This window comes from Achromobacter sp. GQ309, from assembly GCF_059759315.1.
Genome location: NZ_JCAXDP010000004.1, coordinates 570753 through 626316, shown reverse-complemented (window position 1 = coordinate 626316; position 55564 = coordinate 570753). Strand labels below are relative to the sequence as shown.

Below are 55564 nucleotides of genomic sequence, written 5' to 3'. Positions count from 1 at the left end.
GTCTGCAAGAAGTGCGCGTAGCGGCGCTTGCCGCCGTCGAACGCATAGACGCCCAGCAGCCGCCTGTTGGTCCGCAAGCCGCTTGAACGGGCCTCGCGCACCAGCGCCGACGCCCCCAACGCGCCGATCACGCGCGCCTTCACCGACTCCCTCAGCGGCATCCCGCACTGCATGCCGGGCGCGGTCTGGCGCAGCCAGGGCGCCTGCGCGCGCGCCTGCGTGCCATAACGTCGCGCCATTAATGCCAGCAAGCGCTGGCGGATGCCGGGCAGCTGATGCACATGCTGGTGTCCATCCACATAGTCCGGCGCCCGGCCGAACGCCGCCTCGAACGCATCGAACTGCCGGACAAGCTGCGCCTCGACCCACGCCGCGTCGAGCAGGCCCGCGTAGGCCTTGAGGATCAGCGCGCCCAACGCGGGCATCGGTTCGGCGCCCGCGCGCAACGTTTCCGACAGATTCAGGTGCAGGCCGATGTCCACATCCAACGCGGCGAGCCGCGGCGCGTTGGCCGCGAAGGTGGGTCCCAGCGTCAGGCAACTGACCGCACTGACGCGCCCCATGCCGGCCAGCGCAATCATGCCCTCGTCGACATCCGCATTCATGCCAAAATCATCACCGCACACCACGACGCGTTTGCTCATCGCCGCCTCTCCGTCTTTCTGTCCGCCACATCCCACATGCGTGCCCTCATCCGGCAAATCAGCCTTTTCATCGCCGTCGGTTGCGCCGCCGCGGCAACGCATTGGGCCGTTGCCGTGGGCTGCGTCGAAGCGTTCGGCGCCCCCCCGCTGGCGGCCAACCTGATCGGCTGGATGGTCGCCTTCGTGGTGTCCTTCAGCGGCCATTACCGGCTCACGTTCCGACATTCGCCCATCCCCTGGACCGTAGCGGCCCGTCGTTTCCTTTTCATTTCAGCGATCGGCTTCTTGATCAATGAAACGGCCTACGCCTGGCTGTTGCACGCCACCGACGTGCCGTACGACACGCTGCTGGCGCTGATTCTGATCGGCCTGGCGTTCGCGACATTCATCGCTAGCCGGCTGTGGGCGTTCCGGCACAAAGCCGGTTCTTAAGCGCCGCGTCCGCCTGCAGTAACCACATTGCATGCCGGGCACTGGCGACGGCAGGCTTCACGCCTTGCAGCGGCGCGTAGACCGCGCCGTCGCCATGATTGCCCCACACCCAGAACTGCGAGCCCTCGGGCGCCGCGCACAAGCGGGCATTGAACTGGGCCGCGCTGACCAGCACCTGCGCCCCGGTGACCGGATCGAACTTGGCGGCGTCGTACAGTTCCTTGCGCCAGTTGTCGCGCACCGGCACTTCAGGATTGCGCCAGTCGTCCACGACCCACGTGGGCCGCGGCGCACGCGCGTACAGCGCCAGATCGAAGGGGTAGGCGTGCAGCGAGACAAAGGTGTCGTCCGGCCGCGCCTCCTGCCGCACCAGCGTGGCCAGCGGCGCGGCGCTGCCTCGGGCATTGAACGCCGCAACACCCACCGCGATGACGCAGATTCCCGCCGCGACGGCGGCGCTGATGCGCACCAGCCGCGGCGTCATCACGCCGGTCTGGCCACGCCACGCCGACAGGATGACCTCGGCCAGCAGAAAGGCCAGCGGCGCCAACGCCGGCAACACATAGCCGACCAGCTTGGAATGCGGCAATGAAAAGAACACCACCACCACGGCGAACCACACCGCCGCCAGGCGCCGCAGGCTGCGCGCGGGACCGGGTGCCCAGTAGGCGCGGCGCAGGATGCCGCCGCCCCACAATGACCACGGCAGGCTCAGGCCAGCCAGCACCGGCAGGTAGAACCAGAACGGCTGGGCGTTGTTGAAGCCGCTGGCGGCGAAGCGCTGGAAATGCTGATAGACGAAGAAATAGTCGTAGAAGCCGGGATACCGCACCTGCATCAGCACGAACCACGGCGCGGCGACGGCCACGAACACCAGCAGCGCCGGCGGCCAGAACAGTGCCGCCAGCCCGTGCCACCGCCGTTCCCAGACCAGCCAGAGCAGCAGGATGGCGCCCGGCAGCACCAACCCGATCAGCCCTTTGGCCAGCACGGCCAGCGCGGCCAGCGCCGCGGCAGCGACGGACATCCCGCGCGCCCCTTCCCCGCGTTCGACGCGCAGCGCGGTTTCAGCGGCGGCCAGGACGCACAGCGTGATGAGGCCCGCAACCAGCATATCCAGGTTGGCAAACTGCGCGCCCCCATAGAAGAACGGCATGGTGCAAAGCGCCAGCACGGTCAGCGTGGCGGCAAACGCATCGCGATGACGCCGCACGAAAACGTACAACCCGGCGGCAGCGCCCCAGGCGGCCAGCCAAGACGGCACGCGCGCCGCCCACGGATGCACGCCGAACACCGAGAACGACAGCTCGGTCAGCCAGTAGTACAGCGGCGGCTTGTGAAAGTAAGGCATGCCGTCCAGCAGCGGCACGGCGTGTGAGCCGCTGCGCAGCATGTCCCAGGCCACGCCGGCATAGCGCCCTTCATCGGGCAAGGTCAGCGGCCGCATCCACGCCAGCCAGGCCAGCCAGATGCCGACGGCCAGCAAGAACCGTCCTGTCGGCGGGGTCCATTCGGAGCGCGCCGGTGTGCTGTAGTCCGCCATCATCAGCCCTGCGCCTTGCCAGCGGGTCGGCCGCGGCTGCGCCGCACGACGAACAGCGGACGGCCCTTCACCTCGTCGAAGATGCGGGCCACGTATTCGCCCACCACGCCCAGCGAGATCAGATTGACGCCCGCAAAGAACAGCACCGCGGTGACGATGGTCGTCCACCCGGAGACAGCGTTGCCGGACATCAGGTAATCACCCACGAGAAAGGCCGCATAGGCCAGCGCCAGCACGGCAAACGCCACGCCCACCAGGCTGACCATGCGCAGCGGCCACGTCGTGAATGCCGTCAGGCCGTCAAGCGCCAGGCGAAAAAGGCGCAGCCCGCTATAGGTGCTGGTCCCGTGCATGCGCTCGTCCGGCGTGTAGGGCACGGCCTCGCCCTTGAAGCCGACCCAGGCATACAGGCCCTTCATGAAGCGGGTGCGCTCGGGCAGCGCGATCAGCGCATCGACCACGCTGCGGTCCATCAGCCGGAAGTCGCCGGCGTGCGCTGGCACCTGCACGCCGCGTGCGTTGCTGAGCAACTGATAAAACCAGCGCGCGCCCGAGCGCTTGAGCCAGGATTCGTCGGCGCGGTCGCGCCGCACGGCGTACACCATCTCGGCCCCCGCGGCCCATCGCGCCAACATCAGCTCGATCAACGCGGGCGGATGCTGCAGGTCGGCGTCCAGGCAGATGACCACGTTGCCGCTGGCGGCTTCCAGACCTGCGCTCAGCGCCGCCTCCTTGCCGAAATTGCGGGACAACTGCACGTGGCGAAAGCCTTCGTGCTCGGTCCATTCGGCCATCAGCGCGTCCGTGCCGTCGGTGCTGCCGTCGTCGGCCACGATGATCTCCCAGCTGGTGCACAGCGCGGAGAGCCGGTTGCGCAGCAGCGGCAGCAGCACGCGCAGGTTCTCGCACTCGTTCAGGCACGGAATCACGCAGGTGACGCGGATGTCATACGGCACGTCGGCGGCCTGCGGCGGCCACACGGACCTGAGCGGCAGGGATTTTGCCAGCACCTGCGGCGCTGGCGGGTCGGACCGGAACTGGATGTGCATGGGGTTCTGCAATGACGGAATACGGGACACGATGCGGTGCAGTATGCGCAGGGGCTCGTCGAATTTTCATGAAATGCCGGCCCGCGCCTGGCCGCTAAAATGACGGGCATCTCCAGTCTTCCGGTTGTCATGCAATACCAAGTCCGTCCCATGCGGGTCAGCGATGTGGACGCCATCCTGCAGGCCCAGGCCCTTGCCTATCCTCAGTTCCTGCTGGAAGGTGCCGGCTTCTTCCTGAACCGTCTCGCGCTTGCGCCGCAATACTGCTGGGTTGCCCAGCCCGGCACGCCAATGTCTTCGGGCGGGTTGCTGGGCTACCTGATTTCCTACCCGTGGGACGCGGGCCTGCCCCCCGCCCTGGACGTGCCGCTAGCCGCGCTGCCGGCGCGGGCCGATCACTGGTTTCTGCATGACTGCGCGGTCGTGCCGGCGGCGCAAGGCACGGGCGTGGGTCAGGCGCTGGTGGGCGCCGCCGCCGCAAGCGCCATGGACAACGGCCTGACGCGCGCCAGCCTGGTGTCGCTGGCATCGGCGGCCGGCTATTGGTTGCGTCATGGCTACGCGCCGCTCGCGCCGCAGACGCCGGGTCTGGCCGAAAAACTGGCGGGCTACGGCGAGGGCGCCAGTTACATGTCGCGCGACTTTCCCTTCCCGGCCGCACGCCCGTTGCGCGCCTGACGGCGTCCCCCACCCCGTGTACAGGTGCACTGGCCTGGACGTAAGATAGCTTCGCAGTCCGCGAACGATGCGGCGGAAGATGGCCTGAACAGCGGGCTTGAACATCGGGTTTGAACAGCTAGTCTTGCTGCGCCCCGGCGGGGCGCGAAGGTTCATATGATCTCCCTTTCGCCCGTCCAATCCCTCCTCGCCTGCTGCCTCGTGCTCGTCATCGGACGGGTCATGACCACGCGCATCGGCGTTCTCGCGCGCTACAGCATTCCGGACCCCATCGTAGGCGGCCTGCTGTTCGCCGTATTGGCCTATCTGTTGTCCACCTGGGGCGGCGTCGCCGTCTCGCTGGAGACCAGCATCAAGCCCACGCTGCTGCTGCTGTTCTTCGGCTGCATCGGGCTTACCGCCAACCTCAAGCTGCTGGCGCGCGGCGGGCCCCGTCTCATCGCCTTTCTCCTCGCGTTGATTCCGTTTCTGGTCCTGCAGAACGCCGTGGGGCTGGGCATGGCATGGCTGCTGGACATGCATCCGCTCATGGGCCTGCTGGGCGGCACGATCACGCTGGTGGGCGGTCACGGCACCGGCGCGGCCTACGCGACGCGCTTTGCCGACTTCAACAACATCCAGGACGTCATGCCGCTGGCCATGACGGCGGCGACGCTGGGACTGGTGCTGGGCGGCGTGGTGGGCGGCCCCGTGGCGGAATGGATCATGCGCCGCCACAAAGTGTCGGGCAGCCTGGACCACACCGCGGCCGAAGGCCACCAGGCCGCCGACCTGAATGAAACGCATCAGCCGCCCACCCCCGGTACGTTCATCCTGTCCATGACCGCCGCGTTCGTCTGCCTGGTCGTCGGCGGCATGCTGGCAGCGCTGGTGGAAGATGCCCCGGTCAGCCTGCCCAACTTCCTGTGGTGCCTTGCGACCGGGGTACTCATCCGCAATGCAGGGCCGCTGGTGGGCATCCGGCTCGACGATCGCGCCACCGACATCATCGGCACGATCTCGCTATCGCTGTTTCTGGGCATGACGATGATGACGCTGGACCTGTCCAGCGTCGCGCGCTTGGCCGGTCCGCTGGCGCTGATGCTGGCGGTGCAGACGCTGGTCTGCGCGCTGTATGCCGCCTGGGTGGTGTTCCGGCTGCTCAAGCGCGACTACGAGGCCGCCATCATGTCCGCGGCATTCTGCGGCTTCGCGCTGGGCGCCACCGCCACCGCCATCGCCAACATGCAGGCGCTCACGCGCCGCCACGGTCCGGCGCCGGAAGCCTTCATCGTGGTCCCCGTCACCGGGGCCTTCCTGGTGGACATCCTGAACGTGATCGTCCTGAGTTCGCTGATTTCCTTGCCGTTCGTGGGAGGGATGTAGCCATGTTCAAAAGACTCTTGATGGTCCTGCTGTGCGCGGTGCTGGCCGCGTGCGGCCGCGCGCCCGACGCGGACGCCCTGCGCGTGGACGTCACGCGCAGCCTGGATGCGACCTATGGGCAGGACCTGTTCCGCATCGCGGATCTCAAGCGCATGGGGTCGGCCACGGACAGCACCGCCCCGGCGGGCGAAACCCGGCGCGTCGTGTACTACGACATCGACCTGGAACTGACCCGCGACATTTCGCTGGGCGCATGGGATCAGCCCGGCGCGGCGTCGCTGGTGACGTTGCTGGGCGCCGGTCCGCGCAGCATCAGCGGCGTGAAGTCCGGCGGCAACAAGGCCGGCGATCGCATCATTGCCCACGCCAGCGCCATCTACCGCGAAGCGGACGGCGCGTGGAAGCTGGTGTCGCCCGCAGGCTTCAAGGCGGCCGAGGCGCCGTCACTGGATACCGGGGCGCCGCCGCCCGTCACGCGCCAGCTGCTGGACACGCTCGACCAGATCACCCACTCGGTAACCTACAGCGCGTCCAGTACGGCCCAGCATGTGGTCCAGCAGGAGCTGGAACGCTCGGTCGCGCGCATCAATGGCCGGCTTTCCCGGCTCCAGCAGGGTTATCCGTTGGCCGGCGGTCCGGACCGCGGCGAGTACCTGGCCTTTTCCCGCGCCCTGAGCGACGTGGCGCGCGCGCGCCAGATCCGGGTGTCGCCGCTCATCACCGGCGGCGGGGCCGACAACATCGCATTGCTGCGCAGCGGCGACGCCGTCGTCGGCCTGGCGCAGGCCGATACCGCGCAGATGGCCTACGAAGGCACGGGTCCCTTCGCGGGACAAGGGCCGTTTCCCGGCCTGCGCGCGCTGGGGAGTCTGTATCCGGAGATGGTCCATATCGTCGTGCGCGACGATCCCGCGATTCGCGGTGTGCGGGACCTGAAGGGCAAGACGATCGCGCTCGGTCCGGAAGGGTCGGCCGTGCGGGCCACATTGCAAACCGTGCTGGCGGCGCATGGCCTGCAGGCCGGGCGCGATTACCAAGTGTCCGACACCCAGTTTGTTGCCGCCCTGCCGCTGCTGCAATCCGGGGCGGTGGACGCCGCCGCCCAGGTGATCGGCGTGCCGGCCACGCCGCTGCGCGACGCGCTGATTCCCGCGCAGCTCAAGCTGCTGCCGCTCGACGCCGATGCGATCAAGACCCTCACGGCCGGCGACAGCGTGCTGATGCCGCTGGACATCGCGGCCGGCACGTATCCCAATCAGCAGGAACGCATCCCCACGGTGGGCGTGGCGGCGCTGATGCTGACCACCACCGACCTCACGCGCGACGAAGCGCTTGTGGTCGTGCGCGCGGTTTACCAGGCCGGCCAGGACCTGCTGGTGGCCGGGTCGACGCAGGGCTCGCAGGTATCGGCGGCCACCGCCCGGCTCGGCCTGAGCGTGCCGCTGCACGACGGCGCCGAGGAGGGAATCGCCCAACTGGAGCACGCCAAACCGCGCTGACGCGCGTTGCGTCTATGATGGCGCTCCCTATCAGGAATTCCGATGAACAAATTCGATCTTCAAAAGAACCAGGCCCTCAAGCTGGCCGGCCAGCTCAAGCAATCGGCGACGCCCGACCGCTTTGGCGCCTCGTCCCAAGTGCCCGACCGCCGCGAGCAGCGCAAGCTGGATCAGGCCGCCGGCCTGGTGCCCTTCCCGCTGAAGCTGTCGCAGGCGCAGGCCGACAAGCTGCGCGCCGCCGCTGCCGAACGCGGCGTATCGACCAACGACCTCGTGGCCGAGGCGCTCGAGAAAGCGCTGGGCAAGTGAGCGATGCACATCTGGGTCGACGCGGACGCCTGCCCCGCCGTCATCAAGGACATCCTGTTCCGCGCCGCGCAGCGCTGGCAGGTGCCTTTGACGCTGGTGGCCAACCAGGCGCTCTACACGCCGCCGTCGCCGCTGATCCGGGCCGTGCAGGTGCCGCGCGGCTTTGACGTGGCCGACGCGCATATCGTGGAGCGGGCGGAAAAAGGCGACCTGGTCATCACCGGCGACATTCCGCTGGCTGCGCAGGTGCTGGAAAAAGGCGCGATGGCGCTCAATCCCCGCGGCGAACGCTATTCGCCGGAAACCATCCGCGAACGGCTGGCGATGCGGGACATGATGGAAGAACTGCGCGCCAGCGGCGTGGACACGGGCGGCCCGTCGTCGTTCAGCCAGTCCGACCGCAAGGCGTTCGCGAACCAGCTCGACACGCTGCTCGCGCGGGTGGCCCGCCAGCAGGCGCAGAAAAGCTGAAAACCGCCGGCAGGGCCCGCGGTCAGTTATCAGCGGTCAATAGAAGGTGATGTATGCCTTGTAGATGATCGCGCCGATCGCGGTGACAAGGCCCAGGCCCATCAGGGTCATGCCGAGATTGCGGTCACGAAACCCGAAGCCGATCAACATGAGCGCCACGCCGGTGCAGATGATGATGAGCATGGTGTTGGTATGCGGACCCATGGCCTTCTCCTGTTTTGCTCGGCAGTCATTCGCCGTTTTATCGATGATAGACAGGCGTGGAACAGGCTTGGCGCAACCGAAAGCTGGCCGATTGCGACAGATCAGAAGAAGATTAATGAATCGAAAACAAAAAAGCCAACCGATGAAGGTTGGCTTTTTGCTTGGGCGTTACTGCCCGACATATTTACTGCCCAAAGTATTTATTGCCCGAATAACAAAACCGATATCGCTGAATTACTACTGCGAACCGGGCTTTGTCTTTTGGGGCTCTTCAAAGGCTGTGAAGCCCTAGAAGGTCTTTGGTGGGTAGTACTGGGTTCGAACCAGTGACCCCTGCCGTGTGAAGGCAGTGCTCTACCACTGAGCTAACCACCCCGAAAGAGGCGAAATAATAGCACGAATTTTTAAACGTGCGCAAGTCGCCTCGGGAAAACTTTCAAGCGGATGCCGCCACAGGCGCATCGAGCTTGCGCCAGATGCTCTCGCCGCCCACGCTCTTGTCCAGCGCAGCCACGTAAGCTTCGTGCTCGGCCAGCTCTTCGGCGTTGGCGTACAGCACCGGCAGCCCCGATGCGTCGAACTTTGCCAGCACCAGGCCATCGCTGCCGGTGCCCGCGTTGTCGTCCACGTCGATCAACAGCGCGTCCTGGCCGCGCGTCATCGCCAGCCAGACTTCGGCCAGAAGCTGCGAGTCGAGCAATGCGCCGTGCAGCGTACGGTGCGCGTTCGAGATGCCGAAGCGGTCGCACAGCGCGTCCAGCGAGTTGCGCTTGCCGGGGAACAGCGACCGGGCATGCAGCAGCGAGTCGGTGACGGTCTCGCAGAACTCGGTGATGGGACCGCGCCCGGTCTTGGCAAGCTCGGCGTTGAAGAACTTCACGTCGAACGCGGCGTTGTGCGCGATCAGCTCGGCGCCCTGGATGAACTTGACGAATTCGTCCGCAACCTCGGAAAAGCGCGGCTTGTCCGACAGGAACTCGGTGGTCAGCCCGTGCACCGCGAGTGCCTCGGGATCGCTGTCGCGGTCCGGATTCAGATAGATGTGCAGGTTGTTGCCCGTGGCCATCCGGTTGACGAGCTCCACGCAGCCGATTTCGACGATGCGATGACCCTGTGCAGGGTCCAGTCCGGTGGTTTCAGTGTCAAAGATGATCTGGCGCATAACGATTCCGACCCGTCGATTCCGACGGGTCTATTCCGAAGGGTTTATTCCGATGCTTGAGGCTGCGAGGCTGGCGGCGTGTGCGATTGATGCGCTTCGCTGCCGGACTCGCCTGCCTTCTTGCGTGCGGTGGCAATCAGCGTGTAGGCCACCGGCACGACGAACAAGGTCAGTAGTGTACCCAGCAACAGCCCGCCGACCAGAACCCAGCCGATCTGCTGCCGCGATTCCGCGCCCGCGCCGGTGGACAGCGCCAGAGGGACAGTACCCAGCACCATGGCGCCCGTCGTCATCAGAATGGGTCGCAGGCGCAGCACGCTGGCTTCGACCACGGCCTCGAACAGCTCCCTGCCCTCGTCGCGCAACTGATTCGTGAATTCCACGATCAGGATGCCGTGCTTGGTGATCAGGCCGACCAATGTAATAAGCCCGATCTGGCTGTAGATGGACAGCGTGCCGCCCGTCAGCCACAGCGCCAGCAATGCGCCCGTCATGGACAGCGGTACCGACAGCATGATGATGAACGGATTGCGCCAGCTTTCGAACTGCGCGGCCAGCACCAGATAAATGAACGCCAGCGCCATCGCGAACACCAGATAGATGCTGCCCGACGAATCGCGGAACTCGCGCGACTGGCCGTCCAGGTCCGTGATGATCGTGTTCGGCAGGACCTCGCGCGCCACCTGGTGCATGTGTTCCAGCACTTCGCCCAGCGCATAGCCGGGCGCGACAGCCGCGTCGATCTTCACGGCGCGCAGGCGGTTGAAGTGGTTGAGCGACTGCGGCGACACGCCTTCGTGCACGCCCAGCAGGTTGTCCAACTGGACCATGCTGCCGTCGCGCGCGCGCACATAGATGCCTGAAATGTCGGTGGGATTGGCGCGGTCGCGCGGCGTGACCTGCACGATCACGTCGTACTGCTCGCCTTCGTCCTTGTAGCGGGTGACCTGGCGGCCGCCCAGCATCGATTCCAGCGTGCGGCCCACGACGTCCACGTTGGCGCCCACGTCGGCCATCTTGTCTCGGTCCACACGCACGCGAAGCTCCGGGGTGTTCAGGCGCAGATCGGTGTCCAGGTTCAGCAGGCCGGGATACTTGCGCAGCTCGGTCAGGAAAATCTGGGTCAGCCGCGACAGCTCTTCGTACGAGGCCTGGCTCATGATGATGAACTCCACCGGTTTGGATCGGGCCGACTGGCCCAGCGATGGCGGATTGGTGGGAAAGGCGCGCACGCCCGGCAGCGACGCGAACTGCGGCTGCAACTGCTGCGTGATGGTCTGCTGCTTGCGCTCGCGTTCTTCCCAGGGCTTCAAGCGCAGGATCGCCGTGCCGTCCGTGACCGTGGGAAAGCCCACCGTGACCTGGCTGCCGCTGGCTTCCGGAATGTCGGCATAGAACTTCTCGATGCCCAGCATGCTGTCCAGCGTGTAGTTCAGGGTCGCGCCCTCGGGCGCGTTCACGATGCCGAACACCACGCCGCGGTCCTCGACCGGCGCCAGCTCGCTCTTGACCACCTTGAACAGCACGCCGCTGCCCGCGGCCACGGCCAGGCCGATCACCACGACGATCCAACGATGCCGCAGCGACGCGCCCAGCATGCGGCGATAGCCGTTGCTCATGCCGTTCAGCCAGCCTTCGATCAGGTTGTACCAGCGGCTATGGCTGGTCTCGTGCCGCAACAGCACGGAACACATCATGGGCGTGAGCGTCAGCGCCACGAAGCCCGACACCAGCACCGCGCCGGCCAGCGCCAGCGCGAACTCAATGAACAGCCGGCCGGTGCGCCCCGTGGCGAACGCCAGCGGCGCATACACGGTGACCAGCGTCATGGTCATGGCGACCACCGCAAAGCCGATTTCCTTGGAGCCGCGCAGCGCCGCTTCCTTGCGTGGCATCCCGTCCTCGATGTGGCGGTAGATGTTCTCCAGAACCACGATCGCGTCGTCCACCACCAGGCCGATCGCCAGCACCATGGCCAGCAGGGTCAGCGTGTTGATGGAAAAGCCGAACAGGTACATCAGCGCACACGCGCCCACCAGCGACACCGGGATGGTGACGATGGGAATGATGCTGGCGCGCAGGTTGCGCAGGAAGAAGAAGATCACCAGCACCACCAGCACGATGGCCTCGATGATGGTGTGGAACACGGAATCGATCGACCGCTCGATGAACACGGACGAGTCGTACGCGATGTTCAGCTTCATGCCGGCCGGCAGGGTCTCGTTCAGCCGGGCGACTTCCTGGCGCGCCGCCTTGGACAGTTCCAGCGGGTTGGCGGTGGACTGCCGCGTGACGCCGATGTTGATGGCGGGCTTGCCATTGAAGCGGGACAGGATGCGGTCATTGGCTGCCGCGATCTCAACCTTGGCCACGTCGCGCATCCGCACCGGATAGCCCTTCACGTTGGCGACGATCACGTCTTCAAATTGGGCCGGCGTCTGCAGGTCGGTCGCGGACACCACCGAGAATTCCCGCGCGCGCGATTCAATGCGCCCCGCCGGAATTTCCACGTTCTGGCTGCGCAGCGCGGCCTCGACGTCCTGCACCGTCAGGCCGTACGCGGCCAGCTTGTCGCGGTCGACGTAGATGCGCATGGACGGCAGCCGCTCGCCAAAGACGCGCACTTCCGCCGCCCCCGGCAGCACCGACAGACGGGTCTTGATATAGCGGTTGATGTAGTCGGACGTCTGGATGGCCGAGAACGATCCGGATTCCACCGCGATGTAGATGATGGGCTGGGAATCCGCCTCGACCTTGCCGATGATGGGCTCGTCGATCTCATCCGGCAGAAAGCGCCGCGCGCGCGAGACCTTGTCGCGGACTTCGGCCGCCGCGGCGTCCGGGTCGCGCGTCAGGTTGAACTTGATGTTGATCTGGCTGCGCTCTGACCGGCTGCGCGAGGTCATCACGTTGACGCCTTCGATGCCGGCCAGCTGGTCTTCCAGCGGCTTGGTCACCTGCGATTCGATCACCTCGGGTGAGGCGCCCTTGTACGTGGTGTCGACCGACACGATGGGTTCGTCGATCTTGGGGTATTCGCGCACCGTCAGGCGCGAATACGAGATCAGGCCGATCAGCACGATGATCAGCGACAGGACCGACGCGAACACCGGGCGCTTGATACAGGTTTCCGAGATACGCATGGCGCTATCGCTGAAAGGGTAAGGGGCCGGCTATTGGCCGTTGCCCACGATGGTCACGGGCGCGCCATCGGTCACGCGCTGCAGGCCCGAGACCACCAGCTGGTCGTTCAGGGCGACGCCGGTCAGGATCTCGACACGGCCCTCGCGGCGCTCGCCGATGGTCACTTCGCGCCGATGCGCCACGCCGTTCTCGACCCGGTAAACGTACTGCGTTTCGCCCGACGGCGATAGCGCGGCCTCGGGCGCGACCAGCGCCTTGTCCTCGTTGAACAGCAGTTGCACCCGCGCGAACATGCCGGGGCGCAGCACGCCGTCCTGGTTGGCCACGGTGGCGCGCAGCAGGATCGACCGGCCGCCCGCGTCGACCAGCGGGCTGACCGCGTAGACGAGTCCCCGGCGCTCCTGGCCGGGCAAGGCGTCCAGGCGCAGCGTCAGTTGCTGGCCGACCCGCACCTTGCTCAAGTACATCTCGGGCACGCGGAAATCCACCTTGAGCGGATCGATCGCCTCGAGCGGCGCCAGGTCCTGCCCCTGGTTCACGTAGTCGCCCACCGACACGCTGCGCAGGCCGACGATGCCCGCGAACGGCGCGGTAATCGTCATCTTGTCGAGCCGCGCCTGGGCCAGCGCCACGGCGGCCTCCTGCACCTTCAGCGTGCTGGCCGACTCGTCGCGCGCCTGCTGGCTGACGAAGCCCTTGCCCTGCAGCTCGACGGCGCGGCGGTAATGGCTTTGCGCCAGCGTGAGGTTCGCGCGCGCCTGCGCAAGTTCAGCGCGCGGCACCGAATCGTCCAGGCGGATGAGCAACTGACCCTGCTTGACGGGCTGGCCTTCTTTGAAATCAATGGCCTGGATGCGCCCGGCCACTTCGGGGCGCAGGACGACGGACTCATCGGAACGCAGGCTGCCCACTGCGGACAGGCCGCGTGCAAAGGGGATTTCCTGGACGGCGGCCACGGCCACGCGGGACGGCGCGGCGGGCGCGGCTTGAGATTTGGTGGTGACCGGGGCGGGAGCGGCGGACGGCGCCAGCCAGCGCGGCACAAACACGCCGAGCGCGGCCCCCGCGGCCAACCCTGCCGCGACGGCGGCCAGCAGTACAGCTTTTTTCATGCGCGAAAGTGGCGGTGTTGCGGCGCGGACCGGGCATGCCCCACTCGGACGTCGCCGCAGGAACTGGAGGAAGGGAAGGCACTTTAGCACCCGGATTTACATACTGGAACAATCCTGAAGCGCGATGAAAGAACTAAATCTGCCCTAGTGGGCCGATTTGAGGGTATTTCCGGATGCCGGCGGGGCGGCCGATTCCGGTCAGGCGCGGCGCGCGACGTCGACGCCCATGTTGGCAAGCTGGTCGGCGCGCTCGTTGCCGGGGTCGCCCGCGTGACCGCGAACCCAGCGCCACGACACCGTGTGCCGCTGCACCTGCTCATCCAGCGCCTGCCAGAGCTCGGCATTCTTGACCGGCTTTTTCTCGGCGGTGATCCAGCCGCGCCGTTTCCAGTTGGCCAGCCACTCGGTCATGCCCTTCATGACATATTGCGAGTCGGTGTGGATGGTGACGACGCACGGACGCTTGAGGGCGCGCAGGCCTTCAATGACCGCCAGCAGTTCCATCCGGTTGTTGGTGGTCTGGAGTTCGCCGCCATGCAGCGTCTTTTCGTGCGCGCCGGCGCGCATCAGCACGCCCCAGCCGCCGGGACCCGGATTGCCCTTGCAGGCGCCGTCGGTCCACATTTCCACTTTCTGATCGTTCGCTTTGTTGTCCTGCATGGTGCTGCGTGCGTGTCCTTGTTCTTGCAATGTGAGGCCGGCCCGGCCGTTCAGGAGGGGTCGAAGCCGTCGTCCGCCTGGCGGTTGACCACCACCGACGCCGCGCGTGCGCGCTTGGGTTTGGTCTTCCAGGCAGGCCCGATGATACGCATGCCGGTCACGCGCTTGACCGCCGAGACCATGTAGACCGCCCCGCCCAGGCTCCACCACCGGGCGCCGGCGGATTCCAGGAAGCCCCAGCGCTGCAGCCATTTTTCGCTGCGGCAGGCCGGCGCGTAGCAACCGAACTGGCTTTCATCGACCTCCAGCGACAGCAGCTTGAACCAGTCCTTGAGCCGCACCAGCGACACCTGGGACGACGGCGGCTGCGGCAGCCAGGGCTCCATGCCGGGCATGCGGGTGCGCGCGCCCCACATGCTCCAGGGATTGAACCCCGAAATGACCACCCGCCCCTCGGGCACCAGCACGCGCTCGACCTCGCGCAGCACGTTGTGGGGATCGGGCGTGAGTTCGAAGGTGTGCGGCAGGATCAGGAGATCGACGCTTTGCGATTCGAACGGCAGGGCCTCGGGCTCTGCGACGACCACGCGCGACTGCCAGCCGGGCATATTTTCCGGCGCAGGGGTCTCGGTGCCCACATAGCCCTTGAACGGCATCCGGTTCGCCCGCAACAGGTTCAGGTCGGCAAGGCCGACCTGCCAGGCGTAATATCCGAAGACATCCGCGACGGCCGCGTCGAACTGGGCCCGTTCCCAGGCCAGCACGTACTGGCCCGGCGGCGTCTGGAACCATTCGGCCAGTTCTACAATCGGCGGAGTTTCTTCTGCCACGTTTTTTCCTTCGAATCCCATGCAAGCCTTGACCGCCCCCGCAGGCGGCCGCGAACGCAACGCCGCGGTCTTGCCTTTGCCAGCCTTTTCCGACAACTACATCTGGGCAATCGTCCAGGACGGCCTGGCGGCTGTCGTGGACCCCGGCGAAGCCGGCCCCGTGTTGCAGTTCCTGGATCAGCATGGCTTGAAGCTGCGCGCCATTCTACTCACGCACCACCATGGCGACCATGTGGGCGGCGTGCTCGAATTGTCCCGCATCGAGGGCATCACCGTATATGGTCCGGCGCGCGAAAAGCTGCCGCGCTGCGACGTCCGTCTGGCCGAAGGCGACCGCGTGACGCTGCCGGAACTGGACCTGGACCTGACCGTGCTTGACGTCCCGGGCCACACCGCCGGGCACATCGCCTATGCCGGCCGCGCGGCCGGCGTCGAGCACGCGCTGTTCTGTGGCGACACGCTTTTCGCGGGGGGCTGTGGCCGGCTTTTCGAAGGCACCCCAGCGCAAATGTTTGATTCCTTGGAAAAATTTTCCGCTTTACCGCCGGATACAAAAGTTTTTTGCGCACACGAGTACACTCTAGCGAACCTTCGCTGGGCATCGGCCGTCGAACCGGCCAACCGCGACCTGCAAACGTGGCAACTGCGGGCCCAGCAATTACGCGCGGATGGTCACCCCACGCTTCCTTCGACCATCGGCCAGGAACGCGCGACCAATCCGTTCTTGCGCACGCAGCAGCCCGACGTCGTCCAGGCCGCCGCAAGCTGGGCCGGACGCCACCAGCAAACGCCGGTAGAGGTTTTTGCCTCCCTTCGTGAATGGAAGAACGATTTCAAGTGACCACCTGATGAATCTATCCCGACTCCTTCTGCCGCTCATGCTGGCAGTCCTCGCCGGTTGCGCAGGAACCAAAGCCCCCGATAGCAAGAACCTCACCACCAATTCCCAAGGCCGATACATCGCCCGGGACACTTCCCGCACGATCGACCTGACCAACCCGCCGGCCGACGCCTGGGACCGCATCCGCCGCGGTTTCGCGATCCCCAACCTGAATACCGACCTCTCCAAGCAGTGGACCGACTACTACGCGTCCCACCCCGAGGCGGTCCAGCGCATGGCGGAACGCGCAGGCAAATACCTGTACTTCATCGTCGACGAGATCAACCGCCGCGGTCTGCCGACCGAGCTCGCGCTGCTGCCCTTCGTGGAAAGCGCGTACAACCCGACGGCGCTGTCCCGCGCGCAGGCTTCGGGCCTGTGGCAGTTCGTGCCGGCCACGGGCCAGCATTTCAACCTGAAGCAGGACTGGTGGCGCGACGAGCGTCGCGATCCCATCGCCTCGACCAACGCGGCCCTGGACTACCTGGAAAAGCTGTTTGAAATGCAGGGCGACTGGTACCTCGCCCTGGCCTCGTACAACTGGGGCGAAGGCTCGGTGCAGCGTGCCATGGCCAAGAACGAGGCCGCCGGCCAGAACACCGACTACCTGTCGCTGAACATGCCGGACGAGACCCGCAACTACGTGCCCAAGCTGCAGGCCATCAAGAACATCATTGCGGATCCGCAGCGCTATGCCGTGGCCCTGCCGCCCGTGGGCAACACGCCGTACTTCGTGACGGTGCAGAAGAACAGCGACATCGACCTTGAAATCGCCGCCAAGCTGGCCGAAATGCCGCTGGACGAATTCAAGGCCCTGAACCCGTCCTTCAACCGCCCGGTCATCCGCGGCGACCACGGCCCCACCCTGCTGCTGCCGGCCGACCGCGTCGAAATCTTCAACGCCAACCTCACCAACTACAAAGGCGACCTGTCCGCCTGGAAGGTCTACCACTCCCGGCGCGGCGAGTCCTACGCGGCCATCGCCAAGCGCTTTGGCGTGTCCGAGGCTTCGCTGCGCGAGACCAACGACATCAGCCGCCGCCAGAAATCCGCGAACGGCCAGGCGCTGCTGGTGCCGGGCGACCCCGGCACGGGCGGCGTGCAGATCGCATCGCTGGCCCCGCCGGTCGGCGCGCTGGACGCGGCGCCGCAGGACAACAAGGCCGCCGCCCCGCGTGGCCGCACCACGCAGGCGCCCGCCGCCCGCGTTTCCAGCGCCCGCCCCAACGTCCGCAGCCACAAGGTCCGCCAGGGCGACACCCTGTTCTCGCTGGCCAAGCAATACGGCACCACGGTCGACGCGCTGCGCGCGCTCAACAACATCAAGGGCAGTGCCCTGAAGATCGGCACGCAGCTTCGCGTGCCGGGCACGAACGCGCGCGGGTAACCCCCGCCACAATCGCCGCACACTCGGCGCGACACCCCGGCGCGACACCCCGGCGCGGCACCCCGCAAGGGGGCCGCGCCGTCTCGCCCGCTGGACCGCCAAATTCCCTAAAATAGGCGGCCTCCAGAAGGGAAAAATTTCAAGGACACATCTATGGGCTTTCTCGCCGGCAAGCGCATCCTGGTCACCGGGGTGCTTTCCAACCGTTCCATCGCCTACGGCATCGCGCGCGCCTGTCATCAGCAAGGCGCCGAACTGGCGTTCACCTACGTGGGCGACCGCTTCAAGGACCGCGTCAGCGAATTCGCCGCCGAGTTCGGCAGCAACATCGTGCTGCCCTGCGACGTGGCCGAAGACAGCCAGATCGACGGCGCCTTCGCCGAACTGGGCAAGCACTGGGACGGCCTGGACGGCCTGGTCCACTCCATTGGCTTCGCCCCGCGTGAAGCCATTGCCGGCAACTTCCTGGACGGCCTGTCGCGCGAAGGCTTTCGCATCGCCCACGACATCTCGGCCTACAGCTTTGCCGCCATGGCCAAGGCCGCGCTGCCCCTGATGGAAGGCCGCAACGGTTCCGTGCTGACGCTGACGTACCTGGGCGCCGAGCGCGTGGTTCCCAACTACAACACGATGGGTCTGGCCAAGGCGTCGCTTGAAGCCAGCGTGCGCTACCTGGCCACGGCGCTGGGCCCGCGCGGCATCCGTGCCAACGGCATCTCCGCCGGCCCGATCAAGACACTGGCCGCCAGCGGCATCAAGGACTTCTCGGCCATCCTGAAGTTCGTGGAAAACCAGTCCCCCCTGCGCCGCAACATCACCATCGAAGACGTCGGCAACGTCGCGGCCTTCATGCTGTCGGACCTGGCTGCCGGTGTGACCGGCGAGATCACCCACGTGGACGGCGGCTTCTCGACCATCGTTCCGGGCATGGAAGAGTAAGACTTTCTTGGGGCGGGGCCTGGCGCCCCGCCTTGCCGAACGGGGCCGGTTTCTCCGGCCCCTTCTCCGATTTCCGGTTTCTCAGTCCGGCCGCACGATCAGCGTGGACACCTGCACGTCCACCGCCGTCATCAGCTTGTGGATCGGGCACTTCTCGGCCACGGCCAGCAATTCGTCGATCTGCGCATCGGACAACTCGCCGTGCAGCGTCAGCTTGGCGGTCAGGCGATAGATGCCACGGCGTTCCTCGCTGGCATCGCGCACCACTTCCACCCCCACCGATTCCAGCGGCAGGCCCTTGCGCTGCGCGTAGACCATCAGCGTCATCGCCTTGCAGCCGCCCAGCGCGGTATCGAAGTAATCGTGCGGGTCCGGCCCCTCGCCTTGCGGCTTGGGCATGTCCAGCGGCAGGTCGTGGCCTTCGGCCGTTGCGGTGAATTGCAGGGACTGGGGCGCATTCTGGCGCACGCGGATGCTCATGGATCGGTTCTCCTGTGTTGGGACTACCAGGGACAGCCCTGGATGATCTGGCTGCGCCTGCATGGGGCGGCCGGTCGGCCGGCGACAAGGACGGTTGTAGCACTTGCCGCAGACTTCCGGGGCCGGATCAACCGCCTGACGGCTAGCTGAACTTCCTGCGACGGCCACGGTCCGATATCCCTGACCGACCGTTTTACAGGAGGCCGCATGAGCGCCCGGCAATTACTTGATCAACTGTTGCAGTCCGGACAAGGGCTGCTTTCCGACACGACGAACCGCGTGCAGAACGCCACCGGCGGCAAGGGATCGTCCCTGCTTTCCGGCTTGGGCGGCGGCGCCCTGGGCGCAGGCGCCCTCGGCCTCTTGATGGGCAGCAAGAAGGCCCGCAAGATCGGCGGCAAGGTCGCCATGTACGGCGGCATGGCCGCGCTGGGCGCATTGGCCTATCGCGCCTACGGCGACTGGCAGCGCAAGCAGGCGGGCGCGCCCACTGCCCCGCCCCAGACGCTGGACCGCCTGCCCGCCCCCGAGGCCGAACAGCACAGCAACGCCGTCCTCACCGCCATGATCGGCGCGGCCAAGGCCGACGGCCATATCGGCCCCGAAGAAAAAACCCTGCTGGAAACGGAACTGGCCAAGCTGTCATCCGACGCCCAGGACCGCCGCTGGCTGGAAGCCGAGCTGTCCCGTCCGTTGGATCCCAGTGTCATTGCCCAGTCGGCCAAGACGCCCGAAATGGCGGCGGAAATGTACCTGGCCAGCCTGCTCGTCGTGGACGAGGAAAGCTACATGGAGCGCGCGTACCTGGATGAACTGGCGCGTCAGCTCAAGCTGGAACCGGGCCTGAAGGAGCAATTGGAGCAGCACGCCAAAGCGGCTGTCTGATAGCAGCGGCTGACGCTGCAACCGTAGTTTCAGCCCCCTCCGCGGCCGATTCCGCGCATCACGCGCCGGATCGGCCGCTTTGCCGTTCAATCCGCCCGCAATCCGATCGCCTCGGTCAGCGCGGTATAGCGGTCGATGTCCGCGCCGATCATCTGCTGAAACTCTTGCGGCGAGCTGCTGGCAGGCGTAAAGCCCTGCTCACGCAGCGCGGCCTGCACATCCGGCCGCCGCACGATCTTCCCCACCGCCGCATTCAGCTTGTCGACCACTGCGGGCGGCGTCGCCGCCGGGGTCAACAGCCCGTGCCACTGATCCAGCGCATAGCCTGACACGCCCTGCTCGGCCACCGTCGGTACGGTGGGCATGAGCGGTGACCGCGCGGGCGACGTCACGGCCAGCGCGCGCAGCTTGCCCGCGGCGATCAACGGCGCCGCGCTGGAAGCCGTCACCACCCCCACGCCCACCTGCCCCGCCATCACATCGGTCAGCGCCGGGCCACATCCCTTGTACGGCACCTGCTGCATCACCGCACCCGTCTTGCGCGACAGCATCTCGCCCGCCAGATGCTGCGGTGTGCCGTTGCCGCACGTCGCAAACGCCAGCGGCTTGTCCGGCACGGCGGCCACGATCACGTCATCAAGATTGCGCAAAGGCGACGCCGCCGGCACGACAAACACCGAGGGCACGAAAGCCACATTGATGACCGCCGCAAAATCCCGCTTCGGCGAGAAGCCCAGATTGCGATAGACCCCCGGGTTGATCGCAAACGAGCTGTTCACCATCAGCAGCGTGTAGCCGTCCGGCGGCGACTCGGCCACGATCCGCGCACCGATGTTGCCGCTGGCGCCCGGCCGGTTCTCCACCACCACCGGCTGCCCCAACGACTCCTGCAGACTGGCGCCGATGCGGCGTGCAAGCAGATCGGTCCCGCCGCCGGGCGGAAACGTCACGACGATCGTGATGGGATGCGACGGATACGACGCATCGCCCGGCGCCTCGCCCGAGGGCGGATTACCGCAGGCCGTCAGCGACAGCACAACAAGCGTAAGAGACGAAAGCAGCAGGCGTTTCATGTTCGCGACCAATGAAAAGTCAGGCGTCCAGACCAATGTCCAGCACCTTGGCGCTATGCGTCAGCCAACCCACGGCGATCTGATCCACGCCGGTAGCGGCCACGGCGGCCGCGGTTTCGGGCGTGATCCGGCCCGAGGCTTCCGTAATCGCCCGGCCCCGCGCCATCGCGACGGCGCGACGCAGGTCATCCAGGCTCATGTTGTCCAGCAGCACCACGTCCACGCCCAGCGACAGCGCCACTTCAAGCTGCTCCAGCGTGTCCACTTCCAGCTCGATCTTCACCATGTGGCCCACGCCGGCGCGCGCCCGTTCGACGGCCGTCGCCACGCTGCCGGCCAGCGCAATGTGGTTGTCCTTGATGAGCACCGCGTCGTCCAGCCCATGACGGTGATTGCTGCCGCCGCCCACGCGCACCGCGTACTTTTGCACCGCCCGCAACCCCGGCATGGTCTTGCGCGTGCAGGTGACACGCGCGCCGAAATCCGAGATGGCCCGGGCGATCGACGCCGTGGCTGTCGCCACGCCGCTCAGGTGACACAGAAAATTGAGCGCCACCCGCTCCGCGCTAAGCATCGCGCGCGCATTGCCCTGGATGCGCGCGATCTCCATCCCGGGCTCGAGATCGCTGCCATCGCGGCGCGACACCGTGAATGCCAGGTTCGGGTCCATCGTGCGGAACGCCAGCCGGGCCAGATCCAATCCCGCCAGCACGCCCTCCTGCCGCGCCACGAGCCGCGTTTCGGCCGTGGCATCGGCCGGCACGATGGCGTCGGTCGTCAGGTCGCCAGCGCGGCCCAGGTCCTCCAACAACGCCGCCCGCACGAGCGGCTCCAGCATGACGTCCGGCAGCGGCGGAACGGGAAGGCGATCGGCTGCGAGGGGCTTTGCGGCTTTAATGCTCATTTTGAGTATTTGTAGCGTAAAAAAAGGCGCGCAAGAATTGCGCACCAATTATGCTAATTATGAGTATAAGCCTTGTCAAGCATCAAACGACGCGCGACACCGGCAGCTTGCTGCCTGCAATGGCCCGCTCCAACAGCACGTCGCGCCGGAACCGGAACAGTTTGGCGGGCCGGCCGGCGGTGCCGGTCGCCATGGCGCCGGTCTCTTCGACCAGATCCTGCTGTTCGATGAAGCGGCGGAAGTTCTGCTTGTGCAACCCACGCCCCGCCAGCGCCTCGACCGCCATCTGCAGCTGCAACAGCGTGAACTCGTCCGGCATCAGTTCAAACACCACCGGGCGGTACTTGATCTTGGCGCGCAGCCTCGCAATGCCGGTGGCCAGGATGCGCCGGTGGTCGTGGCGCATCGGCTGTCCGGGTACCACCGCGGTTTCGCCGGTGCGCCGCACCGCCTCGGGCACCAGCCCGGCTTCGAACAACAGTTCGTAGCGCTGCAGCACCATGTCCTCATTCCACGCCGCGCCATCCAGTCCAAAGGTGATCGCCGCGCGCTGCTGGCGGCGCGCGCGGACCGATGCGTCCGCGCTGCCTTCGCACCACGCGGTGAGCCGCGGCACGATCACATCCTCGACGAGCGCCGGCGTGCCCGCGCGGCGGTCTTCCCACGGAAAGTAGCGATACCAGTCCTGCCAGCCGACTTGCGCAACGCCCGTCTCGCCCGCTTCGCGCGTGAGGCCCAGGTAGCTGACCGAGATGACCCGCCCGCCGGACTCATCCGAGCGATCGCCGTCCGCAAAGGTATACAGCTGCTCGACATACCCCAACGGATGATGCGTCTGCGCCTCGACCCAATCGCGCAGGCCGGCCTGCAGCGACCGGTGCGACAACTCGAACGGCCCGGCCGGCAACGCCCTGGCATCGTCCGTCGTCAGCACCCGCGGCTCGCCGTTGGTCACCGCAACCAGCACGGCAACGAGTTCAGCATGGACGGAGCGTTCGACGGATTCGGTCAAGGTGGGCGTGGGGGTATCGAGGATGGGCGGTCGGCAGAAAATGGCGGCGCGAAGCTCGAGATTATAAGGACGCAGTGTGGCAAGTTTTGATGGCCTCGTCCTGCAACAGCCCCTTGCAATCGTGACATCCAGAACGCTGCCTCACCGGGACGGGGGTTCTAAGATGGATCAATGTCCAGGCGCGGCGCCATCCTGGCCTCGCGCGCAGTCGGAGCAATCGCCATGCTGAAAACCACCCCTGATCCCACCACTGCGTCCAAGGGTGCGGACGAACAAAAGCCCCCGACAGACCCGCGCAAGGGTACCGAGACCCTGCCCATGCCCGAGGAAAGCAACGTCGTCGCAGGCATGCCGCGGCGTGGCCGCGCCATTGCGGAACCCGGAGAACCGGGTGTCATCACGCCGGAAGACGACGTGCTGGATACGTCGTACGACACACCCAAGACGTGACGCGCACGGTGTTCCGCGCATAGGGATCGCCGGCGCAAAGCCGGCGATACCCTCAGTCCAGCTTCACCTTCGCACCCTCGATCACAGGCTTCCACTTCTGGTAGTCCTGCTTGATGGTCTCCGCGAACTGTTCCGGCGTCGTGGGCATGGCCTGCGCGCCCTGAGCCGCCAAGGCCTCCTGCATCGCCGGCAATGCCAGCACCTTGTTGAGTTCCGTGTTCAGCGTCTGGATGATGGGTTTGGGCGTCTTGGCGGGCGCCAGCAAGCCATACCAGACCCGTACGTCAAAGCCGGGATAACCCAGTTCCGCCACGGTCGGCACCTCGGGCAGCGCCGGGCTGCGCTGCGGCGAGGTGACGGCCAGCGCGACCGCGCTGCCGGCCTTGAGCTGCGGCGCCGCCGACGGGATGGACGTGAAGATCACCGGCACCTGACCGCCCAGCAGATCGGCCATGGCAGGGCCCGACCCTTTGTACGGCACGTGGACCAGCTTGACGTCCGCGCGCTGCTGGAGCAGTTCGGCAGCCAGGTGCGTGATGGTACCGGCGCCCGGCGACCCGTAGTTGACGGCCCCCGGCGCCTTGCGGGCCGCTTCGATCAGCGCCGGCAAGGTCTGGTAGGGACTGGATTTGCCCGCCACGATGACCAGGGGCGCTTCGCCCACGATGCCAATCGGCGCAAAGTCCTTGATCGGGTCGTAGGAGAGCTTGCTGTAGATGGAAGGCGCCACCGCCAGGTTGTCGACCTGCCCCATGACGATTTCATAGCCGTCCGGCTTGGCGCGCGCGGCCGCGCCGATGCCGATGGTGCCGCCGGCGCCCGGCCGGTTCTCGGCCACCACGTTCCATTTGGTCGTCTCGCCCAGCTTGGCGCTCACTGTGCGGGACAGGAAGTCCGTGCCGCCGCCCGGCGTGAACGGCACGATGATGCGGATGGGTTGATTCGGGTAGGACTCCTGGGCGTGGGCGCCTGCCGCGACGCCCAGCACGCAAGCTGAAAGCAGAAGGTTGCGTAGCATGTCGTTTGTCTCCGTCGTTATTGCTTTATGGGCAGGCTGTGTCGCCTTGGTGGTCTTGCCGCGGCGCGTTCAGATGACGCCACGTTCCTGCAAACCGCGGATGTCCTCCTGCGCGAATCCGAATCGCAGCAGCACATCGCGAGTATCCGCGCCCAGCGCGGGCGCGGCTTGCACGGGCCGGGCTTCGGCCTGCGCAAACTTGATCGGGAAGCCCAGCATCCGCACATCGCCGTGGTCGCCATGCGGCACGTCGATGGCCATGCGCTGGTCCTGCACCTGAGGATCCTCGAACACTTCCTGAAGGTTCAGCACCTGACCGCACGGCACGCCAAACCGGTTCAGGCGTTCGATCCAGTGGGCGCTGGTGTGCTGGCGCGTGCGCGTCTGGATGGCCTCGGTGATGGCACCACGATTGCGCATGCGATCGGCGTTCGTCGCAAAACGGGGATCGGCGCGCAGTTCCGGCAGCTCCAACGCGTCCAGCAGCTTGTGATAGACGACGTCGTTGCTGGGCGCGATTGCGACCTGCCCGTCGGCCGTCTCGAACAGCCCGTAGGGCGACGCGATGCCATGATCGTTGCCCGTGCGCGCCGGCAGCCGGCCGTCGGCAAAATAGTTCGACGCCTGAAAGCTCAAGAGGCCGATCATGCTGCCCAGGAGGCTCACGCTGACGCTGTCCCCCTGGCCGGTGCGCTCGCGGCGCAACAATGCCGCCACGATGCCGAGCGCGCCATTCATGCCGGCCACCAGATCGCTGATGGGGGGACCCGCGCGCATCGGCGGCTGACTTTCCGCGCCATTCAGGCTCATGAACCCGCTCATCGCCTGCGCGATGAAATCGAATGCCGGCCGGTCGCGATAGGGCCCGGTCGTACCAAAGCCGTTGATGCTGCAATGAATGATGTCGGGCTTGAGCGCCTTGAGCGCCTCGTCGCCCAGCCCCATCTTCTGCATTACGCCGGGACGGTAGTTCTCGACGATGACATCGCATTCGGCGATCAGGCGCCGCAGCACGGCCTTGCCTTCCTCGCTGTAAAGGTCGAGCGTGACGGATTTCTTGTTGCGGTTGTAGTTGGCGAAGTACCAGCTCAGGCCGTCGCGTATCACGCCCTGGGCGCGCACCGGGTCGCCTTCGCCCGGCGTCTCGATCTTGATGACCTCTGCGCCCATGTCGGCAAGCAGAGAGGTGCAGAACGGACCCGAGATGATGCGGGTCAGGTCCAGAATGCGGAATCCGGATAGAGGCATGGGTTCTTTTGAATCCAGGGTTGCGAAATCAGCCGACGGCGGCCACGGCGCCGTCGTAATCGTGCAAGGCAAGACGCGGCCCGGCCTTCATCACCTGCCCTGACAACGGGCGCTTCATCACCTGCTCAAGATGCCGCGACGCCTGGATCAGCGCCGCCAGGTCGATGCCCGTCTCGATGTCCATCTCGTGCAGCAGGTTGACCGTGTCCTCGGTGCAGACATTTCCCGTCGCCCCGGGCGCGAACGGACAGCCGCCCAAGCCGCCCAGCGACGATTCGAAGGACGTGATGCCGGCGTGCAGCCCCTCGACCACATTCACCAGCCCGAGACCGCGCGTGTTGTGAAAGTGCAGGGAAAAATCCATGGCCGGAAACGCGGCGCGCAGCGCGTCCACCGTCTTGCGCACGAGCCGCGGCGTCGCCATGCCCGTCGTGTCGCCGAGCGTGACGGCGTCGAAATCCAGACGGGCAAACTCGGCCACGATGGTCTTCAACGTGGCGATATCGACATCGCCTTCAAACGGACAACCGAAGGCGACCGCGATGGCGCCCTTGCGCCGCATGGGATGCTCCTGCAACAGCGCCGCCACATCCTCGATGTCGCGCAGCGATTGCTCCACGGACCGGTTCAGGTTCTTTCTGTTGTGGCTTTCGCTGGCCGACAGGAACACCACGACTTCATCGGCACGCGATGCCAGCGCACGTTCAACGCCGCGCGGGTTCGGCGCCAGCGCGCTCAACACGACGCCCGGCCGCTTGTCCGCCAGCGCCAGCAACTCTGCGGCGTCGCGCATCTGCGGCACCGCCCGGGGCGACACGAACGAGGTTGCCTCGATGTGGCGCACGCCGGCGGCAATCAGTTCATTCAGGATGGCAGCCTTGGTCTCGGTGGGCACGAACTCGGGCTCGCTTTGCAGTCCGTCCCGCAGTCCCACCTCCACGATCTGCACTCGGCTTGGAAGGCTCACGTCTCTCTCTCCTCGCGCCCGCGCGGCGGGCGGTCCATGGGCTTGATGAGCTATCTTCCGAGGTCCGCCGGCGTGGCACAAATCGCGATTCTTCAGCGGGGCATCGCCATTCGCGATGGCTGAGCGCGGCGGCGCCTGCGTTGGCCGTCCGGATTTTGCTACGCAACATCCGTGTCCCAATCCAGAAAGACCTGCCTCAATTGCCGGAGGCGGCGGCCTCTTGCAGCAGGTGCTCCATCAGCAACCGGGCAGCGCCGGACAGGGGCTCATTGCTGCGCACGCACAACTTGAGCTGGCGACGCGCCCACGCGTCCGTCAAAGGGATAATCCGTAGATCGCCGCAATCGAAGAGGGACAGCGCCTCCACGGGCACGATACCAATGCCCAGCTCGCAGCGCACCATCGACACCAGCGCATCGTATGACGTGACCTGGAACCGCAGCCGCACCGTCCGATTGATGGCTGCCGCCTCGCGCGTGAACAGGTAGTTCGCCGCGCTGCCCCGGTGCATGCCGACGTGGTCGTACTCCAGCGTGTCGGCAAACGCCACGCGCTCCCGCGCAGCCAGCGGATGAGACCGGTTGGCCACCAGCGTCATCACATCGCGCCGGTACGGAAAACTCTGCAGCCCGCTGTCGTCGTCGGTCTGGGTATAGATACCGATATCGCTCATGTTCTGCTGCACCGCTCGCGTCACCGCGGAACTGACGTTCTCCTCCAGATCGATCTGCACGCCGGGGTGCAGCGTCAGAAAGCGCCGCAGATCCTGCGGCAGGAACTGCGTGATGGAAGACAGGTTGGCCGCGATGCGCACATGCCCGCGCACGCCCGATGAAAAATCGCGGATCTCGTCCGTGAGGCCGCGCGCCTGATGCAGCAGCGCCCGCGCGTGCCGCGCCAACGCATGGCCAGCGCCTGTCGCCGCCACCCCTCGGGCATGCCGGGTGATCAGCACCACATCCAGGATGCGCTCCAGCTCCGACAGCCGCTTGCTCAGCGCCGAGGGCGCAATGTGCTCACGCGCGGCGGCCGCGGCAATGCTGCCCTCTTCAACCACGGCCACAAAGACCTGCAGGCTGTAGAGATCCAGGCGAGGCGCGGATGATCGAATCGGCAGGTCGAAAGTCATGGCACGAGCGTACCGTAACGATTCCCGGAAATGCAAAAGGCCCCGATCTCTGGGAGATCGGGGCCTTTTTTGGCTTGGCCGCTTTTTGGGGGCTTGGCGGCCTTGCCAGTATTCCTGGCGGACAGAGGGGGATTCGAACCCCCGATACGCTTTTGACGTATACACGCTTTCCAGGCGTGCGCCTTCAACCACTCGGCCACCTGTCCTACTGCACTTCCAGGGGCCTTTCGGTGCTGATGAAAGACGCTGCTGAAAATGCGAATCCGCGATTCTAGCAGAATCGGCAACAGCACAGCAAGCGGGCAAACAAAAAGGGACGCACTACGCGCGTCCCTTCCCCTGCTGGCGTCATTACTTCGACGCGGGCGGGTCCTGCTCCCGGTAGGAGCTGATCGTGCCGTCCGGTTCGGTTTCTTCCAGCCGGACGCGGAATCCCCACAGACGTGCCAGATGCTTCATGACCTGTTCGGCATCTTCACCGGCCAGCGGTCGGCCGCGGCTCTTCAAGTGGCGCAGCACCAGCGAGCGGTCGGTGTCGCGGTTGAAGCGGACGACCTGGATGTCGGGCACCAGGTTGTCGCGATTGTGCTGCGCGGCGAGCAGGCGCCGGATGTCGCGGTAGCCCTCGTCGTCGTGGATCGCGGCCACTTCCAGTTTGGGGTTGGCTTGGTGGTCCGAGATCGCGAAGAAGCGGAATTCGCGGATCAGGCGCGGGGACAGATACTGCGAGATGTAGGACTCGTCCTTGAAATTACGCATGGCGAAGTCCAACGTCTTCAACCAGTCGCCGCCCGCGATGTCGGGGAACCAGCGGCGGTCTTCGGGCGTGGGCGCTTCGCAGATGCGGCGGATGTCCGACATCATTGCAAAGCCCAGCGCGTACGGGTTGATGCCGCCATAGCCGCGCTCGTCAAAGCCGCGCTGGCTGACGACGTTGGTGTGGCTTTGCAGGAACTCCATCATGAAGCCGTCGTTCACCAGGCCCTTCTCGTGCAGGCGGTTCAGGATGGTGTAGTGCCAGAACGTGGCCCAGCCTTCGTTCATAACCTTGGTCTGGGTCTGCGGATAGAAATACTGTGCGACCTTGCGGACGATGCGCACCAGCTCCTTCTGCCACGGGGCCAGCTTGGGCGAGTACTTTTCGATGAAGTACAGCAGATTTTCCTCGGGCTCGGGCGGAAACACGGACGCCGCGACGCGCGTGTCCTTGTCCGCTTCGATGCGCGGCAGCGTGCGCCACAGGTCGTTGTACTGCAGGCGCGCGTGTTCCTCGCGCTCGGCCTGGCGGGTAGCCTCTTCCTTGAAGGAGACCGGCGTCGGGCGCTTGTAGCGGTCGACGCCGTGATGCGACAGCGCATGGCACGAGTCCAGCAGCGACTCCACGGCGTCGATGCCGTAGCGGTCTTCGCACGCCATCACGTACTTGCGCGCGAACACCAGGTAATCCAGCACGCCGTCGGCGTCTGTCCATTGCCGGAAGAGATAGTTGCCCTTGAAGAAGGAATTGTGCCCGTAGCAGGCATGTGCGATCACCAGCGCCTGCATCGGCATGGAATTCTCTTCCATGAGGTAAGAAATGCACGGGTTGGAATTGATGACGATTTCGTACGCCAGCCCCTGCATGCCGCGGCGGTAGTACTGCTCGTTGCGGATGAATTCCTTGCCGTACGACCAATGCGGGTAGCCAATGGGCAAGCCCGCCGACGCGTACGCGTCCAGCATCTGTTCCGAGGTGATTACCTCGATCTGGTTCGGATACGTGTCCAAGCCGTATTCACGCGCAATCTGCGAGATCGCGTCGTCATAGGTCTGGATCAGTTCGAACGTCCATTCGGAACCCTGCGAGATCGGCCGGACACCGCCGTCCGATCCCGGCTCCACGAGCGCACCCATGTTGGCGTTCATGCGGTCTCCTTCTTGAACAGGTCGTGGAACACGGGAAAGATTTCCCCGCGGTCGCAAATGCGCCGCATGACGAAGTGCGGTTCCAGTTTCTGTTCATACTCGGCCCACAGACTGCTCTTGCGGGCTTCCTGCGAGTCGGGGATTTCGATGTAGGCAAAGTAGCGCGACGAAGGCAGCAGATGCTCGGCCAGGAATCGCGCGCTCTTGCCCGCATCGGCGCCAAACGAGTCGCCGTCGCTGGCCTGCGCCGCGTAGACGTTCCACGCGGACGGCGGATAGCGCTTTTCCAGGATCTCGCGCATCAGCTCCAATGCCGACAACACGATCGTGCCGCCGCTCTTGGGGTCGTAGAAGAACGTGTGCTCGTCCACTTCCTCGGCGTTGTCGGTGTGGCGGATGAACACCAGATCGACGTGCTCGTACTTGCGCGACAGAAACAGGTAGAGCAGCGTGAAGAAGCGCTTGGCCAGATCCTTCTTGCCCTCGTCCATGGAACCGGACACGTCCATCAGGCAGAACATGACGGCGCGCGCCATGGGGATGGCGACCGACACGCGGTTGCGATAGCGCAGATCCAGGTCGTCCAGGAACGGCACACGCGCCAGACGCTCGCGGCAATCCTCGACCTCCTGTTCCAGCTCGCGGATTCGGGCCTGCGACACACCCGCAGCCTTGGCCTCTTCCAGCGCGTCCTCGGCATCGCGCAGGTCGGCGCGCGCCTTCACGCCCAGCGACACGCGACGCGCCAGCGATGACTTCAGCGTGCGGCTGATGCTCAGCGTGCTGGGCGAGCCGGTGGTGGTGTAGCCGGCGCGCTGCCACTTTTTCTGGCTGACTTCGCCAAGCTGGTTGCGCGCCAGGTGCGGCAGTTCCAGATCCTCGAAAAAGAGGTTCAGAAATTCGGCGCGCGACAGGCTGAAGGTGAACTGGTCCACCGATTCACCTTCACCCGGCTCGGAGCCGCCCTCGCCCTGCCCGCCCTGCGGCCGGTCGAAGGTGTCGCCCTTGGCGAATTCGCGATTGCCCGGATGCACCAATTCGCGGTCGCCGCCCGCGCCGTGCCGGAATGTCGGCTCGGAGATATCGCGGGCGGGCAGATTGATCTCACCGCCTTGATCCATGTCCTGGATCGAGCGGTCACGGATCATCCCGTGTACCGCCTTGCGGATCTGATCCTTGTAACGCCGCAGAAAGCGTTCCCGGTTAACGGCGCTCTTGTTGCGACCGTTAAGACGGCGATCGATCAGTGAATTCATGATTCACCTCGCTCAGGAAGACTTCCTCACACGGAGATACCACTCGCACAGCAGCCTGACCTGCTTTTCCGTGTAGCCCTTCTCCACCATCCGGTCGACGAAGCTCTGGTGTTTCGTCTTGTCCTCGGCCGAGGCCTTGGCGTTGAACGAAATCACCGGCAGCAGGTCTTCCGTGTTCGAGAACATCTTCTTCTCGATCACTTCGCGCAGCTTTTCATAGCTGGTCCAGTTCGGATTGCGGCCGCTGTTGTTGGCGCGCGCCCGCAGCACGAAGTTCACGATCTCGTTACGGAAGTCCTTGGGATTGGCAATGCCTGCGGGCTTCTCGATCTTTTCCAGTTCATCGTTCAGCGCGCTGCGGTCGAAGCTTTCGCCGGTTTCAGGATCGCGGAACTCCTCGTCCTGGATCCAGCAGTCGGCAAACGTGACGTAGCGGTCGAAGATGTTCTGGCCGTATTCGGAGTAGGACTCCAGGTAAGCGGTCTGGATCTCCTTGCCGATGAACTCCGCGTAACGCGGCGCCAGGAAGCCCTTGATGAATTCCAGATAGCGCCGACGGATTTCGTCGGGATAGTCTTCACGGCCGATGCGCTGCTCCAACACGTACATCAGGTGCACCGGATTGGCCGCCACTTCGGTCTGGTCATAGTTGAAGACGCTGGACAGGATCTTGTACGCGAAACGCGTCGAGACGCCGGTCATGCCTTCATCCGTGCCCGCGTAGTCCTTGTATTCCTGCAGCGCCTTGGCTTTGGGATCGACGTCCTTCAGGCTTTCGCCGTCGTAGACCCGCAGCTTGGAATAGATGCTGGAATTCTCGGGTTCCTTCAGGCGTGTCAGCACCGAGAACTGCGCCATCATGTCCAGCGTTCCGGGCGCGCACGGCGCTTCGGACAGCGAGCTGTGATGCAGCAGCTTCTCGTAGATGCGGACCTCTTCGGAAACCTGCAGGCAGTAAGGCACCTTGACGATATAGATACGGTCAAGGAACGCCTCGTTGTGCTTGTTGTTGCGGAAGGTCTGCCATTCCGATTCGTTCGAGTGGGCCAGGATCGTGCCGTTGAACGGGATGGCCGAGAAGCCTTCCGTGCCCTTGAAGTTGCCTTCCTGGGTAGCCGTCAACAGCGGATGCAGCATCTTGATCGGGGCCTTGAACATTTCCACGAATTCGAGCAGCCCCTGGTTCGCCAGGCACAAGCCACCGGAATAGCTGTACGCGTCCGGGTCGTCCTGCGAATGGCGGTCGAGCTTGCGGATATCAACCTTGCCCACCAGCGACGAAATGTCCTGGTTGTTTTCGTCGCCCGGTTCGGTCTTGGCGATGGCGATCTGGCGCAGCACCGACGGATTCAGGCGCACCACACGGAACTTCGAGATGTCGCCGTCGAACTCCTTCAGGCGCTTGACTGCCCACGGCGACATGATGCCGGTCAGGTAGCGCTTCGGGATGCCGTATTCCTTTTCGAGCGTGTCGCCGAATCGTTCCGGATGGAACAGCCCGAGCGGCGATTCGTTCACCGGCGATCCCTTCAACGCGTAGATGGGAAAACTTTCCATCAGCGCCTTGAGCCGTTCGGCGATGGACGACTTGCCGCCGCCCACCGGTCCCAGCAGATAGAGGATTTGCTTGCGCTCTTCCAGTCCCTGCGCGGCGTGTTTGAAGAACGCGACGATCTGTCCGATCACGTCCTCCATGCCGTAGAACTCCTGGAACGCGGGATAGCGCCGGATGGTCCGGTTGGAAAACAAACGGGAAAGACGTGGGTCGTTGCGCGTATCCACGATTTCAGGTTCACCGATCGCGGCAAGCATGCGCTCAGCGGGGCTGGCGTAGGCCATGGGATCGCGCTTGGCGAGGCTCAGATACTCCTCGAGCGAGAGCTCTGATTCCTGCTCTCTTGCATACTGCGACTTGAAGCCTTCGACGATGTTTTGCACGGAAACCTCCTACATACAACACGCGAAAAATTCAATACGTCCCTACATGCCCATTGTGCATCAGCGCCTGCGAATTACTAAACAACTTCGCTGTTGGCGTTTTCGGCAAGTTGTTATGTTGCTTTCGCCACACATCAACCATAAGCACGATCGGACCCTTTGTGTTTAGGCTGCACCCCTTTCACACTAGTTCCGTCAGGGATTGCAACTAACGTGAGCAAGTTAACTCGTCGTCTCGAGCATAGACCCGCATATAGCGTGCCTGACGCAACCGCACATGAAATGGTCGGCAACGAAACGACGGAATGAGCGATATCCGATGGATTCTTGTTGGCCCGGGATAAACCCGGAGCGTTCGCCATGCGATCGCAGCGAACGGGCTGAACGGCGCTGGGCGACTTCGTTCAGTGGCGTGCCGGTCGGTGTTGAACTGCGCCGATTCGCGGCACGGGAATCCGTGGTGACGAGGGCGCGCAGCGGCTGTGCGGGTGGTCCGTGAGCGCGTAGCGCCAAGTCATGCTGCTTATGCTAAGCCCGTGACTCTTTTGTGGCAATTCATTTTGCGCGAATAATTGCTCGTGTAATCACGCGAAACGCCTTCGTGCGCGGTGTGGTGCGCGCCCATCGCGCATGCCGATTCGCACGCATCGACAGGGTGCATCGTGCAGACGCAAGCTGTGCGCGGCTTTCAAACGATTGGCAGCCGAACGCGCGGAGTGCTAACAACAAATCCGTTACGACAACGTGGGCAACGCCACGCTTTCCATCAATTGCCGCCACGTGCCTGCCACGCGCGCGCGCACAGACAGATCGGCGCCAACGCGCGCGATATCGGTAAATTCGTAGCGCCGCGCGGCGTCCAGGTGTTCGAGCATCGGCAAGCGCACCATGCCCGCCGCGTCGCCCAGCAGCACCGGCGCCAGATACAACAACAGTTCGTCGACGCAGCCGGCCGACACCAGCGCACCGCTCAGGCCCGCGCCTGCCTCGACGTGAACCTCGTTGAACTGCTGCTCGCCCATCCAGCGCATCATGGCAGGCAGATCGACGCGGCCAGGTTCCGTGCCCGGCAAGCACACCACGCGCGCATTCTTGTCCGCCAGGCGCGCTGCCTTCGCGGCATCTTCGCGCGCGGTGAACACGATGACCTCTGCGCCATCGAACAGCCGCGCGGTCTCCGGGATCTGGAATTGGCCGTCCACGACGGCCTTGCGCGGCTGGCGCGGCGTATCGACGTCGCGCACGTTCAGCTGCGGATCGTCCTTGAGCACGGTGCCCATGCCGGTCAGCACGACGCAGCTGCGCGCCCGCCAGCGGTGTCCGTCGGCCCGCGCTTCCGGTCCGGTGATCCATTGCGACATGCCGTTATGGAGCGCACTGCGGCCGTCCAGCGACGCCGCCATCTTCATCCACACCCACGGCAGGCCGCGGCTCATACGCGAAATGAAGCCGGCGTTCACCGCCAGCGCTTCTTCGCGGCAGACGCCGGTCGTCACCGCGATGCCCGCTTCGCGCAGCCGCGCCAGCCCCTGCCCGTTGACGAGCGGATTCGGATCACCCATGGCGACCACCACGCGCGCCGGCGGCGCCGCCAGCACCGCATCGACGCATGGCGGCGTGCGGCCGAAGTGGCTGCACGGTTCCAGCGTGACATACAGCGTGGAACCGGCGACCGTCTCGCCACGCGCTTGCGCATCGCGCAGCGCGCAGATTTCCGCGTGCGGGCCGCCCGGCGGCTGCGTCGCGCCTTCGCCCAGCACGCGGCCGTCACGCACGATCACGCAGCCGACCCGAGGGTTGGGCGCGGTGGTGAACATGACGGTGTGCGCCAGCGCCAGGGCGCGTCGCATCCAGAAGAGATCGTCGGAGTCGCGGGTAATGTCCATGCCCAGGATTGTATGTCCGCCGCGCACGAATCTGCCGCGCGGTCCGGGCGCTTTCCGGCTGCCACCCCGCCATGTCCGTTTTGGGCCGCCGGCCGTCTTGGAACGCGCTCGCGGATCCGCCCAATCGGGAGTAAAAATGGCGTCACCCCCACGAATCCATGGCCAGGAGGCCCGGAAATGAAACAGGCACTTATCGTCATCGACGTCCAGGAATCCTTTCGCCAACGTCCGTTTTGGGACGAATCGGAGTATCCGGCGTTCATTTCGCAGATCCAGCCGCTGATCGACGCCGCCGCCGCGAAGGACATGCCGGTCCTGCAGGTATTCCACACCAGCCCCGCCGACGACCCCGCCAATCCGTTTTCGCTCGCCTCCGGCCACGTCAAGACGCTCAAGGAATTGCGAATTTCTCCCACGGCGGTGTTTCACAAGACAGTGCATTCGTCGCTGTACGCCAAGGACGAGCATGGCGCCTCGTTGCACGATTGGCTGCTCAAACACGGCATCGAAGGCATCATCGTGGCCGGCATCCGCACGGAACAGTGCTGCGAAACGACGTCGCGCCATGCCAGCGACGCCGGCTTCAAGGTGGTGTTTCCCACCGACGCCACGCTGACCTTTGCCATGCAAAGCCCGTCCGGCAGGAACTACACGCCGGCCGAGATCCGCGACCGGACCGAGCTGGTCCTGCAGGGCCGTTTTGCCCGCATCGTGCGCGCGGCCGACGCGCTGGCCGCGTAGCGTCCGGTTGGAGGCGCAGATGATCCCGGTGTATTTCGTGGTGCCGCGGGGCATCGTCCTGCTGGACCTCGCGGGTCCGGCGGAAGCCTTCCGCGTGGCCAACAAGCTGTGTCCGGGCACGTTCGCGCAGCATTTCTGCGGCCCTTCCCGCGACGTCGAAAGCGGCATTCCGGGCCTGCATTTGGCGCACGTGCAACCGCTGCCGGCGGCCGTGCCCCGCAATGCGCTGGTCATCATCTCGGGCGTGGTGGGCAAACACACGCGCCTGGAAGACGACGATGCGCGCGCCATCGTCGACTGGCTGGCGGTTCGCCACCCGGCCGACGGCTTCACGTTGATGACGGTCTGCGCGGGCGCGCTGTTCGCGGCCGCGGCCGGCCTGACGCGGCAGCGCGAGTGCACCACGCATCACACCTGTCTGGAACAGCTTGCCGCGTTGGATCCCACTGCCCGCGTGCTGGACAACCGCATCTTCGTCGAGGACGGGAATCTGGTCAGCAGCGCGGGCATCACGGCCGGGATCGATCTGGCATTGCACATGGTGTCGCGCCATTGCGGCCCGCGCGCGGCCAGCGAGGCGGCGCGCGACATGGTCGTCTACCAGCGCCGGGCGGGCTCGGATTCCGCGTTGTCGCCCTGGCTGGACCATCGCAGCCATATGCACCCGGGCGTGCACCGGGTCCAGGATGCCGTCATCCGCGATCCGGCTGCGCCCTGGTCGGCCCAGTCGCTGGCGGATCAGGCGCACACCAGCGCCCGCCATCTGACGCGCCTCTTTCGTGAACACGCCGGCTGCACGCCGATGGACTACCTGTATCAGATCCGCGTGGCGCTGGCGCGCGACCTGTTGCGCGACACCCGGCTGGATCTGGAACGCGTGGCGGAAAAGTCCGGATTCGGGTCGGCGCAACACATGCGCCGGGTATGGCGCAAGTTTCAGCCCCTGACGCCAAGCCTGATGCGGGGGGAGTTCACGCCTGGAGATGCCCCGCGCGGGACGCCAATGCAATGAACGGCGCCCCAGGCGCCGTTCATGATCGGTCAGGGCGCGCCGTGTGGCGCTAGTCCTTGCGCAGCTTGCCGGGCAGCAGCGGCCCCTGCATCTCGCGGATCGCCTCGACGAACTCGCCGATGTCCTCGAAGCTCTTGTAGACCGAGGCAAAGCGCACGTAGGCCACCTTGTCGAGCTTGCGCAGTTCGTTCATGACCAGTTCGCCGATGTGCTCGGACGGCACTTCGCGCTGGCCGCTGGCCAGCAGTTGTTCCTCGATGCGCGCGACGGCCGCATCCACGTCTTCCGTGCTGACGGGGCGCTTGCGCAGGGCCAGGCTCAGGCTGGCGCGCAGCTTGACCGGATCGTATTCGCTGCGGCTGCCATTGCGCTTGACGATCGAAGGCATGGCGAGCTCCACCCGTTCATAGGTGGTGAACCGCTTGTCACAGGACAGGCAACGGCGGCGACGGCGAATGGCGTCGCCCTCTTCGGAGACCCGGCTGTCGACGACCTGCGTTTCGGCATTGCCGCAAAATGGACACCGCATGTGTGATCCCTAAAGGCGCTGAAGGCAAAAATTAAGCATATTGTAACGACGGCATGATGCAAAGCGGCATTAGGGACGAATCCGACGCCGCCGCGACATCGGCGCATCGTGCGGCAGATGCCAACGCCTGCCCGCCATAAAGATCAAGGGACGGCACCTTGCGGCGCCGTCCCTTGGTATGACTCTGCCCGGAAAGCGGCCAGGCCGCGTCCGGGGCACCTGCTTACTTCTTGCCGTACACCGGCAGACGCGAGGTCAGTTCATTGACCTTGGCGCGCACGGCGGCGATGTTCGCTTCGTCGCGCGGGTTGTCCAGCACGTCGGCGATCAGGTTGGCGGTCAGCTCGGCGTCGGCTTCGGTGAAACCGCGGGTGGTCATGGCCGGCGTGCCCAGGCGGATGCCGCTGGTCACGAAGGGCTTTTCCGGGTCGTTCGGGATGGCGTTCTTGTTGACCGTGATGTGGGCCTGGCCCAGCACCGCTTCGGCTTCCTTGCCCGTGATGCCCTTGGAACGCAGGTCCACCAGCATGACGTGGCTTTCGGTACGGCCCGAGACGATGCGCAGGCCACGCTTGACCAGCGTGTCGGCCAGCACCTTGGCGTTCTTGACCACTTGCTGCGCGTAGTCCTTGAACGAGGGTTCCAGCGCTTCCTTGAAGGCCACGGCCTTGCCGGCGATGACGTGCATCAGCGGACCGCCCTGGATGCCGGGGAAGATTGCCGAGTTGATGATCTTCTCGTGCTCGGCCTTCATCATGATGACGCCGCCGCGCGGGCCGCGCAGCGACTTGTGCGTGGTCGAGGTGACGAAGTCGGCGTGCGGAACCGGGTTGGGGTAGGCGCCGCCGGCGACCAGACCCGCGTAGTGGGCGATGTCGACCATGAACAGCGCGCCGTTTTCACGGGCGATGCGGGCCATGCGTTCGAAGTCGATATGCAGGGCATAGGCCGATGCGCCTGCCACGATCAGCTTGGGCTTGTGTTCCTTGGCCAGCTGTTCGACCTGCTCGTAGTTCAGGACTTCGTTTTCATCCAGGCCGTACGAGATGAAGTTGTACAGCTTGCCCGACGCGTTGACCGACGCGCCGTGCGTCAGGTGACCGCCTTCGGCCAGGCTCATGCCCAGCACGGTGTCGCCCGGCTTGAGCACGGCCATGTACACGCCCTGGTTCGCCTGCGAGCCGGAGTTGGGCTGCACGTTGGCGGCCTCGGCGCCGAAGATCTGCTTCAGGCGGTCGATGGCCAGTTGCTCGACCACGTCCACGTATTCGCAACCACCGTAGTAGCGCTTGCCCGGGTAGCCTTCGGCGTACTTGTTCGTGAGCTGCGTGCCTTGCGCTTCCATGACGGCCGGGCTGGCGTAGTTCTCCGAAGCGATCAGCTCGATGTGCTGCTCTTGGCGCTGATCTTCCTTCTGGATGGCGGCCCAAACGTCCGGGTCAGCCTTGGACAAGGTGAGGTTGCGGTCAAACATGACGGGGGTTTCCTGAGGCGGTAAAAGGAAAAAACGAGAGAGAAGAAAACGGCGTCGGGCGGGTAAACCCGCAGAATGCTGAGTAGTTTACCCCGTCATGCGGGATCATTTGCGCTCAAAACGGCCTGAACCGGCCCAATTTCCGGCGGACGGGCGCGAAAACCACGGCATCGCCGCGGGCCGGGAAACGGCTCTCATGACGACTTGAGAAAGATTCATGCAAAGGGCGCGGGCAATAAAAAGGGCCGCGCTTGGCGGCCCTGCGTACATGGCGGTGTCGATCAGGCCGACGTGGCTCCGATTTGCTTGGGCGCCAGCGCCGGATTGAGCGTATAGGTGCCGGTCAGCGACGCTTGCGCGAGCACATGCTTCTGCATGGCACGCAGCGCGTCTTCGCCGGTGAAAGAGCCCTGCAAGTTCAGGCTAGGCACGTCCAGGGCGTACAGCGTAAAGATGTAGCGATGGACCAGGGCATCGTTCCAGGGCGGGCACGGACCGTCGTAGCCGAAGTACTCGCCGCTCATGTCGTGGTCATTGGCGAACCACGACGAATAGGAATTGATGCCTTGGCGCGCGTCCATGGGGGCCAACGGGCCGCCCTTGCCGCGCGGCGTGATGCCGTTGGAAAACGCGCCTTCGTCGATCTCGCGCAGGTCGGCCGGCAGATCAACCAGCACCCAATGGAAGAAATCCACGCGGGCGAGGTCGGCAGGCACTTCGCGGCCTTCCTGGTTGACGTCGTCAGGACGCGAGGGCACATCGGGATCGTGGCAGATCAGTGCAAACGACTGCGTGCCCGCAGGGACGTCGTCCCAGGAGAATTGCGGGTTGCAGTTGTCTGCCAGCGCGACGTGCGATTGCGCATCGATCTTGCCGAAAGCATAGCGTTCGGGAATCGACTCGTGATCGGAAAAAGACAAACTCGAAAGTTCCATGTCGTGCTCCTTTAAATGCCGCAAAGGCGCCAGGCGTTTGTATGTACCCTGAGCGTATCAAAACTTCGCATTTACGGGTTCAAGTTAACACGCGCAAACTTGCGCTTGCCCACCTGAACGACGTAAGTCCCGGCCGGCAATTGCAACGATTTGTCTTCCACGCGATCGCCGTTGACGCGCACGCCGCCTTGCTCGACGTTGCGCTGCGCTTCCGAGCCGGAAGCGACCAGCCCCGCTTCACGCAACAGCTTCAGGATGCCCACCGGCGCGCCGCCGATGTTGACTTCGGGCATGTCGTCAGGAATGGCGCCGTCGCGGAACCGTGCCTCGAACGAGGCCAGCGCGTCGTCCGCCGCCTTGGCCGAATGGAAACGCGCGATGATTTCCTGGGCCAGCATGACCTTGGCGTCGCGCGGATTGCGGCCGCCGTCGATCTCCTGCTTGAGCGCGGCGATGTCCTCCAGCGAGCGGAAGGACAGCAGCTCGAAGTAGCGCCACATCAGCGTGTCGGAAATCGACATGAGCTTGCCGAACATGGAATCGGGCGACTCCGAAATGCCGATGTAGTTACCCTTGGACTTGGACATCTTCTCTACGCCGTCCGTCCCGACCAGCAGCGGCATCGTCAGGATGCACTGCGGCTCCTGTCCATATTCCTTTTGCAGCTCGCGTCCCACCAGCAGGTTGAACTTCTGATCGGTGCCCCCCAGCTCCAGATCGGACTTCAGCGCGACCGAGTCGTAACCCTGCATCAGCGGATACAGGAATTCATGCACCGAGATGGGGATGCCGCCCTTGAAGCGCTTGGTGAAGTCTTCGCGCTCCATCATGCGGGCGACCGTATAGCGCGATGCCAGCTGGATCATGCCGCGCGCGCCCAGGGGATCGCACCATTCGGAGTTGTAGCGGATCTCGGTGCGGGCCGGATCCAGCACCAGGCTGGCCTGGGCGTAATAGGTCTTGGCGTTGGCCTCGATCTGCTCGCGCGTCAGCGGCGGGCGCGTGCTGTTGCGGCCGCTGGGGTCACCGATGGTCGAGGTGAAATCGCCGATCAGGAAGATGACGTTGTGCCCCAGGTCCTGCAACTGGCGCATCTTGTTCAGCACCACCGTATGACCCAGGTGAATGTCCGGCGCGGTCGGATCCAGGCCGAGCTTGATGCGCAGCGGCACGCCGGTGGCGCGGCTCTTGGCCAGCTTGCGGGCGAATTCGGACTCGACCAGCAGTTCATCGCAGCCGCGCTTGGCTATACGCAGATCCGCTTCGACTTCGGGGGTAATGGGGGCTTCGGTGGGTGACATGACAGGGGGCCCAAGGCGGCTTCAGCCGACAAAAAGGTGTAAAAAGTGACGAAAACTATCGTAAATTCTAGCCGAATCGGCTAGGATACCGGCCTAATCATACGCAACTGCCATATGTACGCAGGTGCGTTCGCTCTACCATCCCTTGTTCACAGATGCGCCCCCGCGCCAGCCCTTGCCCCGGAAACGTGGCGCGCGAGGGCCGTTCGTGTACCGCACCCTGCGAGTTCAAGCCACCTGAGAGGGTATTTTCACGATGACTCGTGGCCTCCACGAACTGGCGAGTGGCCTCAAGCGCAAAGTCGCTGCCGTATTTGCGCCCGTTGAGCCCAAGCCCCATCGCTCGGGACTTTTCCGCCGCACGCTTCTCGTCACCGCAATTGGTCTGTTCGCAGGCGCCGCCGCTCTCGGCATGGTGCAGCAACCCGACCGCACCGAACTCCCCCCCTCGCGCGTCATCCAGAGCATTCTGCCGCTGACCGCCGAGCAAGTCGAAGTCAGCACCCCCAGCGCCGCCCCCTACATCAGCGAAACCCGGATCCGTCCGGGCGACACGCTGTCGGCAGTGCTGCAGCGCCTGGAACTCGACGCGCCCAACCTGCAATCCTTCCTGACGCACGACGCCAGCGCCCGCAGCATCTACAAGCTGTATCCCGGCCGCTCGGTGCAGGCCGCCACGGACGAACAGGGCAATCTGGTCTGGCTGCGCTACATCCACACTCCCGGCAATGAAACCGACGGCCAGGTCGTGACGCGCATGCTGCACGTCGCCCCGTCCGGCGACAGCTACAAGGCCGAGGAAGTCACCGAAAGCACCGAACGCCAGACCCGCGTCGCCGTCGGCACCATCAAGTCCTCGCTCTTCGGCGCCACGGACTCCGCCGGCATCCCGGACTCGGTCACCATGCAGATGGCCGACATCCTCAGCGCCAAGATCGACTTCCTGCGCGACCTGCGCCAAGGCGATCAATTCCGCGTGGTCTACGAAGTGCGTTCGCACGACGGCCGCTACGCTGGCGCTGGCCGCGTGTTGGCCCTGGAATTCATCAATGGCGGCAAGACCTTCAACGCCGTCTGGTTCAGCCCCGACGAAAAGTCCGGCTCCTATTACGACTTCGACGGCACCAGCCTGCGCGGCGCATTCCTGCGCACCGCCCTGAAGTTCAGCCGCATCAGCTCGACGTTCGGCATGCGCATGCATCCCATCCACAAGACCTGGACCGGACACAAGGGCGTCGACTACGCCGCGCCGTCGGGCACGCCGATCCACTCCACCGCGGACGGCACGGTCGAATTCTCGGGCTGGCAGAACGGCTACGGCAACGTGGTCATCGTCAAGCACCACGGCAAGTATTCGACGCTGTACGCGCACCAGAGCCGCATCGCCGAAGGCGTCACCAAGGGCTCCAAGGTTTCGCAAGGCCAACTGCTGGGCTATGTCGGTTCCACCGGCTGGGCCACCGGTCCCCACCTGCACTACGAATTCCGCGTCGACAACCAGCCCATCGACCCGCTGTCGGTGGACCTGCCCGTGGCGCGCGCCCTCGAACCCGCGGAAGTCCGCGCGTTCAACCAGGCGGTCGGACCGTACAAGCAGCAGATCCAGTTGCTGACGCAATTCCAGCAGACGCTGCCTGACGCGCTGACCAACGTGGCCAGCCGCTAAGGCAGGTCCGCACTAAACAGGCCCGCGCGCAGCGGGTGCGGCGGCGGGGCGAAAAGCCCCAGCCGCCTTTTTTATTTGGAGGCGCCCGTGAATGCCACCCTGCCCTTGCAGCAAGACCGTCGCCCGCTCTACATCGGCCTGATGTCGGGCACCAGCGTCGATGGGGTCGACGGCGTGCTGGCCCGCTTCGAAGACGGACAACCGCCGCAGGTGCTGGCCAACGCCAGCCTGCCCATGCCGGAAAATCTGCGCCGGGAGTTGCTGGCACTGAACGTTTCGGGAGGCGACGAGCTTGCCCGCGCCGCGCTCGCGGCCAATGCACTGGCGCGCGTGTATGCCCAGGCCGTGGCAAAGCTGCTTGCGGATGCCGGCGTGGCCGCAGCCGACGTCAGCGCCATTGGGGCACACGGCCAGACCGTGCGGCACCGACCTGACCTGGGCTACACGCTGCAGCTCAACGCGCCTGCCCTGCTGGCGGAACAGACCGGCATTTCGGTGATCGCCGACTTCCGTACGCGCGACGTCGCCGCAGGCGGCCAGGGCGCGCCGCTGGTGCCCCCGTTTCACGCCGCCATCTTCGGCGCCAGCCACGGCCGCGCCGTGCTGAACCTGGGCGGCATTGCCAATGTGACACTGCTTGAGCCGGGGCTGCCAGCGCGCGGCTTTGACACCGGTCCAGCCAACGTGTTGCTGGACGGCTGGTGCCAGCGCCATCTGGGCCGGCCTTACGACGCCGGCGGCCGCTGGGCCGCGACAGGACAGGTGCTGGCGCCGCTGCTCGAACAACTGATCGGCAGCGAGCCGTGGTTCGGTTTGCCGCCCCCAAAGTCCACGGGCCGCGACCTGTTCAACATGCAGTGGCTAGACGCCCGACTGGCGGAATTCGACGGTGCCGCGCCCGCCCCTCAAGATGTGCAGGCGACGCTGCAGCGGCTGACCGCCAGGACGGTCGCCGACGCGATCGATCGGGCCGCGGCGGGGACGCAGGAGGTCTTTGTGTGCGGCGGCGGGGCGCACAACGCCGGCCTGATGCAGGAACTGGCGTATTGCCTGCAACGCCCCGTTCGTCCCACCGATGCGCTAGGCGTGCCGGCGCAGCAGGTGGAGGCCTTGGCATTTGCGTGGCTGGCGCATGCGTTCATGATGCGCAAGCCGGCCGGCCTGCCCAGCGTGACCGGCGCACGCGGCCCGAGGATTCTTGGAGCGCTGTATCCGGCTTGAGCTCCGCATCAGGCCCAGGCGGCGATCTGGGCTTGGCGCCAGGCCCACCGTAGGGACGCACCGCATCGCGCGCAGAATCCCCGCCGCGCACCAAGCGCCGCCCCAATGCAAAAAGCCCTTCGGAAAACCGAAGGGCTTTTCCTTTCCTGCCTTGGCGATTACACCGAGAACGAGGAGCCGCAGCCGCAGGTGGTGCTGGCGTTGGGATTGCGGATGACGAACTGCGCGCCTTCCAGGTCTTCCTTGTAGTCGATCTCGGCGCCGACCAGGTATTGGAAGCTCATCGGGTCGACGAGCAATTGCACGCCGTCCTTGTCCAGCACGGTGTCGTCTTCGTTGACGACTTCGTCAAACGTGAAACCGTACTGGAAGCCGGAACAGCCGCCGCCCTGGACGAATACGCGCAGCTTCAGTTCGGGGTTGCCTTCTTCGGCCAACAGGTCTTTCACTTTGGCGGCAGCCGAGTCGGTGAACACCAGGGGAACAGGCGGGGGGGCCTGAAGGTCGACGGTTTCGGTCACTGCATTCATGGTTCACTCCTGGCCGAATCGGCCATATTTCAGTGAGCGGCGTCGCCGCTCGTATGGTGTCACTATAGCGCAGGGCTTGACCAGACTCAAAGTTCCAGTTTGACACTGCGCGATGCGCGGACGGTTTCACCCTCGAGGACGCTAACGGTCACACTTTCGGGGACAAATCCCTCGGGCACGGCCAGGATGCCCTGGCTGCGCTGGTATTGGTCGAACTGCAGGGCAAGCGAGGCGGCGGCCAGGTTTTCGCCCGTGGCCGTGACGGGACCGGTTTCGGCCTTGACCTGCATGGGCGCGAGGTCGACGGTGACGGTTTCGCCCTTGAGCACGCCTGTGGCCTGAAAGCGCAGGGCGCCCGCGAAGGGCGTGCCGCCATTGCGGCCGCTGCGCATCAGCAGCACCTTGTAGCGCAGACCGCCGCCTTCGCGGTCGATCTGAACGCCCCGGATGTCCACAGACCCCTCAGGACCGGGCGGCAGCAGTTGCTCATAGAACGCGAGCTGGTCGCGTACGCGGCCGACTTCGGCTTGCGCGGCGTGGAGCTGGGTTTCGAGTTCCTGGCGGGCGGATCGTTCGATGACCAGTTCGCCGTCGGCGGTATCGAGTTGGCCGCGGATGTAGCGCAGCTGCGTGGCCTGCTGGCGCATGGCCTCGTCCTGGGCTTCGGCCTGCTGGACGCTGATGACCACGGCGTCCTGCGGACGGTAGAGGTGCCGCGCGTGAAAGAACCCGGCGGCGCCACCCGCAAGCACGCCCAGCAGCAGCATCGCGCAGAGACGCACGATGGCGCCATAACGGGCGCGAGGCGGGGAACTAACTGACGGATCTGCAGGCATAAAGAGCAATATTGGCGGCCCGCCGAGCGGGCCGCCCTGGCCTTACGGCAGGATGGCGACCTGGTCGAGGCCGACCGTTTCGGGGATGCCGAACATGAGGTTCATGTTCTGCACCGCCTGGCCGGCGGCGCCCTTGACCAGATTGTCCTGCACGACCATGACGATCAGCAGGTCGCCGTTATCCGGGCGGCTGAGCGCGATGCGCAGGTTGTTGGAACCGCGCACCGAACGCGTTTCGGGATGGCTGCCGGCAGGCATGACGTCCACGAAGGGCTCGTCGGCATAGCGCTGCTCGAACAGCGCCTGGAAGTCGGTGTCGCGCGCTTCGGGCTTGATGCGGGCATAGATGGTGGAGAACATGCCGCGGATCATCGGCACCAGATGCGGCACGAACGTCAGGCCCACCTTGCCGCCGGCCAGCTTTTCGAGCTGGGCGGAGATCTCGGGGTGGTGACGATGGCCGGCCACGCCGTAGGCCTTGAAGTTGTCGGAGGCTTCGGAGAACAGCGAGCCCACTTCTGCCTTGCGGCCCGCGCCGGACACGCCCGACTTGCAGTCGGCGATCAGGGTTTGCGTATCGACCAGCGCCTTGCCGCCTTCAAGCAGCGGCGCCAGGCCGAGCAGCACCGTGGTCGGGTAGCAGCCGGGGTTGCCGATGACGCGCGCCTTGGAGATGGCTTCGCGGTTCAGTTCGACCAGGCCGTATTGCGATTCGGCCAGGATGTCCGGGCAGGTATGGGGAATCTTGTACCAGCGCTCGAACGTGGGGATGTCCTGCAGGCGGAAGTCGGCGGCCAGGTCGATGACGCGGGTGCCGGCAGCGATGAGCTCTTGCGCCTGCGCCATGGCCACGCCGTGCGGCGTGGCAAAGAAGACGACGTCGCAGTCGGTCAGCGAGGCCTTTTCCGGGGCCGAGAAGGCAAGCTTCACACGGCCGCGCAGGTTGGGATACATGTCGGCGACGGGCAGGCCGTCTTCCTTGCGGGACGTGATGGCAGTCAGTTCCACGTTGGGATGCTGCGACAGCAAGCGCAGCAGTTCGACGCCGGTATATCCGGTGCCGCCGACGATACCAACCTTGATGCGGGTGTTCGATGCTTGGGCCATGATGGATGCTCTTCGGAGAACGAATGACGATTGTATCGCTCGGGAAACGACGGATTGCACCGGCGTGCCGGATTTGGCACTGCAAACCTTTTTTCCGACCGGGCGGGTGGCGCGGAGTTCCGCGCGGGGCCGGCGATGACGCATTGCCGGCCCAAAAACAAAAAGCCCGCCGAAGCGGGCTTTTTGCAGGGCATTAACGCTTGCTGAACTGCTTGCGACGACGCGCCTTGCGGAAGCCGACCTTCTTACGTTCGACTTCACGGGCATCGCGCGTGACGAAGCCAGCTTGCGACAGCGAGGGCTTCAGCGTGGCGTCGTAATCGATCAGGGCACGCGTGATGCCGTGACGGATTGCGCCGGCTTGGCCGGTTTCGCCGCCGCCGTGCACGTTGACCTTGATGTCAAACGATTCCAGGTGGCCGGTCAGTTCCAGCGGCTGGCGCACGACCATACGGCCGGTTTCACGAGCGAAGAACTCGTCGACGGGCTTGCCGTTGACGACGATCTTGCCAGTGCCCTTCTTGATGAAAACGCGAGCCACCGAAGTTTTGCGACGGCCGGTTCCGTAATTCCAGTTACCGATCATGGCGTTTCCTTAGAGATCCAGCGTCTTGGGCTGCTGGGCGGTATGCGGGTGCTCGGCACCGGCATAGACCTTAAGCTTCTTGATCATGGCGTAGCCCAGAGGACCCTTGGGCAGCATGCCCTTGACGGCCTTCTGAATGGCACGGCCGGGAAAACGCTCTTGCATTTTCTCGAAGTTCGTTTCACGGATACCGCCCGGGTACGTCGTGTGGCGGAAGTACTTCTTGTCCTTCGCCTTGGCACCGGTAACAACGATATCGGACGCGTTGATGATGACGATGTAGTCACCGGTATCAACGTGAGGCGTGAATTCAGGTTTGTGCTTGCCACGCAGACGACGTGCGACTTCGCTGGCCACACGACCGAGGACTTTGCCCTTGGCGTCGATCACAAACCAGTCACGTTGGACTTCATGCGGCTTGGCCACAAAGGTCTTCATGATGGTTCCTAAGAATAAAAATTTGCTCTGGCCGGAACATCCCGCCAGTGTTCTTTCCCAAACTAGGCCGCGTATTGCAGCGCTTTGGCCACAAACTGCAGCCCTTAATCGCCCCCCGCCTAAGCGTTATGAATCCGCCCGTGCAAAGGTCAAAATGAGGGAAAGCCTGAAATTCTAACACGGTTGCTCAAAAAATGGGCAAGCGGAAAGAATTCGAGTGACTTGCGGCTGGCCGCCACCAGACGGCAGCCGCAATTTGGATAAGGGGACAAATGATGCCCCCTGCCTCGTCAGGCGCCCAGGTAGGCTTCCAGGACGCGGGGATGGCCCAGCAGTTCGCGGCCGGTGCCCTTCAGCGCCAACGCGCCGTTTTCAAGCACATAGCCGTGTTGCGCGATCTTCAAGGCCTGGCGCACGTTTTGCTCAACGAGGAACAGCGTGAGGCCGTCGGCATTGATGGCGCGCAGCGAACGGAAGATTTCCTGGACCACGATCGGCGCCAGGCCCATCGACGGTTCGTCCAGCAGCAACAGGCGCGGCTTGGCCATCAAGGCGCGGCCGATGGCCAGCATCTGCTGTTCGCCGCCGGACAGGTTGCCGGCCATGCCGTTGATCCGTTCCTTCAGACGCGGAAACAGGTTGAACACGTATTCCAGGTCGGTGGCGACGTTCTTCAGGCCGCGGCGATAGGCGCCGAGTTCCAGGTTTTCCAGCACCGTCATGGTGGTGAGGATGGCCCGGCCTTCCGGCACCTGCACGATGCCGCGCGCGACCAGCTGGTTCGGCGCGAGGTTGGTGACGTCTTCGCCCTCGAAGAGGATGCGGCCGCGCGCTTTGGGCAGGAGGCCCGACAGCGCCAGCAGCGTGGTCGACTTGCCGGCGCCATTGGCGCCGACCAGGGCGGTGATTTCGTTGGCGTTCAGGTCCAGGTCGATGCCGCGCACGGCTTCGATGTGGCCGTAGTTGACCTCGAGTCCGCGGACTTCCAGCATGGCGCTCATTTGGCGGCCTCCGCTTGTTCGGTGTCTTCGTCGTCTTCGCGGCCCAGGTAGGCCTCGATGACCTGCTCGTTGTTGCGGATTTCCTCGGGACCGCCGCAGGCGATGATCTTGCCGAAGTTCAGCACCGCAATGCGTTCGCACAAGCCCATGACGAAGCGCATGTCGTGCTCGATCATGAGGATGGTGTAGCCGCGGTCGCGGATCGCCAGGATCTCGCGCATCAGTTCGGCGCGTTCGCCGGTGTTCATGCCGGCGACGGGTTCGTCCAGCAGCAGCAGCTTGGGCTCGGTGGCCAGTGCGCGCGCCAGCTCCAGGCGGCGCTGTTCGCCGTAGGACAGGTTGTCCGCCAGATCGTTGGCCTTGTGATCCAGGCGCATCCACGTCAGCAGTTCATGTGCGCGTTCGCGGGCGCGCTGCTCGTGCTCTCGGTAGCCGGGCAGGCCCAGCAGCAGGCTGGGGAAACCGTAGTTCATGTGGCGGTAGGCGCCCACGACGACGTTCTCCAGCAGCGTCATTTCCTTGAACAGACGGATGTTCTGGAACGTGCGGGCGATGCCCATGCGCGTGATGCTGTGCGGCTTCTTGCGCAGGACGCTTTCGCCCTGGAACGTGATGGTGCCGCCGCTGGGCGGCAAGAGGCCGGTGATCAGGTTGAAGACCGTGGTCTTGCCGGCGCCGTTCGGGCCGATCAGGCCGAAGATGGCGCCTTCGGGCACGGACAGGCTGACGTCATGCAGCACATGCAGGCCGCCAAAGCTCTTGGAGACGGAGGACAGCTCAAGCATGACGCTTCCCTCCCTGGCGGCTTTGACGCATCCAGCGCTTGAAGCGCGCCGGATCCCAGATGCCTTGCGGCAGGAACAACACAATCACCACCAGGATCACTCCATTCGCGATCAGGCGCAGATCCGCAAATCCGCGCAGCAATTCAGGCAGCACCGTAATGATGAAGCTGCCGATCACGGGACCGGCCAGGCCGCCGATGCCGCCCAGGATCGCCATCGTCAGGATTTCGACGCCACGGTCGAAGCCGTATTCGTTGGGACCGATGAAGAACGTCAGGTGCGCGTTCAACGCGCCAGCCAGGCCGGCGATCATGGCGCCGGCAACAAAGGCCAGCATCTTGTTCGAACGCACGTTGATGCCCATCAGGCCCGCCGCCGTCTCGTCGCCACGGATGGCGTCGAAGGAGCGGCCGATCTTGGAAGCACGCACGCGCCACAGCACGAACAGCACGATGATGACGGCCAATAGGACGTGCCACCACTGCGTGAGTTGCGGGATGCCGTTCAGGCCCAGCGCGCCGCCGGTGATGGACTCGGTGTTCAGGATGGTCACGCGGACCACTTCACCGAAGCCCAGCGTGGCCATCGCCAGGTAGACCCCGGACAGCCGCAACGTCGGCAGGCCAATCAGGGCCGCCACCAGCGCGGGCGCGGCCATGCCGCCAGCCAGCGCCACCGTGAACGGAGCGTCGTAATTCATGGTGAGCAGCGCGGCGGTGTAAGCCCCGATGCCCATGAAGGCGGCGTTGGCCATGGCCAGCATGCCGCAGGCCAGCGTCAGCCAGATGGAGAGGGCCAGGAGTGCATTGGTGCCAAGCGTCAGCACCAGGTTGCCGTAGATGGCCCAGAAATTTTCGAATCCGCTCATACCTTAAGCCTTGCGTTGAACCACTTTGCCGAACAGACCTTGCGGGCGGACCAGCAGGATCAGGAACAGCAGGCCGAAAGCCACCGCGTCGCGCATGGTGGAGCCGATGTAAGCCACGGACAGCACCTCGGCGAAGCCCAGGAAGAGACCGCCCAACATGGCGCCGCGAATGTCTCCCATGCCGCCCAGGATGATGACCGCGATGCCCTTGTGCAGCATCGGCTGGCCCATCAGCGGGAACAGCGCGTTCGAGTACAGCCCGATCAGCACGCCGGCCACGCCGCCCAGAGCGGCCGCGGCGAACGAGGTGGTGATGAACAGCTTTTCGACGTTGATGCCCAGCAGCCAGGCGGCCTTGGGCGATTCGGCAATGGCGCGCAGCGCGCGGCCGAACTGCGTGCGGCGCATCACGTACATCAGCACGGCCATCAGCGCGAACGACAGGAAGATGATGCCCAGTTCGATGACGGTCAGGTGCAGGCCGGCGACTTCGATGACTTCCTCGGGCACGGTGCCGTGCGGGAAGCGCAGGTTGCTGGCGCCAAAGATGCTTTGGGCGCCGTTGTTCAGGATGATGCCGACACCGATGGTGGCGATCATGGGAATCAGGTGGGGTGCGTTGCGCTTGCGCAGCGGCTTGAGGACCAGGTAGTCGATGATGACCCCGGTGAAGCCGGCGACGAAGAACGCGACCATCAGCGCGGCCCACAAGGGCAGGCTGAACTGCTGGACCACGACAAGTGCTGCGTAGGCGCCAACCATGAAGACGGCGCCATGCGCCAGGTTGATCACCCCGAGCACGCCGAAGATCAGCGTGAAGCCCAGCGCGAACAGTGCATACACACAGCCCAGCGACAAGGCATTGACGAATTGTTGTTCGAACATGATGGGACTTTCCAGATCTGAGAGGGCCACCTCGCTGTGCCCACAGCGAGGTCTTTTCTGCTTCCGGGGAAGCTTTTTACTTGGGACGGCCCTGCGATAAAAAGCGCCTTGCAGACGGCCAGCAGGCCATCCGCAAGGCGCATCCCCCCGCGCGGGGATGCGTACTGCTTACTTCTCGATGACGTACTTGCCGTCCTTGGTCACGCTGACGATCGGCGCCTGGTCGGCGTCGTAACCGGCCGGCTTGCCGGCGCGGTCGGTGGCCTGGCGGAACTTGAACGGGCCGGTGGCGCCGGTCCAGGTCACGGACGGCAGGGCATCGCGCAGAGCAGCGCGATCCTTGGCCAGTTCGCCGGTGATCTTGGTGTTCTTCAGGGCCTGGGCAACGATGTACATGGCGTCATACGACTGCGCCGCGAACTGGTCGGGGGCATTCGTGAACTTGGCCTTGTAGGCGTCGATGAACTTGACGTTCTCGGGGGCCTTGTTCTCGATCGACCACGGGCTGCCGATCCAGAGATTGTTCGACGCGCCGCCGGGGGCCAGGTCGAAAATCTTGACCGAGTTCATGCCGTTGCCGCCGATGACCGGCACGTTCAGACCGAGTTGGCGGGCCTGGACCATGATCGGGGCGCCTTCGGCCAGCAGTGCGGACAGCACGATGGCGTCGGGGTTGGTGCCCTTGATCTTGGTGAGCTGGGCCTTGAAGTCCACGTCGCCCTTGGCGAACGTTTCGGTCGTGGTGACCGGGATCTTCTGGTCTTCCAGGGCCTTCTTGAAGTTGTCGTAGCCGCTCTTGGTGAAGACGTCGTCGTTGCCGTAGAGCACCGCCACGTTCTTCAGGCCGGTCTTGGCCTTGACGGTGGAGATGGTGGCGGGCAGCACGTCGGCTTCGGTGACCGAGTTGCGGAACACGTAGTTGCCGATGGAGGTGATGCCGTCAGCGGTGTTGGAGGTGCCGAAAGCGACCGTCTTGGCGGCCTGGGCGACCGGGTCGGCGGCCTGGGCGGAGTTCGACAGGGTGGGACCGAAGACCATCAGGACGTTGTCCTTGAAGATCAGCTTCTTGAAGACGTTGATGGCTTCTTCTTTCTTGCCTTGTTCGTCTTCAATCACCAGGACGATCTTGTTGCCGTTGATGCCGCCTGCGGCATTGATTTCATCGGCAGCGAGCTGGAAACCGTTGCGGATCGACACGCCGTATTGGGCGGCGCCGCCGGACAGGGCTTCAGCCACGCCCAGCTTGATGTCGGCAGCGTTGGCGGCCGGGACGATACCGGCGGCGATCAGCGCGGCCAGCAGCTTTTTGGTCTTGGATTGCATGGTTGTTACCACCTTAAAGTCTGTCTCGGAATATTGGTAATCCGGGCTGATGTAATCCTGCCGGATTGACGTCGATGCCGCCTAAAGGCCGCATGTATGCGCGTCAAGACCCGGGATATTACTCCTTTGTATCAGGCCGAAACTCGAATGCCGTTCAACAAAAGCCTCAAAACCGCCCATTTTTTTGTAAAAAACGTGTGGTTACTAGCACAAACCCTGAAACTCACCGAATGCCATTCGGCACCGGCCTCCTCCTAACTCCTGGCCGACAGCGCCACGCCCAGGTACGGGCCGAACGCGCCTTCGGTCAGGCGAAACCACGGCATCTCGCTGTCGCGAAAGCCCATGTAACTATCATGCAATGCCTTGAATCTGGGGTCTTTGGCGCTCAAGTCCTTGTAGACCTGCTGCGATGCTTCAAACGCGGCGTCCATGATTGACCGGGGGAATGCGCGCACTTGTGCGCCATTCGCGGTCAATTGCGCCAGCGCCTGCGGATTGAGGGCATCGAACCGCGCCGTTGCCGAGGTGTGCGCAGCCAGCGCGGCGGACTGCACGACGGCCTGGTAGTGCTTGGGCAACTGGTTCCAGACCTCGTCGTTGATATAGAGCGACAGCTGTTCGCCGCCTGCCCACCAACCAGGTGCGTAGTAATACTTAGCTACTTTATTCAGTCCAAGCTTGGCATCTTCATACGCGCCCGCCCCCGCCACTGCCTGCAGGCCCTCTTTTTCGAAGAGCTCGGCCAGCTTGGCCAGATCGGCCTGCTGGGGGACAACGCCCAGACGGGACAGGACGTCGCCGGCCAAGCCGCCGACTCGCATCTTCAGGTCTTTCAGGTCGCCGGTGCGCTTGATTTCCTTGACGTACCAGCCGCCCATCTGGGCGCCGGTGTTGCCCAGCGGAAAGTTGATGATCTTTTCGGGCTTGAAGAGTTCACGCGTCAGGCGCAGGCCCTCGCCTTCGCTCATCCAGGCGTTCATCTGGCGCGCATTCAGGCCGAACGGCACGGCCGCGTCGAAGCTGAACGCGGGATTCTTGGCGTAGTAGAGGCGCGAGGAGACGTGGCCGCACTCCACCTTTTTGGTGGACACGGCTTCCATGAGGTCGGCAGCGGCAACGACTTCGCCGTCGGGGAAGTGGCGGATGTTGAACTTGCCGCCGGTGGATTCGGCAACGAACTTGCAGAAGTTTTCGGCGGCGCCGACGCGCAGGTCCAGGGCGCTGGGAAAGCCTGAAGACAGGCGCCAGCTCACCGAAGGCATGTCCTGGGCGAACGCGGGCGCACTGACGGCGGCGCCAGCGACGGCGCCCAGGCTGGCGCGCTTCAGGAATGAACGTCGTTGCATCACTTTGCTCCTATACGGCAACACCCGGGACTTTGAGCAATACCCGCCGGATATTACACGGTGGCAATGGCCGGAACGGCTAGAGGAAATCCCGAGCGTAAAGGGGTTGCAATGCGCGGGATTGCCATGCGGGGGGATTGCCAAGCGGACAAATGCAGAAATCCGGCGGCGCATTGCGCGCCGCCGGCTCGCGGGATCAGATCCCGGCGATTGCCATCTGCTCGATGAGGATCGAGCCGGTGGTCTTTGTGCCGCGCGAGATCGTGTCGGCGCCTATCGCGACGATCTGCTTGAACATGTCGGCCAGGTTGCCGGCAATGGTGACTTCCTGCACCGCATGCTGGATCTGGCCGTTTTCGACCCAATAGCCGAAGGCGCCGCGCGAGTAGTCGCCCGTCACGTAATTGACGCCTTGACCGATCAGTTCGGTGACGAGAAAGCCCGTGCCGAGCTTCTTGAGCATGGCTTCGAAATCGTCGCCGCGGCGGGTCAGCGTGGAGCTGAACACCAGGTTGTGCGAGCCGCCGGCGTTGCCGGTGGTGGTCATGCCGAGCTTGCGGGCGGTGTAGGACGACAGGAAATAGCCTTCCAGCACCCCGCCCGACACCACGTTGCGGCGGCGCGTGCGCACGCCTTCGTCGTCGAACGGCGAGCTGCCCATGGCGCCGCGGATGTGCGGATCTTCGACCAGATTGATGTGCTTGGGAAAGAGCGGCTTGCCCAGCGAATCCACCAGAAAACTGGCCTTGCGGTACAGCGCGCCGCCGTTGACGGCCTGCGTAAGGGCGCCGACCAGGCCAAGCGCCAGCGGCGCCTCGAACAGGACCGGAAACTTGCCGGTGCGCACGCGGCGTGCCGACAGGCGCGACAGCGTACGTTCGGCGGCGTAGCGGCCGATGGCTTCGGGCGAAGCCATCTTGGCCGGATCGCGCTCGGACGTGTACCAGTAGTCGCGCTGCATGCCGTTGCCGCGGCCGGCGATGGGCGCAACCGACAGGCTGTGGCGCGAATACGGATAGCCGCCCAGGAAGCCGCGCGTGTTGCCCATCACGAACTGGCCTTCGTACGTGCCAACCGTGGCGCCGTCGGTGTTGGTGATGCGCGGATCGACCTCGCGTGCGGCGCGCTCGGCGCGCAGCGCCAGTTCGGCCGCCTCCTCGGTGGAGACGGTCCAGGCGCGGTGCAGGTCCAGATCGGGAAATTCGGTGGCCAGCTGGTCGGCGTCGGGCAGGCCGGCGGCCGGGTCGGCGGCGGTATGGCGGGCGATGTGCCAGGCGGCTTCGACCGTCTGGCGCAGGGCGGCCTCGGAGAAGTCGGACGTCGACGCGGAGCCGCGGCTTTGGCCGGCGTAGACCGTCAGGTCCAGCGCCCGGTCGCGCGTCTGCTCAACGGTTTCGATGTCGTTCTTGCGGACCGAGACGGACAGTCCCAGGCTTTCGGAGACTTCCGCGGCGGCGTCGGAAGCGCCGATCTGGCGCGCGTAGGCCAGGGTTTGTTCGACAAGTTCGGAAAAACGCGCGTGATTCGCCGCCAGCGGCAAGGATGAGGAGGTTTTAACCATTGCAGTCCAATTTGCAGAGACGGTTATCATAGCCAAGTCTGTCATTGCGCAGTTTTCCATGAATTCCCATCCCCAAGAAGATTCCGTCGACGACGGTTACGACGAGAACGGCTACGACCGTCCCAGCAAGTCCCAGGTCAAGCGTGAGATGCACGCCCTGTTGGACCTGGGCAAGCAATTGATCGCGCTGTCGCCCGAACGTCTGAAGCAACTGCCGCTCGAAGAACGGCTGTACGAGGCCATCCGCATGGCCCAGCGCACCACCGGCCGCGAGGGTTTGCGGCGTCAGGTCCACTTCGTGGGCAAGCTGATGCGCGACGCGCCGGCTGACGTCATCCGCAAGCAGCTCGACGTCTGGGAGAACGGCTCCCGCGAGGAAACGGCCGCCATGCACCGCCTTGAAGGGCTGCGTGACCGCCTGCTCGACGACGACGACGCCCTGACCCGCCTGCTGACCAACAACCCGCAGGCCGACGTGCAGCAATTGCGCACGCTGATCCGCGCCGCGCGCAAGGAAAAGCTGGCCAACGCATCGCTGTTGCAGGGCCAGGAGCCGCAGAAGAAGCACTATCGCGCGCTGTTCCAGGCGCTCAAGACCCTTACCCTCTGATATCCCCAACAGCCCGTCCATGACCGCACCCGACCTGCTCGACTGCATCGAGATCGAAACCGCTCCCAACCCCACGCACGCCGTGATCTGGCTGCACGGCCTGGGCGCCGACGGCAACGATTTCGCGCCCATCGTGCCGGAGCTGCGCCTGCCCGCCGGGCGTGGCGTGCGCTTCGTGTTTCCGAATGCGCCGGTTCAACGGGTCACCATCAACAACGGCATGTCGATGCGTTCCTGGTACGACATCCTGGTGATGGATCTGGTGCGCGTGGAAGATGGCCGCGGCATCCGCGCCTCTGAAGCCGCCATCCACCAGCTGATCGCGCGCGAGAACGCGCGCGGGATCC

Annotated in this window: 55 protein-coding genes and 2 tRNA genes (2 of these 57 only partly in view); 18 read left to right on the top strand and 39 right to left on the bottom strand. The window is 64.9% G+C overall.

Going from position 1 to position 55564, the window contains the following annotated elements; translation table 11 throughout:
• Positions 1-644 carry the 5' portion of a ChbG/HpnK family deacetylase gene (locus AC6CIE_RS16080; RefSeq protein WP_498092818.1) on the bottom strand. It extends 223 nt beyond the left edge of the window, so only the first 644 of its 867 coding nucleotides appear in the window; its start codon is at positions 642-644; its stop codon lies off the left edge, out of view.
• 36 nt (positions 645-680) lie between these two features.
• Between AC6CIE_RS16080 and AC6CIE_RS16075 the strand changes: the two genes are divergently transcribed.
• Positions 681-1076: a GtrA family protein gene (locus AC6CIE_RS16075; RefSeq protein ID WP_175186381.1), complete on the top strand. Its 396-nt coding sequence runs from the start codon at positions 681-683 to the stop codon at positions 1074-1076.
• Here the strand turns inward: AC6CIE_RS16075 and AC6CIE_RS16070 are convergent.
• Together AC6CIE_RS16070 and AC6CIE_RS16065 are read right to left on the bottom strand one after the other, a co-directional pair.
• Positions 1036-2619, bottom strand: coding sequence for an ArnT family glycosyltransferase (locus AC6CIE_RS16070; protein ID WP_498092862.1), 1584 nt, complete (start codon positions 2617-2619; stop codon positions 1036-1038). The genes AC6CIE_RS16075 and AC6CIE_RS16070 overlap by 41 nt on opposite strands.
• Before the next feature lie 2 nt (positions 2620-2621).
• Positions 2622-3668, bottom strand: coding sequence for a glycosyltransferase family 2 protein (locus tag AC6CIE_RS16065; RefSeq protein WP_175139075.1), 1047 nt, complete (start codon positions 3666-3668; stop codon positions 2622-2624).
• 150 nt (positions 3669-3818) lie between these two features.
• On the opposite strand from AC6CIE_RS16065, the gene AC6CIE_RS16060 reads away from it, so the two are divergent.
• The 5 genes from AC6CIE_RS16060 (at position 3819) to AC6CIE_RS16040 (ending at position 7990) form a co-directional block, all read left to right on the top strand.
• Positions 3819-4346, top strand: a complete 528-nt coding sequence (locus AC6CIE_RS16060; RefSeq protein WP_239214325.1) for a GNAT family N-acetyltransferase — start codon at positions 3819-3821, stop codon at positions 4344-4346.
• Positions 4347-4502: 156 nt separating this feature from the next.
• Positions 4503-5711, top strand: coding sequence for a sodium/glutamate symporter (gltS, locus tag AC6CIE_RS16055; RefSeq protein WP_175186380.1), 1209 nt, complete (start codon positions 4503-4505; stop codon positions 5709-5711).
• A 2-nt stretch (positions 5712-5713) separates the two neighbouring features.
• Positions 5714-7210: a TAXI family TRAP transporter solute-binding subunit gene (locus AC6CIE_RS16050; protein WP_498092815.1), complete on the top strand. Its 1497-nt coding sequence runs from the start codon at positions 5714-5716 to the stop codon at positions 7208-7210.
• A 42-nt stretch (positions 7211-7252) separates the two neighbouring features.
• Positions 7253-7519 (top strand): ribbon-helix-helix protein, CopG family, encoded by a 267-nt coding sequence (locus AC6CIE_RS16045; RefSeq protein ID WP_175139078.1) that lies wholly within the window; start codon positions 7253-7255, stop codon positions 7517-7519.
• 3 nt (positions 7520-7522) lie between these two features.
• A complete protein-coding gene (locus AC6CIE_RS16040; protein WP_343738698.1) occupies positions 7523-7990 on the top strand; it encodes a YaiI/YqxD family protein in 468 nt (155 codons plus the stop codon).
• A gap of 36 nt (positions 7991-8026) precedes the next feature.
• Here AC6CIE_RS16040 and AC6CIE_RS16035 read toward each other — a convergent pair whose 3' ends face one another.
• Positions 8027-8194 (bottom strand): hypothetical protein, encoded by a 168-nt coding sequence (locus AC6CIE_RS16035; RefSeq protein WP_175125403.1) that lies wholly within the window; start codon positions 8192-8194, stop codon positions 8027-8029.
• Here AC6CIE_RS16035 and AC6CIE_RS16030 point away from each other — a divergent pair.
• Positions 8183-8524 carry a hypothetical protein gene (locus AC6CIE_RS16030; protein ID WP_498092812.1) on the top strand — a complete coding sequence of 114 codons (342 nt, stop codon included), beginning with the start codon at positions 8183-8185 and terminating at the stop codon, positions 8522-8524. The genes AC6CIE_RS16035 and AC6CIE_RS16030 overlap by 12 nt on opposite strands.
• On the opposite strand, the gene AC6CIE_RS16025 is transcribed toward AC6CIE_RS16030, so the two are convergent.
• The 6 genes from AC6CIE_RS16025 to AC6CIE_RS16000 form a co-directional block, all read right to left on the bottom strand.
• Positions 8495-8569 (bottom strand) — tRNA-Val (locus AC6CIE_RS16025). The genes AC6CIE_RS16030 and AC6CIE_RS16025 overlap by 30 nt on opposite strands.
• 61 nt (positions 8570-8630) lie before the next feature.
• Positions 8631-9356, bottom strand: a complete 726-nt coding sequence (gene dnaQ, locus AC6CIE_RS16020) for a DNA polymerase III subunit epsilon (protein WP_175125405.1) — start codon at positions 9354-9356, stop codon at positions 8631-8633.
• A 44-nt stretch (positions 9357-9400) separates the two neighbouring features.
• Positions 9401-12499 (bottom strand): efflux RND transporter permease subunit, encoded by a 3099-nt coding sequence (locus AC6CIE_RS16015; protein WP_218342152.1) that lies wholly within the window; start codon positions 12497-12499, stop codon positions 9401-9403.
• 30 nt (positions 12500-12529) lie between these two features.
• Positions 12530-13612, bottom strand: coding sequence for an efflux RND transporter periplasmic adaptor subunit (locus AC6CIE_RS16010; protein WP_175186377.1), 1083 nt, complete (start codon positions 13610-13612; stop codon positions 12530-12532).
• 198 nt (positions 13613-13810) lie between these two features.
• Positions 13811-14272: a ribonuclease HI gene (gene rnhA, locus AC6CIE_RS16005; protein ID WP_175139095.1), complete on the bottom strand. Its 462-nt coding sequence runs from the start codon at positions 14270-14272 to the stop codon at positions 13811-13813.
• Positions 14273-14322: 50 nt separating this feature from the next.
• Complete coding sequence (locus AC6CIE_RS16000; RefSeq protein WP_175139096.1) at positions 14323-15102, bottom strand: class I SAM-dependent methyltransferase; 780 nt, start codon at positions 15100-15102, stop codon at positions 14323-14325.
• A gap of 19 nt (positions 15103-15121) precedes the next feature.
• Between AC6CIE_RS16000 and gloB the strand changes: the two genes are divergently transcribed.
• The 3 genes from gloB (at position 15122) to fabI (ending at position 18308) form a co-directional block, all read left to right on the top strand.
• A complete protein-coding gene (gloB, locus tag AC6CIE_RS15995; protein ID WP_239214306.1) occupies positions 15122-15943 on the top strand; it encodes a hydroxyacylglutathione hydrolase in 822 nt (273 codons plus the stop codon).
• Positions 15944-15950: 7 nt separating this feature from the next.
• Positions 15951-17369, top strand: a complete 1419-nt coding sequence (locus AC6CIE_RS15990; protein WP_175139097.1) for a transglycosylase SLT domain-containing protein — start codon at positions 15951-15953, stop codon at positions 17367-17369.
• Positions 17370-17522: 153 nt separating this feature from the next.
• Positions 17523-18308, top strand: a complete 786-nt coding sequence (gene fabI, locus AC6CIE_RS15985) for an enoyl-ACP reductase FabI (RefSeq protein ID WP_175125419.1) — start codon at positions 17523-17525, stop codon at positions 18306-18308.
• 81 nt (positions 18309-18389) lie between these two features.
• On the opposite strand, the gene AC6CIE_RS15980 is transcribed toward fabI, so the two are convergent.
• Positions 18390-18788 carry an OsmC family protein gene (locus AC6CIE_RS15980; protein WP_056327870.1) on the bottom strand — a complete coding sequence of 133 codons (399 nt, stop codon included), beginning with the start codon at positions 18786-18788 and terminating at the stop codon, positions 18390-18392.
• A gap of 207 nt (positions 18789-18995) precedes the next feature.
• On the opposite strand from AC6CIE_RS15980, the gene AC6CIE_RS15975 reads away from it, so the two are divergent.
• Positions 18996-19673 carry a tellurite resistance TerB family protein gene (locus tag AC6CIE_RS15975; RefSeq protein ID WP_175139099.1) on the top strand — a complete coding sequence of 226 codons (678 nt, stop codon included), beginning with the start codon at positions 18996-18998 and terminating at the stop codon, positions 19671-19673.
• 86 nt (positions 19674-19759) lie between these two features.
• On the opposite strand, the gene AC6CIE_RS15970 is transcribed toward AC6CIE_RS15975, so the two are convergent.
• The 3 genes from AC6CIE_RS15970 to AC6CIE_RS15960 all read right to left on the bottom strand — a co-directional run bounded on the left by AC6CIE_RS15970 (position 19760) and on the right by AC6CIE_RS15960 (position 22662).
• Positions 19760-20746: a tripartite tricarboxylate transporter substrate binding protein gene (locus tag AC6CIE_RS15970; RefSeq protein WP_312993013.1), complete on the bottom strand. Its 987-nt coding sequence runs from the start codon at positions 20744-20746 to the stop codon at positions 19760-19762.
• 19 nt (positions 20747-20765) lie between these two features.
• The gene (nadC, locus tag AC6CIE_RS15965) at positions 20766-21650 is read right to left on the bottom strand and encodes a carboxylating nicotinate-nucleotide diphosphorylase (RefSeq protein ID WP_175125433.1); all 885 of its coding nucleotides are present in this window, start codon (positions 21648-21650) and stop codon (positions 20766-20768) included.
• An 82-nt stretch (positions 21651-21732) separates the two neighbouring features.
• Positions 21733-22662: an NUDIX hydrolase gene (locus tag AC6CIE_RS15960; RefSeq protein ID WP_175125435.1), complete on the bottom strand. Its 930-nt coding sequence runs from the start codon at positions 22660-22662 to the stop codon at positions 21733-21735.
• Between the two features lie 222 nt (positions 22663-22884).
• On the opposite strand from AC6CIE_RS15960, the gene AC6CIE_RS15955 reads away from it, so the two are divergent.
• Positions 22885-23112: a hypothetical protein gene (locus AC6CIE_RS15955; RefSeq protein WP_191578184.1), complete on the top strand. Its 228-nt coding sequence runs from the start codon at positions 22885-22887 to the stop codon at positions 23110-23112.
• 52 nt (positions 23113-23164) lie between these two features.
• Here the strand turns inward: AC6CIE_RS15955 and AC6CIE_RS15950 are convergent, their stop codons facing one another.
• The 9 genes from AC6CIE_RS15950 to ribD form a co-directional block, all read right to left on the bottom strand.
• Positions 23165-24130, bottom strand: a complete 966-nt coding sequence (locus AC6CIE_RS15950; RefSeq protein WP_498092806.1) for a Bug family tripartite tricarboxylate transporter substrate binding protein — start codon at positions 24128-24130, stop codon at positions 23165-23167.
• 69 nt (positions 24131-24199) lie between these two features.
• Positions 24200-25378, bottom strand: coding sequence for a CaiB/BaiF CoA transferase family protein (locus AC6CIE_RS15945; RefSeq protein WP_175186375.1), 1179 nt, complete (start codon positions 25376-25378; stop codon positions 24200-24202).
• Positions 25379-25406: 28 nt separating this feature from the next.
• Positions 25407-26345, bottom strand: a complete 939-nt coding sequence (locus tag AC6CIE_RS15940) for a hydroxymethylglutaryl-CoA lyase (protein WP_218342159.1) — start codon at positions 26343-26345, stop codon at positions 25407-25409.
• A gap of 196 nt (positions 26346-26541) precedes the next feature.
• Positions 26542-27474 (bottom strand): LysR substrate-binding domain-containing protein, encoded by a 933-nt coding sequence (locus AC6CIE_RS15935; RefSeq protein ID WP_367351414.1) that lies wholly within the window; start codon positions 27472-27474, stop codon positions 26542-26544.
• A gap of 115 nt (positions 27475-27589) precedes the next feature.
• Positions 27590-27680 (bottom strand) — tRNA-Ser (locus AC6CIE_RS15930).
• 145 nt (positions 27681-27825) lie between these two features.
• Positions 27826-29379 (bottom strand): SpoVR family protein, encoded by a 1554-nt coding sequence (locus AC6CIE_RS15925; protein WP_175125455.1) that lies wholly within the window; start codon positions 29377-29379, stop codon positions 27826-27828.
• Positions 29376-30635: a YeaH/YhbH family protein gene (locus AC6CIE_RS15920; RefSeq protein WP_498092803.1), complete on the bottom strand. Its 1260-nt coding sequence runs from the start codon at positions 30633-30635 to the stop codon at positions 29376-29378. Before AC6CIE_RS15920 ends, AC6CIE_RS15925 begins: the two co-directional genes overlap by 4 nt.
• A 12-nt stretch (positions 30636-30647) precedes the next feature.
• Complete coding sequence (locus AC6CIE_RS15915; RefSeq protein ID WP_370633001.1) at positions 30648-32564, bottom strand: PrkA family serine protein kinase; 1917 nt, start codon at positions 32562-32564, stop codon at positions 30648-30650.
• 743 nt (positions 32565-33307) lie between these two features.
• Positions 33308-34423 (bottom strand): bifunctional diaminohydroxyphosphoribosylaminopyrimidine deaminase/5-amino-6-(5-phosphoribosylamino)uracil reductase RibD, encoded by a 1116-nt coding sequence (gene ribD, locus AC6CIE_RS15910; RefSeq protein WP_498092860.1) that lies wholly within the window; start codon positions 34421-34423, stop codon positions 33308-33310.
• 213 nt (positions 34424-34636) lie between these two features.
• Between ribD and AC6CIE_RS15905 the strand changes: the two genes are divergently transcribed.
• Entirely contained in the window at positions 34637-35200 is a 564-nt protein-coding gene (locus AC6CIE_RS15905; protein ID WP_343738577.1) for a cysteine hydrolase family protein, read from the top strand.
• Between the two features lie 19 nt (positions 35201-35219).
• On the top strand, positions 35220-36212 hold the full coding sequence (locus AC6CIE_RS15900; protein ID WP_498092801.1) for a GlxA family transcriptional regulator: 993 nt from the start codon (positions 35220-35222) through the stop codon (positions 36210-36212).
• A gap of 49 nt (positions 36213-36261) precedes the next feature.
• Here AC6CIE_RS15900 and nrdR read toward each other — a convergent pair whose 3' ends face one another.
• From nrdR to tyrS, 4 genes are all read right to left on the bottom strand, one after another.
• On the bottom strand, positions 36262-36741 hold the full coding sequence (gene nrdR / locus AC6CIE_RS15895; RefSeq protein WP_056327845.1) for a transcriptional regulator NrdR: 480 nt from the start codon (positions 36739-36741) through the stop codon (positions 36262-36264).
• Between the two features lie 223 nt (positions 36742-36964).
• A complete protein-coding gene (gene glyA / locus AC6CIE_RS15890; RefSeq protein ID WP_175139111.1) occupies positions 36965-38215 on the bottom strand; it encodes a serine hydroxymethyltransferase in 1251 nt (416 codons plus the stop codon).
• A gap of 281 nt (positions 38216-38496) precedes the next feature.
• On the bottom strand, positions 38497-39150 hold the full coding sequence (locus AC6CIE_RS15885) for a YbhB/YbcL family Raf kinase inhibitor-like protein (protein WP_498092798.1): 654 nt from the start codon (positions 39148-39150) through the stop codon (positions 38497-38499).
• 71 nt (positions 39151-39221) lie between these two features.
• Positions 39222-40451: a tyrosine--tRNA ligase gene (gene tyrS / locus AC6CIE_RS15880; protein ID WP_175186501.1), complete on the bottom strand. Its 1230-nt coding sequence runs from the start codon at positions 40449-40451 to the stop codon at positions 39222-39224.
• Between the two features lie 256 nt (positions 40452-40707).
• Here tyrS and AC6CIE_RS15875 point away from each other — a divergent pair, with 256 nt between their 5' ends.
• Together AC6CIE_RS15875 and AC6CIE_RS15870 are read left to right on the top strand one after the other, a co-directional pair.
• The gene (locus AC6CIE_RS15875; RefSeq protein ID WP_175139114.1) at positions 40708-42117 is read left to right on the top strand and encodes a M23 family metallopeptidase; all 1410 of its coding nucleotides are present in this window, start codon (positions 40708-40710) and stop codon (positions 42115-42117) included.
• A gap of 87 nt (positions 42118-42204) precedes the next feature.
• Positions 42205-43338 carry an anhydro-N-acetylmuramic acid kinase gene (locus AC6CIE_RS15870; protein ID WP_498092796.1) on the top strand — a complete coding sequence of 378 codons (1134 nt, stop codon included), beginning with the start codon at positions 42205-42207 and terminating at the stop codon, positions 43336-43338.
• Positions 43339-43496: 158 nt separating this feature from the next.
• On the opposite strand, the gene erpA is transcribed toward AC6CIE_RS15870, so the two are convergent.
• From erpA to pmbA, 12 genes are all read right to left on the bottom strand, one after another.
• Positions 43497-43868: an iron-sulfur cluster insertion protein ErpA gene (erpA, locus tag AC6CIE_RS15865; protein ID WP_063951957.1), complete on the bottom strand. Its 372-nt coding sequence runs from the start codon at positions 43866-43868 to the stop codon at positions 43497-43499.
• 86 nt (positions 43869-43954) lie between these two features.
• Positions 43955-44704, bottom strand: coding sequence for a DUF6776 family protein (locus tag AC6CIE_RS15860; protein WP_175139115.1), 750 nt, complete (start codon positions 44702-44704; stop codon positions 43955-43957).
• A 42-nt stretch (positions 44705-44746) separates the two neighbouring features.
• On the bottom strand, positions 44747-45811 hold the full coding sequence (argC, locus tag AC6CIE_RS15855; RefSeq protein WP_175125472.1) for an N-acetyl-gamma-glutamyl-phosphate reductase: 1065 nt from the start codon (positions 45809-45811) through the stop codon (positions 44747-44749).
• A 193-nt stretch (positions 45812-46004) separates the two neighbouring features.
• Complete coding sequence (rpsI, locus tag AC6CIE_RS15850; protein WP_008163098.1) at positions 46005-46397, bottom strand: 30S ribosomal protein S9; 393 nt, start codon at positions 46395-46397, stop codon at positions 46005-46007.
• Between the two features lie 9 nt (positions 46398-46406).
• On the bottom strand, positions 46407-46835 hold the full coding sequence (gene rplM / locus AC6CIE_RS15845) for a 50S ribosomal protein L13 (RefSeq protein WP_056564379.1): 429 nt from the start codon (positions 46833-46835) through the stop codon (positions 46407-46409).
• Between the two features lie 290 nt (positions 46836-47125).
• Entirely contained in the window at positions 47126-47836 is a 711-nt protein-coding gene (locus tag AC6CIE_RS15840) for an ABC transporter ATP-binding protein (RefSeq protein ID WP_175139116.1), read from the bottom strand.
• A complete protein-coding gene (locus tag AC6CIE_RS15835) occupies positions 47833-48621 on the bottom strand; it encodes an ABC transporter ATP-binding protein (protein WP_175139117.1) in 789 nt (262 codons plus the stop codon). The genes AC6CIE_RS15840 and AC6CIE_RS15835 overlap by 4 nt, the downstream gene beginning before the upstream one ends.
• The gene (locus AC6CIE_RS15830; protein WP_105237282.1) at positions 48614-49489 is read right to left on the bottom strand and encodes a branched-chain amino acid ABC transporter permease; all 876 of its coding nucleotides are present in this window, start codon (positions 49487-49489) and stop codon (positions 48614-48616) included. Before AC6CIE_RS15830 ends, AC6CIE_RS15835 begins: the two co-directional genes overlap by 8 nt.
• A gap of 3 nt (positions 49490-49492) precedes the next feature.
• On the bottom strand, positions 49493-50374 hold the full coding sequence (locus tag AC6CIE_RS15825) for a branched-chain amino acid ABC transporter permease (RefSeq protein ID WP_056564389.1): 882 nt from the start codon (positions 50372-50374) through the stop codon (positions 49493-49495).
• 168 nt (positions 50375-50542) lie between these two features.
• Positions 50543-51697: an ABC transporter substrate-binding protein gene (locus tag AC6CIE_RS15820; RefSeq protein WP_175139118.1), complete on the bottom strand. Its 1155-nt coding sequence runs from the start codon at positions 51695-51697 to the stop codon at positions 50543-50545.
• Between the two features lie 254 nt (positions 51698-51951).
• Positions 51952-53046: a TRAP transporter substrate-binding protein gene (locus AC6CIE_RS15815; protein ID WP_498092792.1), complete on the bottom strand. Its 1095-nt coding sequence runs from the start codon at positions 53044-53046 to the stop codon at positions 51952-51954.
• Between the two features lie 196 nt (positions 53047-53242).
• The gene (gene pmbA, locus AC6CIE_RS15810) at positions 53243-54607 is read right to left on the bottom strand and encodes a metalloprotease PmbA (RefSeq protein ID WP_498092790.1); all 1365 of its coding nucleotides are present in this window, start codon (positions 54605-54607) and stop codon (positions 53243-53245) included.
• Between the two features lie 58 nt (positions 54608-54665).
• Here pmbA and yjgA point away from each other — a divergent pair, with 58 nt between their 5' ends.
• Both yjgA and AC6CIE_RS15800 read left to right on the top strand, forming a co-directional pair.
• Positions 54666-55217: a ribosome biogenesis factor YjgA gene (gene yjgA, locus AC6CIE_RS15805; protein ID WP_175125487.1), complete on the top strand. Its 552-nt coding sequence runs from the start codon at positions 54666-54668 to the stop codon at positions 55215-55217.
• A 19-nt stretch (positions 55218-55236) separates the two neighbouring features.
• Positions 55237-55564, top strand: the 5' end (the start) of a protein-coding gene (locus AC6CIE_RS15800) for an alpha/beta hydrolase (RefSeq protein ID WP_239214281.1). The gene runs 347 nt beyond the window's last position; the window shows 328 of its 675 coding nt (coding positions 1-328); it begins with the start codon at positions 55237-55239; the stop codon falls past the right edge of the window.

Bases quoted from the DNA above. Each gene is read 5' to 3' on its own strand.
- AC6CIE_RS15835 (WP_175139117.1), bottom strand. From the start codon at position 48,621: ATGCTTGAGCTGTCCTCCGTCTCCAAGAGCTTTGGCGGCCTGCATGTG.
- AC6CIE_RS15905 (WP_343738577.1), top strand. From the start codon at position 34,637: ATGAAACAGGCACTTATCGTCATCGACGTCCAGGAATCCTTTCGCCAA.
- AC6CIE_RS16045 (WP_175139078.1), top strand. From the start codon at position 7,253: ATGAACAAATTCGATCTTCAAAAGAACCAGGCCCTCAAGCTGGCCGGC.
- AC6CIE_RS16040 (WP_343738698.1), top strand. From the start codon at position 7,523: ATGCACATCTGGGTCGACGCGGACGCCTGCCCCGCCGTCATCAAGGAC.
- erpA (WP_063951957.1), bottom strand. From the start codon at position 43,868: ATGAATGCAGTGACCGAAACCGTCGACCTTCAGGCCCCCCCGCCTGTT.
- fabI (WP_175125419.1), top strand. From the start codon at position 17,523: ATGGGCTTTCTCGCCGGCAAGCGCATCCTGGTCACCGGGGTGCTTTCC.
- AC6CIE_RS15860 (WP_175139115.1), bottom strand. From the start codon at position 44,704: ATGCCTGCAGATCCGTCAGTTAGTTCCCCGCCTCGCGCCCGTTATGGC.
- gltS (WP_175186380.1), top strand. From the start codon at position 4,503: ATGATCTCCCTTTCGCCCGTCCAATCCCTCCTCGCCTGCTGCCTCGTG.
- AC6CIE_RS15815 (WP_498092792.1), bottom strand. From the start codon at position 53,046: ATGCAACGACGTTCATTCCTGAAGCGCGCCAGCCTGGGCGCCGTCGCT.
- tyrS (WP_175186501.1), bottom strand. From the start codon at position 40,451: ATGTCACCCACCGAAGCCCCCATTACCCCCGAAGTCGAAGCGGATCTG.
- AC6CIE_RS15825 (WP_056564389.1), bottom strand. From the start codon at position 50,374: ATGTTCGAACAACAATTCGTCAATGCCTTGTCGCTGGGCTGTGTGTAT.
- yjgA (WP_175125487.1), top strand. From the start codon at position 54,666: ATGAATTCCCATCCCCAAGAAGATTCCGTCGACGACGGTTACGACGAG.
- AC6CIE_RS15935 (WP_367351414.1), bottom strand. From the start codon at position 27,474: ATGACTTTCGACCTGCCGATTCGATCATCCGCGCCTCGCCTGGATCTC.
- AC6CIE_RS16050 (WP_498092815.1), top strand. From the start codon at position 5,714: ATGTTCAAAAGACTCTTGATGGTCCTGCTGTGCGCGGTGCTGGCCGCG.
- nadC (WP_175125433.1), bottom strand. From the start codon at position 21,650: ATGAGCATTAAAGCCGCAAAGCCCCTCGCAGCCGATCGCCTTCCCGTT.
- ribD (WP_498092860.1), bottom strand. From the start codon at position 34,423: ATGCGACGCGCCCTGGCGCTGGCGCACACCGTCATGTTCACCACCGCG.
- AC6CIE_RS15955 (WP_191578184.1), top strand. From the start codon at position 22,885: ATGCTGAAAACCACCCCTGATCCCACCACTGCGTCCAAGGGTGCGGAC.
- AC6CIE_RS15820 (WP_175139118.1), bottom strand. From the start codon at position 51,697: ATGCAATCCAAGACCAAAAAGCTGCTGGCCGCGCTGATCGCCGCCGGT.
- AC6CIE_RS15920 (WP_498092803.1), bottom strand. From the start codon at position 30,635: ATGAATTCACTGATCGATCGCCGTCTTAACGGTCGCAACAAGAGCGCC.
- rpsI (WP_008163098.1), bottom strand. From the start codon at position 46,397: ATGATCGGTAACTGGAATTACGGAACCGGCCGTCGCAAAACTTCGGTG.
- AC6CIE_RS16065 (WP_175139075.1), bottom strand. From the start codon at position 3,668: ATGCACATCCAGTTCCGGTCCGACCCGCCAGCGCCGCAGGTGCTGGCA.
- dnaQ (WP_175125405.1), bottom strand. From the start codon at position 9,356: ATGCGCCAGATCATCTTTGACACTGAAACCACCGGACTGGACCCTGCA.
- AC6CIE_RS16075 (WP_175186381.1), top strand. From the start codon at position 681: ATGCGTGCCCTCATCCGGCAAATCAGCCTTTTCATCGCCGTCGGTTGC.
- AC6CIE_RS15840 (WP_175139116.1), bottom strand. From the start codon at position 47,836: ATGAGCGCCATGCTGGAAGTCCGCGGACTCGAGGTCAACTACGGCCAC.
- AC6CIE_RS15925 (WP_175125455.1), bottom strand. From the start codon at position 29,379: ATGAACGCCAACATGGGTGCGCTCGTGGAGCCGGGATCGGACGGCGGT.
- AC6CIE_RS16035 (WP_175125403.1), bottom strand. From the start codon at position 8,194: ATGGGTCCGCATACCAACACCATGCTCATCATCATCTGCACCGGCGTG.
- rnhA (WP_175139095.1), bottom strand. From the start codon at position 14,272: ATGCAGGACAACAAAGCGAACGATCAGAAAGTGGAAATGTGGACCGAC.
- gloB (WP_239214306.1), top strand. From the start codon at position 15,122: ATGCAAGCCTTGACCGCCCCCGCAGGCGGCCGCGAACGCAACGCCGCG.
- AC6CIE_RS15875 (WP_175139114.1), top strand. From the start codon at position 40,708: ATGACTCGTGGCCTCCACGAACTGGCGAGTGGCCTCAAGCGCAAAGTC.
- AC6CIE_RS16030 (WP_498092812.1), top strand. From the start codon at position 8,183: ATGCGGACCCATGGCCTTCTCCTGTTTTGCTCGGCAGTCATTCGCCGT.
- AC6CIE_RS15975 (WP_175139099.1), top strand. From the start codon at position 18,996: ATGAGCGCCCGGCAATTACTTGATCAACTGTTGCAGTCCGGACAAGGG.
- AC6CIE_RS16010 (WP_175186377.1), bottom strand. From the start codon at position 13,612: ATGAAAAAAGCTGTACTGCTGGCCGCCGTCGCGGCAGGGTTGGCCGCG.
- AC6CIE_RS15950 (WP_498092806.1), bottom strand. From the start codon at position 24,130: ATGCTACGCAACCTTCTGCTTTCAGCTTGCGTGCTGGGCGTCGCGGCA.
- AC6CIE_RS15885 (WP_498092798.1), bottom strand. From the start codon at position 39,150: ATGGAACTTTCGAGTTTGTCTTTTTCCGATCACGAGTCGATTCCCGAA.
- glyA (WP_175139111.1), bottom strand. From the start codon at position 38,215: ATGTTTGACCGCAACCTCACCTTGTCCAAGGCTGACCCGGACGTTTGG.
- pmbA (WP_498092790.1), bottom strand. From the start codon at position 54,607: ATGGTTAAAACCTCCTCATCCTTGCCGCTGGCGGCGAATCACGCGCGT.
- AC6CIE_RS15970 (WP_312993013.1), bottom strand. From the start codon at position 20,746: ATGAAACGCCTGCTGCTTTCGTCTCTTACGCTTGTTGTGCTGTCGCTG.
- AC6CIE_RS16070 (WP_498092862.1), bottom strand. From the start codon at position 2,619: ATGGCGGACTACAGCACACCGGCGCGCTCCGAATGGACCCCGCCGACA.
- nrdR (WP_056327845.1), bottom strand. From the start codon at position 36,741: ATGCGGTGTCCATTTTGCGGCAATGCCGAAACGCAGGTCGTCGACAGC.
- AC6CIE_RS16060 (WP_239214325.1), top strand. From the start codon at position 3,819: ATGCGGGTCAGCGATGTGGACGCCATCCTGCAGGCCCAGGCCCTTGCC.
- AC6CIE_RS15980 (WP_056327870.1), bottom strand. From the start codon at position 18,788: ATGAGCATCCGCGTGCGCCAGAATGCGCCCCAGTCCCTGCAATTCACC.
- AC6CIE_RS15830 (WP_105237282.1), bottom strand. From the start codon at position 49,489: ATGAGCGGATTCGAAAATTTCTGGGCCATCTACGGCAACCTGGTGCTG.
- argC (WP_175125472.1), bottom strand. From the start codon at position 45,811: ATGGCCCAAGCATCGAACACCCGCATCAAGGTTGGTATCGTCGGCGGC.
- AC6CIE_RS15990 (WP_175139097.1), top strand. From the start codon at position 15,951: ATGAATCTATCCCGACTCCTTCTGCCGCTCATGCTGGCAGTCCTCGCC.
- AC6CIE_RS15900 (WP_498092801.1), top strand. From the start codon at position 35,220: ATGATCCCGGTGTATTTCGTGGTGCCGCGGGGCATCGTCCTGCTGGAC.
- rplM (WP_056564379.1), bottom strand. From the start codon at position 46,835: ATGAAGACCTTTGTGGCCAAGCCGCATGAAGTCCAACGTGACTGGTTT.
- AC6CIE_RS16015 (WP_218342152.1), bottom strand. From the start codon at position 12,499: ATGCGTATCTCGGAAACCTGTATCAAGCGCCCGGTGTTCGCGTCGGTC.
- AC6CIE_RS15945 (WP_175186375.1), bottom strand. From the start codon at position 25,378: ATGCCTCTATCCGGATTCCGCATTCTGGACCTGACCCGCATCATCTCG.